Origin of the sequence: Pseudomonas sp. M20, assembly GCF_045037865.1 — a bacterium.
Classification (GTDB): Bacteria; Pseudomonadota; Gammaproteobacteria; order Pseudomonadales; family Pseudomonadaceae; genus Aquipseudomonas.
This window is the reverse complement of record NZ_CP173611.1, coordinates 4,716,755-4,774,425: the sequence shown is the minus strand read 5'-3', so window position 1 is coordinate 4,774,425 and position 57,671 is coordinate 4,716,755. Positions and strand designations below refer to the sequence as shown.

Here is a 57,671-nt window from a genome sequence, read left to right as displayed (position 1 = left end):
TCGTCGTAGCGGTGGTGGTGATGGCGAGCGCAAAAACGCTCCGCATCGCGCATCGGTCAAAGAAAAAGCGCCGGCTCCACGTGTGGCGCCACGCACTACCGACGAAGAAAGCGATGGCTTCCGTCGCGGTGGTCGCGGCAAGGCCAAGCTGAAAAAGCGCAACGCCCACGGTTTCCAGAGCCCAACCGGCCCTGTCGTGCGTGATGTGCAGATCGGCGAGACCATCACTGTTGGCGATCTCGCCAATCAGATGTCGGTCAAGGCTGCTGAAATCATCAAGTTCATGTTCAAACTGGGTACTCCAGCGACCATCAACCAGGTGCTTGATCAGGAAACTGCTCAACTGGTAGCCGAAGAGCTGGGCCACAAAGTGACCCTGGTCAGCGACACCGCCCTGGAAGATTCCCTGGCCGAGTCCCTGAAGTTTGAAGGTGAGTCGTTCTCCCGTGCGCCAGTCGTGACCGTAATGGGCCACGTTGACCACGGTAAAACGTCGCTGCTCGACTACATCCGTCGTGCCAAGGTAGCTGCTGGCGAAGCCGGTGGTATCACCCAGCACATCGGTGCATACCACGTTGAAACCGAACGCGGCATGGTCACCTTCCTCGATACCCCGGGTCACGCCGCGTTTACCGCAATGCGTGCTCGTGGTGCCAAGGCGACCGACATCGTGATCCTGGTGGTTGCAGCCGACGACGGCGTAATGCCGCAGACCATTGAAGCTGTTCAGCACGCAGTAGCGGCTGGCGTTCCACTGGTTGTAGCAGTGAACAAAATCGACAAGCCGGGCGCTGATCTTGATCGCATCCGTAGCGAATTGTCGGTTCACGGCGTGACTTCCGAAGAGTGGGGCGGTGATACGCCGTTCGTTCCGGTTTCGGCGAAAGTCGGTACTGGCGTGGACGAGCTGCTTGAAGCCGTTCTGCTGCAAGCTGAAGTTCTCGAACTGAAAGCAACTCCGTCGGCTCCTGGCCGCGGCGTTGTGGTTGAATCGCGTCTCGACAAAGGTCGTGGCCCGGTGGCAACCGTTCTGGTTCAAGACGGTACCCTGCGCCAAGGCGACATGGTCCTGGTCGGTTCGAACTATGGCCGCGTGCGTGCCATGCTCGACGAGAACGGCAAGCCAATCAAAGAAGCCGGTCCATCCATCCCTGTCGAAATCCTCGGCCTGGACGGTACCCCGGACGCTGGCGACGAGATGAGCGTGGTTGCCGACGAGAAGAAAGCCCGTGAAGTGGCTCTGTTCCGTCAAGGCAAGTTCCGCGAAGTCAAACTGGCTCGTGCTCACGCCGGCAAGCTGGAAAACATCTTCGAAAACATGGGTCAGGCCGAGAAGAAGACGCTCAACATCGTCCTCAAATCCGACGTCCGTGGTTCGCTGGAAGCGTTGAACGGTGCCTTGAATGGCCTGGGCAACGACGAAGTACAAGTGCGCGTAGTTGGCGGCGGCGTTGGTGGTATCACCGAATCCGACGCTAACCTGGCACTGGCTTCGAACGCTGTACTGTTCGGCTTCAACGTGCGTGCCGATGCTGGCGCACGGAAGATCGTCGAGCAGGAAGGTCTGGACATGCGTTACTACAACGTGATCTACGACATCATCGAAGACGTCAAGAAAGCCCTGACCGGCATGCTCGGCAGCGATGTTCGCGAGAACATCCTGGGTGTGGCGGAAGTGCGTGACGTGTTCCGTTCGCCGAAGTTTGGCGCGATCGCTGGTTGCATGGTGATCGAAGGTGTTGTGCACCGTAACCGTCCGATCCGTGTACTGCGTGAAGACATCGTTATCTTCGAAGGCGAGCTGGAATCCCTGCGCCGCTTCAAGGATGACGCTTCCGAAGTACGTGCCGGCATGGAATGCGGTATCGGCGTGAAGAGCTACAACGACGTCAAAGTCGGCGACAAGATCGAAGTCTTCGAGAAGGTTCAGGTTGCTCGCAGCCTCTAACTCGCGCACTTCAGGAGCCGTGATGGTCGGCCGCACTCAACAGTGTGGCGCATCACCCGGACTCTAAACGCAACGCCCGGTCTGGCTTTTGTCAGGCCGGGCGTTTGCCGCTTTCAGACCTTGCGGGTTTCGCCGCGGGGCAGTAACAGGTAACAAAATCATGGCAAAAGAATACAGCCGTACCCAACGTATCGGCGATCAGATGCAGCGCGAGCTGGCTCAACTGATCCGTCGCGAAGTCAAAGACCCGCGCGTCGGCCTGGTCACCATTACCGCAGTAGAAGTCAGCCGTGACGTCGGTCACGCGAAGATCTTCATCACCGTGATGGGCCAGGACAACGCCGAAGATATCGCACAAAGCATCAAGGTGCTGAATGCCGCCGCAGGTTTCCTGCGTATGCAACTGGCCCGTGAAATGAAACTGCGCAGCGTGCCGCAATTGCACTTCCACTACGACGAATCCGTTGTCCGTGGTGCGCACCTGTCGGCCCTGATCGAGCGTGCCGTGGCTGAAGACAATCAGCATCCGGTCGCTGCTGAACCTGAAGACACCAAGGAGTAATTCGGTGGCTCAGGTCAAACGTATCCGTCGTAACGTCAGCGGCATCATCCTGCTCGACAAACCGTTGGGATTCACCTCCAACGCCGCGTTGCAGAAGGTTCGCTGGTTGCTCAACGCCGAAAAAGCCGGGCACACCGGTAGCCTCGATCCGCTGGCCACCGGCGTCTTGCCATTGTGCTTCGGTGAGGCCACCAAGTTCTCGCAATACCTGCTCGATTCCGACAAGGCTTATGAAACCCTGGCGCAACTGGGCAAGACCACCACCACGGCAGATGCTGAAGGTGAGGTTTTGCAGGAGCGCCCGGTGACCGTTGGTCGCGCCGATGTCGAAGCGGCATTGCCGAAATTTCGTGGGCAAATCAGTCAGATACCGCCGATGTACTCGGCGCTCAAGCGTGATGGCCAGCCGCTGTACAAGTTGGCGCGTGCAGGCGAAGTAGTGGAGCGCGAACCGCGTTCTGTTACTATTGCGCGCTTGGAATTACTGGCCTTCGAAGGCGATACTGCGCGTCTTGCGGTGGATTGCAGCAAGGGCACCTATATTCGCACCCTGGTGGAGGATATCGGTGAGCAACTCGGTTGTGGTGCGTACGTCGCTGAATTGCGCCGTACCCAGGCCGGGCCTTTCACCCTGGCGCAGACCGTGACCCTCGAAGAGCTTGAAGCGGTTCATGCCGAAGGCGGCAACGAAGCGGTTGATCGCTTCCTGATGCCATCGGACAGCGGCCTGCAGGATTGGCCGCTGCTGCACTTCTCGGAAGCGAGCGCGTTCTACTGGCTCAACGGCCAGCCGGTGCGTGCCCCGGATGCTCCGAAGTTCGGCATGGTGCGGGTACAGGATCACAATGGTCGCTTCATCGGTATCGGTGAAGTGAGCGAAGACGGGCGCATTGCGCCACGTCGACTGATTCGGTCGGAATGACCGAAACCGGTCTGTGTCAAAGCAGGCTGGCGAGGGTGGCTGTTAACAGGCACGGTCACTACTCATTTATAGATACAGGGATTTGTCCCTGGCCTGTTGAAGTTGTTTCTTTGAAACAGCTTCCTGATAAAAGGATTGCCTCATGGCTCTCGACGTTCAAGAAAAAGCTCAAATCGTTGCTGACTACCAGCAAGCTGTTGGTGACACTGGTTCGCCAGAAGTGCAAGTTGCACTGCTGACCCACAACATCAACAAGCTGCAAGGTCACTTCAAGGCCAACGGTAAAGATCACCACTCCCGTCGTGGTCTGATCCGCATGGTAAACCAGCGTCGCAAGCTGCTGGACTACCTGAAAGGCAAGGATCTGGGTCGTTATCAGACTCTGATCGGTCGCCTGGGTCTGCGTCGCTAATCAGCGATTGCGCTATGAGGTTGGTTGTCTGTCGGACGTCTGCGGTTTACCGCCGACGGCTTGCAGGCTCCCAGCCTCAAGTTTTATCTGGATACACGTTTTACCCTGGACAGGCGTTGGGCCGATTCCCGACATTGCCCAAGAATTCGCAAGAAACCAGTTCCCCCAAGAGCCACAAAGAAGGTAGGACACCGTGAACCCGGTAATCAAAAAATTCCAGTTCGGTCAATCGACCGTTACCCTCGAGACTGGCCGTATCGCCCGTCAGGCCTCCGGCGCAGTATTGGTCACCGTTGACGACGACGTCAGCGTATTGGTGACTGTAGTCGGTGCAAAACAAGCCGATCCAGGCAAGGGCTTCTTCCCTCTGTCGGTTCACTACCAGGAAAAGACTTACGCTGCCGGTAAGATCCCTGGCGGTTTCTTCAAGCGTGAAGGCCGTCCTTCCGAGAAAGAAACCCTGACTTCCCGACTGATCGACCGTCCGATCCGTCCGCTGTTCCCAGAAGGCTTCATGAACGAAGTGCAGGTTGTCTGCACCGTCGTTTCCACCAGCAAAAAGACCGATCCGGACATCGCTGCGATGATCGGTACCTCGGCTGCCCTGGCCATCTCGGGCATTCCGTTCGACGGCCCGATCGGCGCCGCTCGCGTAGCTTTCCACGAAAGCACCGGCTACCTGCTGAACCCGACTTACGAGCAGCAAGCAGCTTCGAGCCTGGACATGGTCGTTGCCGGTACTTCCGACGCCGTACTGATGGTTGAATCGGAAGCCAAAGAGCTGACCGAAGACCAGATGCTGGGCGCGGTACTGTTTGCTCACGACGAGTTCCAGGTTGTGATCAACGCGGTTAAAGAACTGGCTGCCGAAGCTGCCAAGCCAACCTGGACCTGGGCTCCGGCGCCAGAAGCCACCGAACTGCTGGGCGCTATCCGTGCCGAGTTCGGCGAGGCGATCTCCCAGGCTTACACCATCACCGTCAAGGCCGACCGTTATGCGCGTCTGGGTGAGCTGAAGGATCAGGTTGTTGCCAAGCTGTCCGGTGAAGAAGGCCAACCTTCGTCCAGCGAAGTCAAAGCGGCTTTCGGCGAAATCGAATACCGCACCGTTCGCGAAAACATCGTAAACGGCAAGCCACGTATCGACGGTCGCGACACCAAAACCGTACGTCCGCTGAACATCGAAGTCGGCGTTCTGCCGAAAACCCACGGTTCGGCCCTGTTCACCCGTGGTGAAACCCAGGCTCTGGTAGTCGCGACTCTGGGCACAGCCCGTGACGCACAGCTGCTGGACACCCTGGAAGGCGAGAAAAAAGACCCGTTCATGCTGCACTACAACTTCCCTCCGTTCTCGGTAGGCGAATGTGGTCGCATGGGTGGCGCTGGTCGTCGTGAAATCGGTCACGGCCGTCTGGCCCGTCGTTCGGTTTCGGCCATGCTGCCAGCCGCTGACGTGTTCCCGTACACCATCCGTGTGGTTTCGGAAATCACCGAATCCAACGGTTCGAGCTCGATGGCTTCCGTTTGCGGCGCTTCCCTGGCCCTGATGGATGCTGGTGTGCCGATGAAGGCGCCGGTTGCCGGTATCGCCATGGGTCTGGTTAAAGAAGGCGAGAAGTTCGCCGTCCTGACCGACATCCTTGGTGACGAAGACCACCTGGGCGACATGGACTTCAAAGTAGCCGGTACCGCCAAAGGTGTTACCGCGCTGCAGATGGACATCAAGATCAAGGGCATCACCGAAGAGATCATGGAAATCGCTCTGGGCCAAGCCCTGGAAGCGCGCCTGAACATTCTCGGTCAGATGAACCAGATCATCGGCCAGTCGCGTACCGAACTGTCGGCCAACGCTCCGACCATGATCGCGATGAAAATCGACACCGACAAGATCCGTGACGTTATCGGTAAAGGTGGCGCGACCATCCGTGCGATCTGCGAAGAAACCAAGGCTTCGATCGACATCGAAGACGACGGTTCGATCAAGATCTTCGGCGAAACCAAGGAAGCTGCTGAAGCTGCACGTCAGCGCGTTCTGGGCATCACCGCTGAAGCCGAGATCGGCAAGATCTACGTGGGCAAGGTTGAGCGCATCGTCGACTTCGGCGCATTCGTCAACATCCTGCCAGGCAAGGACGGTCTGGTTCACATCTCGATGCTGAGCGACGCTCGCGTAGAGAAAGTGACCGACATTCTGAAAGAAGGCCAGGAAGTGGAAGTGCTGGTACTGGACGTGGACAACCGCGGCCGTATCAAGCTGTCCATCAAAGACGTGGCAGCTGCCAAGGCTTCGGGCGTTTAATCAGCCCAAAGCGTTAGCGCAATGAAAATGCCCCGCCGTGAAAACGGCGGGGCATTTTTTTGTCTGGCATAAAGATCAAAAGATCACAGCCTGCGGCAGCTCCTACAAAGCGGTGTGATAACCCGATCATGCAGGAGCTGCCGCAGGCTGTGATCTTTGCTTTTGTGAAAACCGGTGCTAGGTTTAGCCCACCGCCCGTGTAGCTCAGCCGGTAGAGCAGCGCACTCGTAACGCGAAGGTCGCAGGTTCGATTCCTGTCTCGGGCACCACCGTTTTCCTCACTCCCGCTCATTGCCATGCGGATTTATGTTCCGCAGGTCAGCTTTTTGTGGGAGAGATGTAAAGAGCCGTGTAATTCGTCATGCAAACGTCCTATATTCGTTGCCTGCATGAGCATCGCCCAGCAGTTTTCAGATGATCCCGAATGGTTCCGAAGGCCGGAAAAATCCGCGTCAGAGAGATCCTTGATGATCCAGATCCATCCTCCATTCTTACGATCAGCGAGAACGCCATGACCGAATTAACTCAAGAGCAACGTCATCAACAAGCGCTGGAAAAGTACATTCTGGACGTTCCGGACCTGAAAGAAGAGATCAAGGACCTGAGTCCTGATGATCAAAAGGATCAGATCCAGTGGGCCTTTGAAGACGAAGCCGAAGCCCAGGGCTTGCAGCCGTGGGAGCTGACACTCAAGTACACGAGCACGCCGGAGGAGTTCGAGGCGCAGCGCCTTGTGCTACACAAAGAGGCGGCTGAAGTGCTGGGTGTCGAGTGGGATGACTACTGCGAGATGAACAATCTCGTCGTATAACAGCAGCTACGAGCTTTAAGCGGCAAGCTGCAAGTCAACGCAAAAGCGCTGTGGCTTGCAGCTTGTAGCTTGGAACTTGCCGCTGCTGTTTAAAGGCTGAGGCGCATCGACAGATCCACCGCTTTGACATCCTTGGTCATCGCACCGATCGAGATGTAGTCCACCCCGGTTTCGGCGATCGGCAGCAGCGTGCTTTCGTTGATACCGCCGCTGGCCTCCAGTTTCGCCTTGCCGCCATTCAGGCGCACGGCTTCGCGCATGTCGTCCAGACTCAGTTCGTCGAGCATGATGATGTCGGCGCCGGCGGCCAGTGCTTCCTTCAGTTCATCCAGACTTTCCACTTCGACTTCCACCGGTTTGCCCGGCGCAATCTTGTGCGCGGCGGCAATGGCTTGTGGAATGCCACCGCTGGCGGCGATGTGGTTTTCCTTGATCAGGAAGGCGTCGTACAGACCGATGCGATGGTTGTGGCAGCCACCGCAGGTCACCGCGTATTTCTGCGCCAGACGCAGGCCCGGCAAGGTCTTGCGGGTGTCGAGCAGTTTGACCTGAGTGGTACCCACGAAATCGGCCAGGTACTGCGCGCGGGTGGCTACGCCGGAGAGCAACTGCAGGAAGTTCAGCGCACTGCGTTCACCGGTCAGCAGCGAACGGGCCGGCCCTTCCAGATGAAACAACGGCTGATTGGGCTTGACCCGCTCGCCATCGACCACTTGCCAATGCACCGCGACCCGCGGATCAAGCTGACGAAACACCGCATCGACCCAAGCGGTGCCGCAGATGACAGCCGCGTCGCGAGTGATGATGGTGGCTTTGGCCAGGCGTTCGGCCGGGATCAGTTGCGCGGTGATGTCGCCGCTGCCGATGTCTTCGAGCAACGCACGGCGCACGTTGGCTTCGATTTCGGCGGTCAAATCGGCGAGACGTAGATTCGGCATAACGGGCTCCACAAACAAAGTGGTTTGATTATAGGGGCATGGCGCGAGCCAACCCAAGGCGAGACGCGCGTGCTTGCCTGCATCTTGTCGATTTTCTTTGAGCAAACCGTGCCGGGACATGGTCACTGAAAGGGCATAGGGGAAACCCTGACGACTATGGCGTCGGGCACAAGTTATGAAAGATAATCCGCCTTGCATTTGACGTCATAGCTTTGACGTCCGGATTGAGCTTGTGCGAGCGAGCCTGCTCGGGAATGCATGCTCTCAGTGACATTGCTGCGGCTGATACACCGCCATCGCGAGCAGGCTCGCTCCCACAGGGATCCGGGTTGGCTTGACCGAACGAATCACCGTTTCAGGAGGCTTGGATGCACAACGACGGGAAAGTGGTGCCTTTGCACAAAGGCACTGCCGATCAGGCGAATCATTCGCCGCTCGCCCGCCTGCCTGTGATTCTGCTTCAGGTTCGCGACAAGGCTGCCCAGCAACTGCGCCACGGTTTGCAGGAGCTGTTCGATAACGCCGACGACACGCTGTTCGAAATGGCCGACCGGGCGCGCAACGACGTCGAACAGAACATCTTTTTCGAAGCCATGCGCGACCTGCGCCTCAAGCGCAAAAACATCGAGCGTGGTTTTCTTGAGCAATTCTTTGAAGCTTTCGTTGGCCTGACGCAATACGACCCCACGCACAACACGCTGCCCCATGCCCTGATATATGACGAGTTGGCGCCACGCAGCGACGACATGGAACGCAGCGTGGCGGTCGAGACCATGGTCGGTCGCGTACTCAAGCGTGACGGCTTAGCCCTCGATCAACTGACCGCGCGGCTTAACGCGCTACTCGGCAACACCCTCGACGATCAACACAACCCGCTCGGCCCGGCGCTGCTCTGCGAGTTTTTCCTCCAGGCCGGGCGTAACCTGGGTGTGGAAATCAAGGTCAAGCTGATCCTGCTCAAACTCTTCGAGCGCTATGTCTTGGCCGACACCGAACAGCTCTACGCCGAAGCCAATCAATTGCTGCTTGCCACCGGTGTGTTGCCCGAGTTGAAGGCCGCCCCGGCGCGGCGCGCCATTGATCGTGCGATCGCCAGTGTGAGCAACGATGAAAGCGACGACACGCCGCCCGTCGATGAAGGCGTGCAGGAGGTCTTCGCCGCGCTGCAGCAATTGCTCGCGCACGTGCGTGGCAGTGTTGCCCCGACGCTGGAACCCAGCGTTGCGGCGCAACCGATTTCCACCCGCGACCTGCTCCGTCTGCTCTCGCACTTGCAACAATACGTGCCGGCCCTGGCGGCACAGGATGACTTCGATCTGCGCAATCAGCTCGAACAACTGCTGACTCGCGTCAGCGTCAGAAGTGGCAAATCGCGGATCGTCGGCGATGCGGATGAAGACGTGATCAACCTGATCGCCATGGTCTTCGACTGCATTCTTGAAGACCGCAATGTGCCGGATTCGCTCAAGGCTCTGATCGCGCGGTTGCAGATCCCGATGCTCAAGGTCGCGGTGCTCGACAAGAGTTTCTTCAGTCGCAGCACCCATCCGGCGCGGCGCCTGCTCAACGAAATCGCCGAGGCGGCGATGGGTTGGGGCGACTGCGACAGTGACGCGCGCGACAGCTTGTACCTGCGTATCGAACAAGTGGTGCAGCGCCTGCTGACTGACTTTGTTGATGACCCGGCGATTTTCTCTGAGTTGCTTGCCGATTTCCTTGCGTTCACCAGCGATGAGCGCCGCCGCAGTGAGCTACTTGAACAGCGTCTGCGTGACGCCGAAGAAGGGCGGGCAAAAACCGAACTGGCCCGGCGCCGGGTCGAGCGGGCGCTGAATCAAGCGCTGCTGGGTAAGACGCTGCCGCCGTCCGTGGTCACGTTCGTCCAGGACGCCTGGAGCAAAGTATTGCTGCTGACCTGCCTCAAGCATGGCGATCAGTCAGCCGAATGGCAGGCCGATGTGCAAACCATGGAGCAATTGATCTGGAGTGTGCAGCGTCATGAAGACACCGAATCCAGCCTGCGCTTGCTGGCACTGGTGCCGGGGTTGCTCAAATCGCTGCGTGATGGCCTGAGCAGTTCAGCGTTCGATCCGTTCGCCACCAGCGAGTTTTTCAGTGAGCTGGAAGCCCTGCATGTACGTGTGCTGGAGCGTTCCGTCGAATCGGATCAGGCCACCCCCATGATCGAAGTGTCGCAACAGATCGTGCTGCACACCGCCGATGAAAGCGCAATGGCGATGACATCGGTACGCTTGCCCCACGACGCCGCCGGTCTGCGTCAGGTCGAGCAACTGCGCCTGGGCAGTTGGGTCGCTTTTCGTGAGGACGATGAAAACAGCCTGCGCTGCAAGCTCGCAGCCATCATCGAAGCCACCGGCAAGTATGTATTTGTCGATCGAACCGGGATGAAGGTGCTGGAGCGCAGCCGCATCGCGCTGGCCGTGGAATTCCAGCGTGGCACGGTGCGTGCGCTGGACGATACCTTGCTGTTCGACCGCGCACTCGAATCGGTGCTGGGCAATCTGCGGCGACTCAATCGCGGCAAGTGATCGCGCGCCGGGGGCCGATCACGGCATACTGGGCGCCAACAGAGTCGGCGTTGAAGGAATCGGTATGCAGTTGGATCCCGCTAGCGGGTGGTGTCACGGGGTGCAGGTTTGCCCATCGCCCAACTTCAATGAACGCCCTGCGGGCGAAATTTCCCTGTTGGTCATCCACAACATCAGCCTGCCGCCAGCGCAGTTCGCCACGGGCAAGGTGCAGGAGTTTTTCCAGAATCGTCTGGATGTCACCGAACATCCCTACTTTGCAGGTATCGCCGACCTACGCGTCTCGGCGCATTTTCTGATCGAACGTGACGGCAAGGTCACCCAGTTTGTCTCCTGTCTTGAGCGGGCGTGGCATGCGGGTGTATCGATGTTCGAAGGGCGCGAAACCTGTAATGATTTTTCCGTGGGCATCGAGCTCGAAGGCACCGATGATCTACCGTTCACCGACGCGCAGTATCAGGCGTTGACGGCGTTGACCCGCCAGTTGCAGACAGCATTTCCGGCCATCACCGGCGCCCGCATTTGTGGGCACAGCGACATAGCACCCGGGCGTAAGACCGATCCTGGCCCGGCATTCGACTGGGCGCGTTACCGCGCAGCCCTGGCACAAGAGGAAGGACAATGAGTTTTCTGGTGTTACTGCTGGCGCTGTGGATCGAGAAGTTTTCGGCCCTGCGTCATCGGGTTCAACGCGATGGCGGATGGATCCGCGAACTGAACAAACTCGAAAGCAGCGAGCGGCTGGCCAAACAGCCTTGGCTGGTGCTGAGCATTCTGGTGCTGTTTCCGGTGGCCTTGCTGGCGCTGTTGCTGGTGGTGCTGGAGCCGGTGGCTTACGGCTTGCTGGCGTTGCCGGTGCATTTACTGGTGGTGATTTACAGCCTGGGGCGCGGCGACTTGCTCGGCGGCCTCGGGCCGTTCCGTGATGCCTGGCGCCGTGAGGATTTGCAAGCCGCAGCGCACGTGGCCAAGCGCGATCTGAACATCTGCGCCGACAGCGGCGAGCAGTTGCTCGAACGTGTGCAGGCGCATCTGCTGTGGCAGGCCTACCAGAGCTTTTTTGCGGTGATCTTCTGGTATTTCGTGCTCGGCCCGGTAGCGGCATTGGCGTATCGCCTGTTGGCGCTGGCGCAGGAGCACGGTCAGAACCCGGCGCTGGTCGAGCGCGCCGCGCAACTGCGGCATGCATTTGACTGGCTGCCGGTACGCTTGCTGGCTGCGAGCCTGGCACTGGTCGGCAACTTTGTTGCGGTCAGCCGGGTGATGCTGCATGAACTGCTCAACTGGAACATCAGCGCGGCGCAACTGATCAATCGGGTCGGTTTGGCGGCGGGCGAGATTCCACCTCCGGTGGTCGGGCCGGAAGGCATCAACACCCTCGATTGCCTGTGGGAACTGCTGCTGCGCGCGGCAGTGCTGTGGTATGCCGGGTTTGCTTTGTGGACAGTTCTGATCCACTGATTTCACTGATTTAAAGAAGGATCAAAAGATCGCAGCCTGCGGCAGCTCCTACACAGGGATTGTGTGTTTCCTGTGGGAGCTGCCGCAGGCTGCGATCTTTTTGTCGTTAACCTTAAGTTACAAAACCTCCCTTCGATTTGAGCTATACAGAGATGGCGCCCGATAGTGGCTATCTGCTGTCGCCCCGCGCCCGCCAATAAAAACAAGAAAAACCAAGGGAGACTTCCAGTGAAGAGCTTGCTCTATCCCGCTGTCTCGCTGATGAACCGTCTGAGCTTCGGCATGAAGTTCAGCCTGATCAGCGTGCTGTTCCTGGTGCCGATGCTGGTGACCAATTTCTATCTGGTGCGCGATTCCTATCGCGAATTCCAGGGCACCCGCGTCGAGCTGCAAAGCCTTGATCTGCTGGGCAGCAGCCTGGCTCTGCGCCGGGATCTGGAAACCCTCAACAATCTGGTGCAGATCAACGTCACCCTCGGCCAGTCCGGCAAGGCCGGGAATGTCGAGGCGCAGATCACCACGCTCGAACAAGCGGTTCTGGCACGCCTGCAAGGGCTGACGGCGATGACCGACGATCCCGAGCAGATCCAGGTATTCGACGGCAAACGCGATGAAATGATCGCCGCGTTCAAGGCCCAGCAAGTGGAGAACTCGCTGCAGAGCAAAAGCGCGTTAATCGGCAAACTACTGGCCAGTGCGCAGATTTTCAGCCAGATCATCACCAGTCAGGCCGGGCTGAGCCGTGATAACCAGAGCGATATCCGTCAGCTCAGCGAACTGGTCACCCTGATCACGCCGAGCGTCACGCAAACTCTCGGCGAAGGCCGGGCCATGGGTTCGTATTCATTGGGTCAGGGTTTTCTCAACAGTTCATCGAGTACGCGTTTTGATGAGTTGCTGGTGCAGATCGAAAAACTCCAGGCCGAGTATGGTCTGAAATTGCAGGACGCCCTCGGCTCCAGCAAAGCCGCGGGGGACAACCTCAGCGCGGCGGCCGACAGCAGCAAGGCTTCGCTGAAACAGGCCAGCGAACTGTTCGAAGAGCAGGTGGTGATGGCCGACACCCTCGATGCGCCGTGGCAGGCTTTTTACGATCAGGTCACTGGGCTGATCGGCAAGACCTATGAGCTCAACGAAGCCACGTTGAAATTCCTCGATACCCAATTGCAGCAGCGTCTGGCGCAGAACCGCACACACATGGTCCTGCAGGCGGTGGCGCTGTCGGTGGTGTTCGTGCTGATTTTCTATCTCTACGGTGGCTTCTACGCCTCGACCCGCACCACGCTGAAACGCCTTGGAGCAATGATGGACAAGGTCGCGGCGGGGGACATGACGGTCAACTTCAAGGCCAGCAGTCGCGATGAGTTAGGTGAGTTGGGCGAGGTGTTCAACGGCACGGTGAGGAAGATTCACGACTTGATCGAGCGGGTGGGCCAGACCGTCGCCGAGGTCGAGCGTCAGGCCGGGCAGGTTGAAAACGTCTCAGCGCAGAGCAATCAGGCGGTCGCCGGGCAACGTACGCAGATCGAGCAAGTGGCAACGGCGATGAACCAGATGTCGGCGACCTCACTGGAGGTGGCGCGCAGTGCCGCCGCGGCAGTGAGCAGTGCCCAAAGCGTCAATGACGAGACTATCAGTGGTCGTGGCCTGGTCGAGTCACAGCAGGGCAGCATTGCCGCGCTGGCCAGCGAGATTGACCAGTCAGTGCTGGTGATCAACCAGTTGGCCAGCGACAGTCAGTCGATCAGCCGTGTACTGGAAGTGATCAAGAGCATCGCCGAACAGACCAACTTGCTGGCGCTGAATGCCGCGATCGAAGCGGCGCGTGCCGGCGAGCAGGGACGTGGTTTTGCTGTAGTCGCAGACGAAGTGCGCACCTTGGCCAAACGCACTCAACAATCGACCGAAGAAATCGAACAGATGATCGCCAAACTGCACGGCGGTGTCGGCGCGGCGGTGAAAGCCATGGGCGTCAGCCATCAGATGGCCAACGGCACAGTCGGCCAGTCGGAAAAGGTTCAGCAGGCGCTGGAAAACATCCTCGGCGCGGTCGGCATGATCGTCGATCAGAACCAGCAGATTGCCGCTGCAGTTGAGCAGCAAACGGCGGTGGCCCATGACATCGACCAGAACATCGTCGAGATCAACCGCGCCGGCGAGCGCACAGCGCAAGGTGCGCACCAGACCGAAGATGCCAGCCGCGCGTTGTCTGCCCAAGTTGTTGAGCTTAAACAACTGATCAGCGCCTTCCGCGTCTAAGCAATACACAAATCCCCTGTAGGAGCTGCGGCACGCTGCGATCTTTTGATCTTGATTTCAAAGATCAAAAGATCGCGGCCTCGTTTCACTCGACAACTCCTACAGGGGAGATGTGTTACCAGCCGAACACTTCGCAGCTGTTGGCGGTGCTGGCGCTGGCGAGTTGTTGCGGGGATATATTCATCAACTCCGCCAACGCCTCACAAATCGCCGGCAAGTGCGCCGGGCTGTTGCGCTGACCGGGAAACATCGCAGGCGCCATGTCCGGCGAATCGGTTTCCAGCACGATCGACTCCAGCGGCAGTTCCGCAATCACTCGATGCATGCGCAACGCCTGCGGCCAGGTCGGTGCGCCGCCGAGGCCCAGTTTGAAACCCAGTTTGATGTATTCCCGCGCTTCTTCACGGCTACCGGCAAAGGCGTGGATGATCCCTGCGCGTTTGAGCTTGAAGCGTTTGAGCGTCGCAATAACCGCCGCATGGCTGCGGCGTACATGGATCAGCGCTGGCAAATGAAAGTCAGCGGCCAATTGCAGCTGCGCCTCGAACAGCGCCTGTTGCCGCTCGCGGTCGAGGTTTTCGACGAAGTAATCCAGACCGATTTCGCCCACCGCACACAACTGCCGATGACCACGCAGCCGCGTCAGCCAATCACCCAGAGCCAACAAATCCTCAGGACGATGCTGATCGAGATACACCGGATGCAGACCGAATGCCGCATACAAATCCGCATCGCTCTGCACCAGATCCCACACCCGTTGCCAGTTACCCTCATAAACCCCCAATACCACCATCCGCCGCACCCCGAGGGCACGGCTTTCGGCGAGCAACGCCGAGCGGTCGGCATCGAAGTCGGGGAAGTCGAGGTGGGTGTGGCTGTCGATCAGCTCCACGGCTCAGTCCTGGTGAATACGCTGCTTGAAGGTCCGCGCGATGGCCTGCACGCCAGGCTTGTATTCCGACTGCTCGACAGCGGCCAGCGCCAGTTCCAGCGCCTTGTCGGCGATCAACTGGTGTTGCTGGGCCATGGCGTTGACCGGCAGCGGCAGGAAATCCAGCAATTGCGTATCGCCGAAGGTGCCGAGGCGCAGCGGTCGCGATTTCAGCGGGAAGTCATGCAGCGCGTCGAACACGCCTTGCAGCAGTACGTACGAAGTCGTCACCAACGCGTCGGGCAAATGCCCCAGACGTTGCAGGAGTTCCTCCATCAATTGCTTGCCGCACTCACGGCTGAAAGATTCAGCGTGCTCGACCAGCACTTCACCTTTGAAGTCGACCAAGGCTTGCTTGAAACCGGCGGCACGTTCCTGGCTGATGCTCAGTTCCGGGCGCGCACCGAGCAGAACGATCTGCTTCGGCTGCGGATCGAGCAGGCTCTGGGTCAGGTGCAGGCTGGCCTCGCGGTCGTCACTGATCACCGAACAGAAATGCTCCGGTTCCATGACCCGGTCGATGGCGATGATCGGCAGCCCTTTGGCCTGTAGCTGTCGGTAACTGTCATCACCGGCCGGCAGGCAACTGGCGACGATCAGCGCATCGCAGCGGCGCGCCTTGAATAGTTGCAGCAACTGCCGCTCGCTGTCTGGCGCATCGTCGGAGCTGGCGATCAGCAATTGATAGCCGCGCGCCCGCGCACCTTGCTCGAGCAGCTTGGCGATCCGCGCGTAACTGGGGTTTTCCAGATCCGGCAGAATAAAGCCCAGCGTGCGCGTGTGCCGACTGCGCAGCCCGGCCGCTTGAGGGTTTGGCGTGAAGCCGTGCAGATCGACCACCGCCCGCACCCGCTCGACGGTGGCGGTGCTGATGCGTTGCTGTTCGGCCTTGCCGTTGATGACGTAGCTGGCGGTGGTCACGGACACTCCGGCCAACCGCGCGATATCACTGAGTTTCAACCCGGGATTTCCTTGTTTATTCGAGCTTGCCGCCACATTTTTGCCAATCCTACCCGATTAGGGCAGGCGACTATTGTCGCAGCGCATCCGACAAGTTGGACTTCAAGGATGGGACATTATCGAGTAACGTGCCGATCAATCTAGATTAAACGATTCAGCAAGCGTATTTTCTACGTTTTAGACGTCTTTGGCCGGTGCTGCCGTGAAACCGCCAAAACTGCCGCTGAAAAGCAAAGCGGTAAAGCGCCTAAGCTGCAAACCATCCAAAACAATACCTGGCACTCATATAGCGCCAAAAAGGAGATCGCATGCTCGAGCTCACTATAGAGCAGATATCCATGGGCCAATCGGCTGTGGATAAACCCGCTGCCCTGCAACTGCTGGCCAATCACCTGGTGGCCGATGGTCTGGTCGCCGACGGCTACCTCGCCGGATTGCAGGCCCGGGAAGCCCAGGGCTCGACCTTTCTCGGTCAAGGTATTGCCATTCCCCACGGAACCCCGGAAACCCGCGATCAGGTGTTCGCCACTGGCGTGCGCTTGATGCAGTTCCCGGAAGGCGTGGATTGGGGCGATGGCCAGACCGTTTATCTGGCGATTGGCATCGCCGCCAAATCCGACGAACACCTGCGCCTGCTGCAACTGCTGACCCGCGCCCTCGGCGAGACCGATCTGGGCCAGGCCCTGCGTCGTGCCAGCTCCCCCGAAGCGCTGCTGAAACTGCTGCAAGGCGCGCCGCAGGAACTGGCGCTGGATGCACAGATGATCGGCCTCGGCGTCTCCGCCGATGATTTCGAAGAACTCGTCTGGCGTGGCGCACGTCTGTTGCGTCAGGCCGATTGTGTGAGCAACGGTTTCTCGGCGGTGCTGCAACAGGTCGAAGCGCTGCCGTTGGGCGATGGTTTGTGGTGGTTGCACAGCGAGCAAACCGTGAAGCGTCCGGGCCTGGCGTTCGTCACGCCGGACAAACCGATGCGCTACCTCGGCCAACCGCTCAGTGGTCTGTTCTGCCTGGCCAGTCTTGGCGAAGCGCACCAAGCGCTGCTCGAACGTTTGTGTGCGTTGCTGATCGAAGGTCGCGGCCATGAATTGGGCCGCGCCACCAGCAGCCGCAAAGTTCTCGAAGTGCTTGGTGGTGAGTTGCCCGCCGATTGGCCAAGCGCACGCATTGCCCTGGCTAACGCCCATGGCTTGCACGCGCGCCCGGCGAAGATCCTCGCGCAACTGGCGAAGAGTTTTGATGGCGAAATTCGCGTGCGCATTGTCGATGGTCAGGACAGCGCCGTGTCGGTGAAGAGCTTGAGCAAACTGCTCAGCCTCGGCGCCCGTCGCGGTCAGGTGCTGGAGTTGATCGCTGAACCGACCATCGCCGCTGACGCCTTGCCGGCACTCTTGGCCGCTATCGAAGAAGGCCTTGGCGAAGAAGTGGAGCCGCTGCCAGCCGTAAGCCAGCAGCGCGAAGTCATCGCCGACATCGCCGAAGTGCTGATCGCTCCGGCGTCCGGCGCTCAGTTGCAGGCGATCCCGGCAGCACCGGGCATTGCTATTGGGCCTGCGCATATTCAGGTGCAGCAAACCATCGATTACCCGCTGCGCGGCGAGTCCGCCGCCGTTGAGCGCGAACGTCTCAAGCAAGCGCTCAGCGATGTGCGCAGCGACATTCAGGGCTTGATCGAACGCAGCAAAGCCAAAGCCATCCGCGAAATCTTCATCACTCATCAGGAGATGCTCGACGACCCGGAACTCACCGACGAAGTCGACACCCGCCTCAAGCAGGGCGAAAGCGCTGAAGCGGCGTGGATGGCGGTGATCGAAGCGGCGGCCAAACAACAGGAATCGCTACAGGATGCGTTGCTCGCCGAGCGTGCGGCGGACCTGCGTGACGTCGGCCGGCGCGTGCTGGCGCAACTGTGTGGTGTGCAAACCCCGAGCGAGCCTGAGCAACCGTACATTCTGGTGATGGACGAGGTCGGCCCGTCCGACGTCGCGCGTCTGGACCCGGCGCGTGTCGCGGGGATTCTCACCGCACGCGGCGGCGCCACCGCGCACAGTGCCATCGTTGCGCGAGCCCTCGGGATTCCGGCACTGGTTGGCGCTGGCGCCGCGGTGTTGTTGCTGGCGCCGGGCACGCCGTTGCTGCTCGACGGCCAACGCGGTCGCCTGCACGTCGACGCCGATGCGGCGACCCTGCAACGCGCTGCCGAAGAACGCGACACCCGTGAGCAACGCCTGAAGATTGCCGCCGAACAACGCCACCAACCGGCACACACCACTGACGGTCACGCCGTCGAAGTGTTCGCCAACATCGGCGAAAGCGCGGGCGTGATCAGTGCGGTGGAGCAGGGCGCCGAAGGCATCGGTCTGCTGCGCACCGAACTGATTTTCATGGCCCATCCGCAAGCGCCGGATGAGGCCACGCAAGAAGCCGAATACCGCCGTGTGCTTGACGGTCTCGCCGGTCGCCCGTTGGTGGTGCGCACGCTGGATGTCGGCGGCGACAAACCGCTGCCGTATTGGCCGATCGCCAAAGAGGAAAACCCGTTCCTCGGTGTGCGCGGCATTCGCCTGACCTTGCAGCGCCCACAGATCATGGAAGCGCAATTGCGCGCCTTGCTGCGTTCGGCGGACAACCGTCCGTTGCGGATCATGTTCCCAATGGTCGGCAGCGTCGAAGAATGGCGTCAGGCCCGCGACATGACCGAACGTCTGCGTCTGGAAATCCCGGTCGCCGATCTGCAACTAGGGATCATGATCGAAGTGCCGTCCGCCGCTCTGCTCGCGCCGGTGCTGGCCAAGGAAGTCGACTTCTTCAGCGTCGGCACCAACGACCTCACCCAATACACTCTGGCCATCGACCGTGGTCACCCGACCCTGTCGGCGCAGGCTGACGGTTTGCATCCGGCGGTGCTGCAACTGATCGACATCACCGTGCGCGCGGCCCATGCCCATGGCAAATGGGTCGGCGTGTGCGGCGAACTCGCAGCTGATCCGTTGGCAGTTCCGGTACTGGTTGGCCTCGGTGTCGATGAACTCAGCGTCTCCGGGCGCAGCATTGCTGAAGTGAAAGCGCGCATCCGCGAACTCAGCCTGACCCAGGCGCAAACCCTTGCTCAACAGGCCTTGACCGTGGGCAGCGCCAACGAAGTTCGCGCATTAGTGGAGGCCCTGTAATGGCCAAGATTCTTACCCTGACCCTCAACCCCGCGCTCGACCTCACCGTCGAGCTGCCACGGCTGGAGGCCGGTCAGGTCAATCGCAGCGACGAGATGCACACCCACGCTGCCGGCAAAGGGGTGAACGTCGCGCAAGTGCTGGCCGACCTTGGTCATCAACTGACGGTCAGCGGCTTTCTCGGCGAAGACAATCTGCAAGCGTTCGAAACCCTGTTCGCCAAGCGTGGTTTTGTCGACACATTCATCCGCGTGCCGGGCGAGACGCGCAGCAATATCAAAGTCGCCGAACAGGATGGCCGCATCACCGACATCAACGGCCCGGGGCCAGTGGTCGATGCGGCTGCACAGCAGGCGTTGCTCGATCGTCTGGAGCAGATTGCCCCGGGTCACGATGCCGTAGTGGTCGCCGGCAGTTTGCCGCGTGGCGTCACGGCGCAGTGGTTGCGTGAACTGATCGAACGGCTCAATCAGCTTGGCTTGAAAGTCGCTCTCGACTCCAGCGGCGCAGCATTGCGCGAAGCCTTGAAAGCCAGTCCATGGCTGATCAAACCGAACACCGAAGAACTCGCCGATGCACTCGGTTGTGACGTGGTTTCGCACGCGGCGGAAGCGCAAGCAGCGGCGCGTTTGCACGCGCAAGGCGTCGAGCACGTGGTGATTTCTCACGGTGCTGACGGCGTGAACTGGTTCAGCGTCGGCTCGGCACTGCACGCCACGCCACCGAAGGTCAGCGTCGCCAGCACGGTCGGTGCTGGTGATTCGTTGCTGGCCGGCATGCTTCACGGTTTGCTCAGCGCCGACACGCCTGAGCAAACCCTGCGCACCGCCACCGCGATTGCGGCGATGGCGGTGACCCAGATCGGTTTCGGCATCAACGATGTGGCGCAAGTGGCGCAGCTCGAACAGGGCGTGCGCGTGCGTCCCCTGACAGAACAATAAGAGGGTTTGTCATGAAATTAGCCATTGTTACGGCTTGCCCGAACGGCATGGTCACCAGTGTGCTGTGCGCGCGTTTGCTCGATGCGGCGGCGCAGCGTCAGGGCTGGAGCACCAGCGTTGAAGTGGTCGATGCGGCGCACCCGGAACGCGAGTTGTCGGCGGCGACCATTGCAGCGGCCGAGTGGGTTTTGCTGGTCGCCACAGGCGCGATCGACATGACGCGTTTTGTCGGTAAACGTGTTTTCCAGATTGCCCCGGCGCAGGCGTTGCAGGATGTTGAAGCGGTGCTGCGTCGTGGCGCTGAAGAGGCTGAGGTTTACGTCGCCAGCGCGGCTGAACCGGTTGCTGATGCGCCGCGTGCGCCACGCATCGTCGCGATTACCGCGTGCCCAACCGGTGTCGCCCACACCTTCATGGCCGCCGAAGCCCTGCAGCAGACCGCCAAGCGTCTGGGCTATGACTTGCAAGTCGAAACCCAAGGCTCGGTGGGCGCGAAAACCCCGTTGAGCGCAGCGGCGATTGCTGAAGCTGACGTGGTGTTACTGGCGGCGGATATCGAAGTCGCCACCGAGCGTTTCGCCGGCAAGAAAATCTATCGTTGCGGCACTGGCATTGCGTTGAAACAATCCGAAGCCACACTGAAAAAAGCCTTGGCCGAAGGTGCTGTGGAAAGCGCCGCGAGTGACGGCAAGGCACCGGCCAAGCAAGAAAAAACCGGCATCTATAAACACCTGCTGACCGGTGTGTCTTTCATGCTGCCGATGGTCGTGGCAGGTGGTTTGATGATTGCGCTGTCGTTCGTGTTCGGCATCACCGCGTTCAAGGAGGAAGGCACGCTGGCCGCTGCGCTAATGCAGATCGGCGGCGAGACCGCGTTCAAATTGATGGTGCCGTTGCTGGCCGGCTACATCGCCTATTCGATTGCTGACCGTCCGGGCCTGGCGCCGGGGATGATTGGTGGATTGCTTGCCAGTACCTTGGGCGCCGGGTTTATCGGCGGCATCGTCGCCGGGTTTATCGCCGGTTACGCGGCGAAGGCGATCAGTCGTTATGTCGCCTTGCCGCAAAGTCTTGAGGCGCTGAAACCGATTCTGATCATCCCGTTGTTCGCCAGTCTGTTTACCGGGCTGGTGATGATTTACGTGGTCGGCAAACCGGTTGCTGGCATGCTCGGGGCGCTCACGCATTTTCTCGACAGCATGGGCACCACCAACGCGATTCTGCTCGGCGTGTTGCTCGGCAGCATGATGTGCGTCGACCTCGGCGGGCCGATCAACAAAGCCGCTTACGCGTTCTCGGTGGGGCTGCTGGCGTCGCAGAGTTATGCGCCGATGGCCGCGACCATGGCCGCCGGGATGGTGCCGCCGATTGGCCTGGGCATCGCCACGTTTATTGCGCGGCGCAAGTTTGCTCAGACCGAGCGCGAGGCCGGGAAAGCGGCGCTGGTGCTGGGGCTGTGCTTTATCTCCGAAGGCGCGATTCCGTTTGCCGCGAAAGACCCGTTGCGGGTGATTCCGGCGAGCATTGCCGGTGGTGCGTTGACCGGTGCGTTGTCGATGTATTTCGGCTGCAAACTGATGGCGCCGCACGGTGGCTTGTTTGTGCTGGCGATTCCGAATGCGATCAATCATGCGTTGTTGTATTTGCTGGCGATTGTCGCGGGGAGTTTGTTGACCGCTGTGGTCTATGCGACGGTCAAACGCCCCGAGGCCGTCGAGCTGGCGCTGGAACCGGCGAAGGCCTGACCGACAACACAAATCCCCTGTGGGAGCGAGCCTGCTCGCGAATGCAATCTGCCAGCGACATGTAGGTTGACTGGCACACCGCTTTCGCGAGCAGGCTCGCTCCCACAATGGTTAGTGGTGTCATGGCGAGTTCATATAGGCGTGCTTAAGTTTTCCTTTTTTCAGGGAGAACACCATGAGCGATTTCAACCCCGGTCGCCGGCGTGTCATGCAAGTCGTCGGCGCCGGTCTGCTGATGCCAAGCCTGGCGCCGGCGGTGATTGCCTCGGTCAAGGACCGCCCGCAGTTGACCGATGGCGTGCAATCCGGCGACCTGCAAGGCGACCGCGCGATGATCTGGAGCCGCAGCGATCGCCCGGCGCATATGGTGGTCGAGTGGGACACTCGCAGCCAGTTTCGCCATCCGCGCCGGGTGATCTCGGCGCTGGCCGATGCGCGCACAGATTTCACCGCTCGGGTCGAGCTCACTGGGCTGCCGGCCGGTCAGGCGATTTTTTATCGGGTGTATTTCAAGGACGCGCAATCCGGCGTCGCCAGTGAACCGTGGCTGGGTCATCTGCGCAGCGCTCCGACGGCGCGGCGCAATATTCGCTTCGTCTGGAGCGGTGACACCGTCGGGCAGGGTTTCGGCATCAACCCGGACATCGGCGGCATGCGCATCTACGAAGCCATGCGTCTGCGCCTGCCGGACTTCTTTATCCACAGCGGCGACACCATCTACGCCGACGGCCCGGTGCCTGCTCAACTGACCACCGAAAACGGTCGGGTGTGGCGCAACCTCACCACTGAAGCTAAGAGCAAAGTCGCGCAGACCCTCGACGACTATCGCGGCAACTACCGCTACAACCTGATGGACGAAAACATCCGTCGGTTCAATGCCGAGGTGCCGCAGATCTGGCAGTGGGACGACCATGAAGTGGTCAACAACTGGTCGCCGGGCAAGCAGCTCGACGAGCGTTATCAGGAGAAAGATATCCACACCCTGGTCGGGCGCGCACGCAAGGCGTGGCTGGAATATTCACCGATGCGCTTACAGACTGCCGACGGCGGCGGGCGGATTTATCGCAAGTTGAGCTATGGGCCGATGCTCGATGTGTTCGTGCTCGACATGCGCAGTTATCGCGGCGCCAATGACGACAACCTCGGCGCGGCGAAACCGTTTCTGGGGCGTGAGCAACTGGACTGGCTCAAGCGCGGTTTGAAGAAATCCAAAGCCCAGTGGAAGGTCATCGCCGCCGACATGCCGATTGGTCTTGGCGTGCCGGATGGCGAGGTCAGCCCGGGTGTCGCGCGTTGGGAGGCGGTGGCTAACGGTGACCCGGGACCGGCGCAGGGGCGCGAGGTGGAAATCGCCGAGTTGCTCGGATTCTTGCGTGCGCAGCATGTGCGCAATTTCGTCTTCCTCACGGCGGATGTGCATTACTGCGCGGCGCATCACTATCACCCCGATCGCGCGGCGTTTCAGGATTTTGAACCGTTCTGGGAGTTTGTCGCGGGGCCGCTGAATGCCGGGAGCTTTGGGCCTAATCCGCTGGATAAAACCTTTGGCCCGGAGGTGGTTTTCGAGAAAGCGCCGCCGGCGCAGAACACTTCGCCGTTTGCCGGGTTTCAGTTTTTTGGCGAGGTGAATATTGAAGGGGGGAGTGGGGAGATGAGTGTGGTGTTGCGGGATTTGAATGGGGTGGCGGTTTTTGAGAAAAAGTTGCAGCCGGTATGAAGATCAAAGGCTGACCCTCACCCCAGCCCTCTCCCGGAGGGAGAGGGGGCCGACCGAGGTGTCTGAAGAGGTACATCGACCTGAAAGACCGAGTTGATTATGAGATCAGGTACAAAACCCTCTCTCGATTCTGGATTCGGTGAAGCACGTTCAGGTCGGCGTATTGCGTGAATCTCCCCCAATCAGTCCCCTCTCCCTTTGGGAGAGGGCTAGGGTGAGGGGCTTTTAATAGACATCACGCCGATATCGACCCTGCTCAATCAACCGCTCCACTTCGGCTGCCCCGAGAATGTCGTTAAGCACCTGATCAACCCCCGAAGCCATCCCCTGCAAACTGCCACAAATGTAAATCACCGCCCCGTCCGCCAGCCATTTCTTCAACTCGTCAGCCGACTCACGCAAGCGATCCTGCACATAAACCTTCTCGGCCTGATCCCGCGAAAACGCCAGATCCAGCCGTTCCAGATCACCATTGATCAACCACTCTTCCAGCTCGGCGCGGCAGAGGAAATCGTGTTCACGATTGCGCTCGCCAAACAGCAACCACTGGCGCTGTTGACCATCGGCAATCCGCGCCTTGAGCAAACTGCGCAGCCCGGCCAGACCGGTACCGTTACCCAGCAGAATCATCGGCAGCGGTTCGTTCGGCAGGTGGAAGCCACTGTTGCGCCGCACCCGCAAACTGATGCTGCCGCCCACCGGCGCGTGTTCGGTCAGCCAGCCAGAACCGATGCCCAGCGTGCCATCGGCATGCTGTTCCTGACGCACGATCAACTCCAGCACGCCGTCGGCGGCAATCGAGGCGATCGAGTATTCGCGCATGGCCAGCGGCACCATCGCATCGACCAGCGATTGCGCATGCAAACCGACCAGATGGGCGCGATGCTCAGGCAATTGGCGCGAGGCCAGTGCCACTTCCAGCGGCTCGTCGAGGCCGTTGATTTTCACCGTGGTCTCGCCGCGAATGCCGAGACCGTCAAGGAAATGCTCGATGGCCCACGGGCAGTTGCGCGGCAGTATTTCGACCAGATCACCGGCCAGCCAACTGCTGGTGTTCGGTGCGCTTAAGCCCAACAGATAAACCGGTGCGCCGCTGCTGTCCGGGTTCATCAGTTCGCGGCGGACCAGCGTCCAGTTGTCGTAGCTCGGGGCTTGCCAGGTGTCGACCGGTGCTTGCCCGGTGAGCAGGCCGAGTTGGGTTTGCCAGTGACGCAGGGCATACGGATCACCGCTGTCGACTTCCACTGGGGCGAACAATGTCTTGCCGCCGTGCTCAGCCAACCATTGGTGCAGGCGTTTGGCGAAACCGCAGAAGTGCTGATATTGACGATCACCGAGGCCGAGCACCGAGTAATTCAGACTGTCGAAGGTTGCTGCTTTGCTCAACACCTTGCGCTCAAAACCGCGAGCGCTGTCGGGGGCTTCGCCGTCGCCGAAGGTGCTGACGACAAACAGCGCGTTGTTCGATTCACGCAGATCCTGTTCGCTGACATTCGCCAGCGGCTGCACTTTCACTGGCAATCCGGCGGCCTGCAATTGCCCGGCGGTCTGCCACGCCAGTTGCTCGGCAAACCCGCTCTGGCTGGCGAAGCCGATCAGCCACGCAGAAGCATCTGCGGCCGGTTGATCGAATCCTTTGCGCGCATCCTTGATCTGCTTTTTCTTGCGCCGACGATCGAGGTACAGCAGCCAGCCGGTGATAAAGAACAACGGCATGCACACCGCCGCAATGGTGATGATGATCCGCCCGACCAGGCCGAAATAGCTGCCGACGTGCAGCGCATAAATGCTGGTCAGCAATTGCGCCTTGAAGCTCTTGTCGGCGTAACGATCGACACGTTTGACGATGCCGGTGGCCGGGTCGAGGGTGATCTGGTTCAGTGCGCGATCATGCGGCGAGCTGTCGAGCAGGTAGAACACGGTCGCCGGTTGGCCTGTGACGGCCGGCATGCGGATGTTGTACGCGGCCAGTCCCGGGCCGGCCGCGCTGTAGATACTGCTCCACATTGCTGCGTAATCGGCGGTTGGTGCCGGACCTTCCGGCGCCGGGCCGCGACCACCGCGCACGCGCTCGTTTTGTGGCGCATCAGAAAGCAGCTTGGTCAGGCCTTTGTTGTACCACTCGTACGACCACGATAACCCGGTCAGCGCCAGCAGCAGATAGACCAACAGGCACCAGGTGCCCGCCACCGAATGCAGATCCCAATTGAAGGCGCGGCCCTTTTTCTTCCAGTCCAGCGTCAGCCACACGCGCCAGCTGTTCCACTGACGTGGCCAGCGCAGATACAAACCGGAGAGGCAGAAAAACAACAGGATCAATGTGCAGGCGCCGGTGATATTGCGCCCGGTGTCGCCCATGGCGAGGAAGCGGTGCAGTTGCAGCATCAGGCCGAAGAAATCCTGGCCGACCGCGTCGCCCATGAACTCAGCGGTGTACGGATCGAAGTAGCGCATCTCACCGCGACGTTCACCCTTGGGCGGGGTGAAGAACACTTTCGCGGCGTTGCCGCTGTCGGTTTCGACCCAAAGCATCGAGACCTTTTTGCCGGACGTGGCTTCGATGCGCTCGACCAGTTCGACGGGCGGCAGGACGCCGGCGACTTGTTTTTCCACCTGCAGAACGGAGGGATTCATGGCCCGCAGGATTTCGTCCTGGAACGAATAGGCCGCGCCGGTGATGCCCATCAACGCCAGCACCAAGCCTGCGGTGATGCCAAAAAACCAGTGCAACTGGAACAGGGTTTTCTTCAACACGTCACTCGCCGTCCGTTCGGAAATTGTCTTCACGGCGCGCATTATGCCGTGGGTTATCGAGAAGCGTTCTTTCTTACGCACAAAAGCCCCGTTCAATTGAATGAACGGGGCCCACTGTTTTTTGTAGGAGTTGCCGAAGGCTGCGATCTTTTGATTTTTTTTCAGAATCAAAAGCAAGATCAACAGATCGCAGCGTGCCGCAGCTCCTACAGGATCAGAAGTGGAAGTTGGTGCTCAACAGTGCCGTACGGCCCGCCGCCTGGTTGGCGAAGTGGGTCGAGAAGGCTTTGTCGTAGTAGGTTTCGTTGGTCAGGTTCTGCACGTTGAGTTGCAGGTCGACGTTCTTGGTCAGCTTGTACGCCGCCATCGCGTCGTAGCGAACATACGAATCGACCATGGTGGTGTTGGCCACGCTGCCGTACACATCGTCGACGTAGAACGCACCGCCACCGATGGTCAGCTTCGGCGTGACCTGGTAAGTGGTCCACAGGCTGGCGCTGTTCTTCGGCGTGTTAGGCAATTCGTTGCCATCGTTGGCCTTGCCCAGCGGGCCGCCGTCGACTTGTTCGCTGTCCATGAACGCGTAACCGGCGAACACTTGCCACTTGTCGGTGATCTTGCCGCTGGCCGACAGTTCGACACCTTGCACGCGGGTCTTGCCGGCGTTTTCGTACGACGAAGTATCGACTTGCACGCGAGCGTTTTCTTTCTCGGTGCGGAAGATGTCAGCGGTCAGCGACAGGCGATCGTTGAGCAGATCCCACTTGGTGCCGATTTCATAGTTCTTGGTGGTTTCCGGCTCCATGTCGCTGCTCAGCAGGTTGCCGCTGCGATCCGGGGTGCCGCCCAGCGGGTTGCCTTCCTGACCTTCGCCCAGGGTGTTGCCCGGTGGTGTGGCCGAGGTGGCATAGGACGCGTAGATGCTGCCGTTTTCCGCAGGCTTGTAGACGACGCCAAACTGACCGGTGACGAATTCGCTGGTGTCATCGCCCTTGGACGTGGTGCGGCCAGCGGCGTTGTAGGTTTTGTAGTCGGTATCGAAGTGGTCGTAACGCAGACCCATGTTCACCAGCCACTGCTCGGACAGCTCCAGGGTGTCGAACACATACAGCGCGTAGGTGTTGGCCTGGGTGTCGGTGCCGGCGTAGTTGCGCGAAATGGCGCCGTTCCACGGATCGTTCGGGTTCGGGTTCGACAGCGAGGTGCAGTTGTAGCCGCTGGCTGCGCCGATCAGACCCGGGTTGCAGTTAGTGGTCGCTGCGCTGGTGCGCGGCGTGGTGTCGGTATTGACGTTGTACGAAGACTTCTGGCTTTCCTCACTGGTGTATTCAACGCCAGTGGAGAAGCTGTTTTTGAAGCCCGCGACGTAGAAATTGCCGAACAGGTCAGTCTGGTTGGTGGTGGTTTCGGTGTTGCTCACCCGAGTATTCGCCCGACGCCAGACGCTGCCATTGTTGACGTTGCCCTTGCTGTCGTCCGGCTGGGTCAGGATGTAATCCTGCATGCTGGTGCCGTGACGCAGGGTGTTCTTGATCGTCAGCGAGTCGCTCAGGTCATGCTCGATGGCGAAGGTCGCGGTGTCGGTGCGGCCCTTGCGGAAATCGCGATCCAGACCGTAGAAATTGCTGTGGTCACCGCCGGCGTAGGGCTTGTCCGGATTGGACTTGGTGCGTGCAGCGGAGCCACCGGCCGGAATGGTGTACGGCACGCCCGAATCCGGGGTGTCGTTGCTTTCGAGATGGTAGTAATCGAGGTTGACGCGGGTGTCGGTGCCCAGGCCAAACGCCAAGGACGGTGCGATACCCCAGCGGTCGTAATCGACTTTGTCGCGACCGGCGACGTTGCTCTCGTGGCTCATCAGGTTCAGACGGCCGGCGGCGGTGTCGCTGAACTGGTAGTTGCCATCGAGGGTGTAGCGCTGAGTCTGGTCGGAGCCGTAGGTGAAGCCGCCGTCGAACGAGTTGCCCAGGTGCGCTTTCTTGCTCACCAGGTTGATGCTGCCGCCTGCCGCGCCGCGACCGCCAATGGCGGAGTTCGGGCCCTTGCTGACTTCAATGTTTTCCACGGCGAAGATCTCGCGGCTCTGCGAACCAGTGTCGCGCACGCCGTCGAGGTAGGTGTCGCCCTGGGCGTCGAAGCCACGGATGAACGGACGGTCGCCCTGTGGGTTACCGCCTTCACCGGCGCCGAAGGTGATGCCCGGCACGGTGCGCAGCGCGTCCTGCATGTTCAGCGCGCCGGTATCTTTCAGAACTTGTTGCGGAATAACGGTGACCGAGCGCGGCGTGTCGACCAGCGGCGCGGTGTACTTGGGCGAGGAGGCTTTTTCGACCTGGTAGGACGTCGAGTCCTGCGCTTCGCCGGTGATGGCGGTGGCGTCCAGGGCGATGGCATTGCCGGCGGCTTTGCTGTCGGTTTTTTCCGCAGCGAAGACCATCTGGCCAGCGGAGCCGGCGGTGATTGCCACACCGATTGCAGAGGCGAGCAGACGTGGTGAACTGACCGGTAATTGTGCGTATTGACGTGCCATTTTTATTCCCCTCCCCAAGGATTTGAGGCGGCGGAATATAGGGTAAACAGGTATTCGTATCAATTGCGAAACATTGTTATTCGCACTGAATTTACATTCTTTACAATTTAACCTTACGGTTTTTGCCAGTTCATTCGTCTATCGGGTTTTACACGGCCAATAAGAATCAATACCATTGCCGCCTCTTTGCCATCAGGTGACATCGCCATGCTGCTGCATATCCCCGCACTGTTCGCGAAAGACGAAGTGCAGCGCATTCGCCAGGCGTTGGAGCAGGCCGATTGGGCCGATGGCAAGATCACAGCGGGGTTTCAATCAGCCAAGGCCAAGCACAATCTGCAACTGCCCGAAGGCCATCCGCTGGCGAAGGAAATCGGTGCAGCGATGCTTGAACGGCTGTGGAAAAATCCGCTGTTCATGTCCGCCGCGCTGCCGCACAAAGTCTTCCCGCCGTTAGTGAACTGTTACACCGCCGGTGGCAGTTTCGATTTCCACATCGACAACGCCGTGCGCCAACCCAAGGGCAGCATCGAACGGGTGCGCACCGATCTTTCGGCGACGCTGTTCTTCAGCGAACCTGAGGATTACGACGGCGGCGAGCTGGAGATCCAGGACACCTTCGGCACGCAACAGGTGAAACTGCCGGCCGGTGATATGGTTTTGTACCCCGGCACCAGCCTGCACAAGGTTAACGCGGTCACTCGCGGTGCGCGTTATGCGTCGTTCTTCTGGACGCAAAGTCTGGTACGCGAAGACAGCCAGCGCGCGTTGCTGTTCGAGATGGATGGTGCGATTCAGCAGCTCACCAGCGACATGCCTGATCATCCTTCGCTGATTCGCCTCACCGGTACGTATCACAACCTGCTGCGGCGCTGGGTTGAGGTATGAGTTTCCGATTGCGTCGCGAGGAAGTCCTCAGCGGCGAACAACTCAGCGCTATGCTTGTAGAAAGCCCGGCACGCGCGGCGCAGGCAATTTTGCTTGCGGCGGGTGAGGGCGAGGCTGAAGCGCAGGCCTTGCTTGGGCAAATTCTTCTGGACGGCCAGGGCATCGCACAGGATCAACCGTTGGCGCTGCGCTGGTTCGGTATCGCCGCCGGGCGCGGGCATTTGATGGCGCGCAACATGCTCGGGCGCTGCCACGAGCACGGCTGGGGTTGTTCGGCAGATGCGGCGATTGCCGCGCAGCACTACCGGATTGCAGCGGAGGCCGGGTTGGATTGGGCGATGTACAACCTCGCCAATCTGCTGGCGACCGGGCGGGGTGTTGCAGTGGATCATCTGCAGGCGCTGGCGTTGTATCGGCGTGCGGCTGAATTGGGCCATGCGAAATCGATGAATCTGCTGGGGCGGTATCTGGAGGAAGGGCAGGTGTGCCCGGCGGATCTATCAGCAGCGCGCGACTGGTATCGGCGTTCGGCTGAGGGCGGGGATTTTCGCGGGCAGTTCAGTTTCGCTGCAGTTTTAGCGGATGAGGGGCGGATTGATCAGGCGGTGGATTGGCTTGAGAAAGCTTTGGCCGGCGGCAATCTGAATTTTCTGCGGGTGGCGAGTCAGACGCTGTCAGGTGCGACAGATCCCAGGATTCAGGGGATGGCTGCTCGGTTCGCGCTTCGGTGCCAATAGCCCTCACCCTAACCCTCTCCCAGAGGGAGAGGGGACTGACCGAGTTGGATGTTCCAGGTACACCGACCTGAGATATCCAGTCGACCTCAGGTTTTGAAAAGCCCCCGATCTGCTCCCTTTCCCCCTCGCCCCCTTGGGGGAGAGGGCTGGGGTGAGGGGGATAGATCGAAAGCACACCACAAATCTCAAAGCACAGACACAAAAAAAGCCCATGACACGTCATGGGCTTTTCACTTGCAGCTAGCAGCTTGAAACTCGCAGCTGCTCTTACACGTAAAACGACTTCAACGGCGGGAAGCCATTGAACTCAACCGCGCTGTAACTGGTGGTGTACGCACCGGTCGACAACCAGTAAAGACGATCACCAATCGCCAGGTTCAGCGGCAGACCGTACTTGTAGTTCTCGTACATGATGTCGGCGCTGTCGCAGGTAGGGCCGGCGATCACGACTTCCTCCATCTCGCCTTTCTTCTCGGTCCAGATCGGGAACTTGATCGCTTCGTCCATGGTTTCGATCAGGCCGGAAAACTTGCCCACATCGGTGTAAACCCAACGTTCAACGGCAGTGCGCGACTTGCGTGCAACCAATACCACTTCGCTGACCAGAATGCCGGCGTTGGCGATCAACGAACGGCCCGGCTCGAGAATGATTTCCGGCAAGTCATCTCCGAAGTCTTCTTTCAGGAAGCGGATGATTTCTTCGGCGTAGGTTTCCAGGCTGTTGGTGCGGGTGATGTAGTTGGCCGGGAAGCCACCGCCCATGTTGATCAGCTTCAGGTGGATGCCGTCTTCTTCTTTCAGACGCTCGAAGATTACTTTGACCTTGGCGATCGCTGCGTCCCAGACGCTGATGTCGCGTTGCTGCGAGCCAACGTGGAACGAGATGCCGTAAGGCACCAGACCGAGGTCGCGGGCGAGGATCAGCAGGTCCATGGCCATGTCGGTCTGGCAGCCGAATTTGCGCGACAGCGGCCAGTCAGCCGTGGTCGAGCCTTCGGTGAGGATGCGCACATAGACTTTCGAACCCGGTGCAGCCTTGGCGATGTTGCGCAGGTCGGCTTCGGAGTCGGTGGAGAACAGACGCACGCCCTTCTCGTAGAAGTAGCGGATGTCCTTGGATTTCTTGATGGTGTTGCCGTAGCTGATACGGTCGGCGCTGACGCCGCGATCCATCACTTTGTCCAGCTCATAGATGGAGGCGATGTCGAAGCTCGAACCTTTCTCTTTGAGCAGGTCGATGATCTCGACGGCCGGGTTGGCCTTGACCGCGTAGTAGACCTTGGCGAATTCGAAACCGGCGCGCAGGTCATCGTAGGCCTGGCTGATCATCGCGGTGTCGATCACCACGAACGGGGTTTCCTGTTTGTCGGCAAACGCCTTCATTTTGTCGAATGTAGCGCGCGCGAAATAGTCTTCGACCTGGATCGACATCTGGGAGCTCCTATGGGCAAACTCGAAAAATCAATGGGTGCAAATGAACGCCCTCCGTATCCCCACTTTGGTTCGCCTACTTCCCAAGGCATGTCGCCGAAAGCAAAAAGGCCATGGGATGTGCAGCTTTCCCTTGGCCTTGCTGTCTCGTCGTCAGTACTTGAGCCGGATGGATCGTTTCCAGCATGGACGTTCGGCGCGAACTTTAGGGCGTGAGGGGCCTGAGATCAACTAAAAATGTCGCGTTTTTGCACGCTTCTGACGTACGTCGCATTCATCTCTCCTTGTAGCCGACCGAGATGACGGGCAGATGTTCCCGTCGATTTTTTCAGTGTTAAAAATGCCTGCACGTTCGCTGCCGTTCTCCGCTAAATGCCAGTTATCTTCAATAGGCTCGACATCCCCGACGTTCCCCGCAAAGACAGTCTCAATGGCGTAATTTGAGTTGTCTTAAGGGGGGCATCAGCCAGCCGGTGCCCAGCGCTGGTGTTCATTTTTCTTTCCAGACGTGAAGCGATGAAAATTTACGGTGCAAGCTTGCGAACGTTAAGTCCCGCATGGGGTATCGCAGACCATCGCTGCAAACTTGCCGCACCTATCACGACAAACCGGTGACCAGCCCATTTGATTCAGGATTTCTCGATCGACTTGCACAGCACCACTCGATCCTTAAGGTGTAACTCCTCAGGTAATGAAACTTTGTTCATCGCCAGAATGAAATCCATCCACTGGTTTTGCTGTTTCAAGAGACGCTCGAGTTGTTTCTCACTGGAATCGTTTGGGGGGTTGTCAAAAACATAGGGATGGCAACCGGAAAAGCCGTTGGGTACCGTAGAGAGAAGCGAATAATCACGCTCGTAATCCATGTTGCTCTTGACCATCGAGTAGGTCCGCCAACTGGTGTACGACAGCGCGCCGAGGACAAGAATGCCTAGCACGGGGAATGCGATCCGCCAGCGCAGTGGAGTGGGATACGCCTTGGCCAAGGCTCTGCGAGTCATGAAATCGGTGATTTTCCTTCCATTCACCAGAACCTGCACAACCTCGAAATCCCGTGGGTTGTAAATCGAGATATCGACTTCTTCATTGGGCGGAACCTGTTTGAGCACCAGTTCTTTGTCCGCCGCATTGTGTTCCCATTTCACGGCTGCTTCGTGTCGAGAGTACGTGATAAGCGGGACGAATTCGAAGTTTCCCCGGTACAGCAATTTGACGTCAGCCAGGGTTGAATCCGACTCGTTATAAAGTGCGATTTGCGTGCAGGTGTAACGAGTTTCCCCACTCACCATCTCTGCTGGAGCGTGATACAGATAAGGCCCCATCGTTGTCCAGCCAATGGCATCTGGCAGATCTTTACGTAGCGAGTTCAGGGCTGCAATTTGATCGATCATGCAAGGGTCCTTGATCGGTTCGCGCGGACGTCATTATCCGCAAACCACGATGCTATCGGCTTGTATGTGTTCCGATCAATTCAACTCATTGCAGATGATCAGGGGCTGCTGTGGCAGCCCCATTTCAAGTGGTTACGCCACTGCCTCCGCCGGCGAGACGATGCTGGTCTTCATCCCGCGCGAACGACCCGAACTCAGATACGCCGCAATCGACTCCTGCGTGACCTCACCGAGGAACACCCGCTCGGCGTCCATCACCGGCAGCCACGAACGGTTGAACTCGTACATGCGCGACAGCAGGATGCGCAAATGCTCGTCGTACGCCGCTGTGGCATTGAACTCGCGCAGGAATTGCGCGCAGGTGCCGGTCTGGCGATGCAGATCACGACGACGCACATAACCCAGCGCCTTGTTCTCGGCACAGGTGACCACCACGTAGCGACGGTCATGCTCGTCCATCAATTCCAGCGCATCAGCCACCGGCGTCTCCGGGCTCACCGATGGTGCGTTGTCCGCCGCATCTTCTGCCTTCACCAACAACAGACGCTTGAGCGTGCTGTCCTGGCCGACGAAGTTGCTGACAAAGTCGTCTGCCGGGTGCGCGAGCAGCGTGTCCGGATGATCGATTTGCAGCAGTTTGCCGGCACGGAAGATAGCGATCTTGTCGCCGAGTTTGATCGCTTCGTCGATGTCGTGGCTGACCATGATCACGGTCTTGTTCAGCGCGCGCTGCATTTCGAAGAATTCGTTCTGGATCATCTCGCGGTTGATCGGGTCGACCGCGCCGAATGGTTCGTCCATCAGCAGCAGCGGCGCATCGGCCGCCAGTGCGCGGATCACGCCAATGCGCTGTTGCTGACCACCGGACAGTTCACGCGGATAACGATGCAGATACTGCTTGGGTTCGAGCTTGATCATGCTCATCAACTCGCGGGCGCGGTCGTGGCATTTCTGTTTGTCCCAGCCGAGCAGTTTCGGCACGACGACGATGTTCTCTTCGATGGTCATGTTCGGGAACAGGCCGATCTGCTGGATCACGTAGCCGATGTTGCGGCGCAGGGTCACTTCGTCGAGGTCGGTGGTGTCTTCGCCGTTGATGAGGATCTTGCCCGAGGTCGGTTTGATCAGGCGGTTGATCATCTTCAGCGTGGTGCTTTTGCCGCAACCCGATGGCCCGAGGAACACACAGATTTCGCCTTCATTGACGGTCAGGCTTACCGAGTCCACGGCTTTGACGTCTTTGCCGTTGCTTTGGAAAGTTTTGCTGAGGTTTTGAAGTTCGATCATTTGAGCAGTCCTTTTGGAGTCAACGAGCGTTGCAGCCATTGGAGAAACAGGTCAGCGAAAATGGCCAGAAGACTGACCAGCAGCGCGCCGACGATCAGCATCGACATGTCACTGCGGCTGATGGAGGCGAGGATCAACACACCGAGGCCGCCGGCGCCGATGGTCGCGGCGATGGTCATCACGCCGATGTTCATCACCACGGCGGTGCGCACGCCGGCGAGGATCACCGGCACGGCGATCGGCAACTCGACCATGCGCAGGCGCTGGCCAAAGGTCATGCCGATACCGCGTGCGGCTTCACGGATGCCTGGTTCCACGCCAGTGAGGGCGAGGTAGGTGTTGCGCATGATCGGCAGCAGTGAATAAAGGAACACCGCGGTGATCGCCGGCATCGGGCCGAGGCCCTGACCGAACTTGGAGTAGAACGGCAGCAGCAGACCGAACAGGGCAATCGACGGCACGGTCAGCAGCACGGTGGCGCTGGCTTGCAAGGGACCGGCGAGGGTCGGAAACCGCGTCATCAGAATGCCCAACGGCACGCCAACGACAATCGCCAGTGTCACGGCGATGCCGACCAGGGTGATGTGCTGCCAGGTCAGGTGCATCACCTGCTGCCAGTCGAGGTGGGAAAAGGCGTTCAGAAATTCCATGACTTTTCCTCCTTAGTTGAGTGGGTGCTGGCGCAGGAAATCGGCAGCGACTTTCGAAGGGCTTTCGTGATCGACATCGACCCGCGCATTGAGCTGGCGCATGGTTTCGTCATCGAACAGTTCGGCCAGCGGCTTGAGTTGCTCGGCCAGTTGCGGGTGCGCGTCGAGGTAGGCCTGACGCACCACCGGTGCGGCGGTGTAGTCGGGGAAGTAGTGCTTGTCGTCTTCCAGCAGTTTCAGGCCGAAGGCATTGAGGCGACCGTCGGTGGTGTAAACCAGGCCGGCAAACACCTGACCGTTGCGCAGCGCGGTGTAGACCAGGCCCGCGTCCATCTGCCGGATGTTCTTGCGGCTCAGGTTCATGCCGTAGAGATCGACCATGCCGATCAGGCCGTCGGAGCGATTGGCGAACTCGGTATCCAGCGCCACCAGATGATTGGTCTTGGCTTCAGCGCGCAGCACCTCGTTCAACTGACTGATGTTGGTGATCTGCGGATATTCCTCAGCCACTTTTTTCGGCAGCGCGAGGGCGTAGGTGTTGCTGAATTTCGACGGCGTCAGCCAGACCAGGCCTTTTTTCGCGTCGAGTTCTTTTACCTTGGCGTAGGACTGGGCGCTGTCGAGTTTTTCGGTGACATGGTTGTAGGCCACCAGCGACACGCCGGTGTATTCCCAGAGCATGTCCAGCTGCCCGCTTTCGTGGGCGCTGCGGGCGAGGTTGCTGCCCAGGCCACCGGTGATCTGCGCGTCGTAGCCTTTGCTGCGCAGGTATTGCGCGGTGATTTCCGCGAGCAGGGTCTGCTCGGTAAACACTCGGGCGCCGAGGCGGATCACCGGTTTTTCAACGGCTTGGGCGACGCCTGCGAACAGCAGGATGCAGCCCAGAATCAAACTAAATCGTTTCATAGGTATTCCTTCGCAAAAGCCTTAAGACGGGCGCAAACCGCGTTCCAGCCAGATACGGCTGGCGAGGGTGACGACGCCATCAAGCAGCAAGGCCAGCAGTGCGGTGCACGCGGCGCCGAGCAGCAGTTGCGGCTGATTGTTCAGGGCGATGCCAGGGAAGATCAGGCTGCCGAGGCTGTTGGCACCGATCAGGAACGCCAGCGGCGCGGTGCCGACGTTGATCGCCAAAGCCACGCGCACGCCACCGACGATGATCGGCACGGCGTTGGGCAATTCGACTTTCCACAGTACCTGGCGCGGGGTCATGCCGATGCCGACGGCCGCTTCTTTCAGCGAGCCCTGGACGTTTTTCAGGCCTTCGTAGGTGTTGCGCACAATCGGCAACAGGGAGGCGAGGAACAAAGCGAAGATCGCTGGGCCACTGCCAATGCCGAGGACGCCCAAGGCAATCGCGAGCACGGCCAGCGGAGGCACGGTGTTACCGATATTGAAGATCTGCATGAAGCGTTCAGCGCGGCCGACCATGGTCGGGCGACTGAGAAAGATACCGGCGGGGATGCCCACGACCAGGGCGGCCAGCATTGAAGCGAGGACGAGAATCAGATGAGCTTGCAGGTAAAACAACAAATCGTCGCGGTAGTGTTCGATCGTGTTGATGCCGATCCAGTGGACCAGCAGGGCCAGGAGCGCGATCACCACCGCACCTCCAATCAGCCCTTTGCCATAGCGGATAGCCACAGGCGGACTCCTTTTTTTGTAGTCGGCGAGCGCAGTCCCGTGTGGCAAGCCGTACATGGCTGCCGGGAGAGTCGTTCGCGAAAAGTAGCCGTTTTTCAGCGCCGCAAAAGGGGGCTGAAAGCGAGCCATGAGCGCAGCCTCGTCAGGCTAACTTGCTGATTTTTCAGCCCCTGACGAAAATTCGTAACAGGGGATGGACGTCTCCGTGCTTTAAAAGGTTCCCATCTGCGGCAGCATTTGGCCACCCTTAATGTGCTCAACGGTTCGGTTATTGCATCGAGTTGGGCTATAATCGCGGCCCTTTTTTGAATCACCGCCAGGCGATTTCCCATGACCAACCAGGCCGCCGAAGTCGCGAAACGCCGCACTTTCGCCATTATTTCCCACCCCGATGCCGGTAAAACCACGATCACCGAAAAGCTCCTGTTGATGGGCAAGGCGATTGCAGTGGCCGGTACGGTGAAATCCCGTAAATCCGATCGCCATGCGACATCCGACTGGATGGAGATGGAGAAGCAGCGGGGTATTTCCATTACCACGTCGGTCATGCAGTTCCCGTATCGCGAACACATGATCAACCTGCTCGATACCCCGGGCCACGAAGACTTCTCCGAAGATACCTACCGTACCCTGACGGCGGTGGACTCGGCATTGATGGTCCTCGACGGCGGTAAAGGTGTCGAGCCACGGACCATTGCGCTGATGGACGTCTGCCGTCTGCGTGACACGCCGATCGTCAGCTTCATCAACAAACTCGACCGTGATATCCGCGACCCGATCGAACTGCTCGATGAAATCGAAGCCGTTCTTAAGATCAAGGCCGCACCGATCACCTGGCCGATCGGTTGCTACCGCGACTTCAAGGGCGTGTACCACCTGGCCGACGACTACATCATTGTCTACACCGCCGGTCACGGTCACGAACGCACCGAAACCAAGATCATCGAGAAGCTCGACTCCGACGAAGCCCGCGCGCATTTGGGCGACGAGTACGAGCGTTTCATCGAACAGTTGGAACTGGTTCAGGGCGCCTGCCACGAATTCAACCAGCAGGAATTTCTCGACGGTCAGCTGACTCCGGTGTTCTTCGGTACTGCACTGGGCAACTTCGGTGTTGACCACGTTCTCGATGCTGTTGTTGATTGGGCGCCGCGTCCGCTGGCCCGTGTGGCCAACGAGCGTACCGTTGAGCCAGTGGAAGAGAAGTTCTCGGGCTTCATCTTCAAGATCCAGGCGAACATGGACCCGAAACACCGCGACCGCATTGCCTTCATGCGCATTTGCTCCGGCAAGTACGAAAAAGGCATGAAGATGCGCCACGTGCGCACCGGCAAGGACGTGCGCATCGGCGACGCCTTGACGTTCTTCTCCTCCGAGCGCGAGCAGCTTGAAGAAGCCTTTGCCGGCGACATCATTGGTCTGCACAACCACGGTACGATCCAGATCGGCGACACCTTCAGTGAAGGTGAAACCCTCGGGTTTACCGGTATCCCGCACTTTGCGCCGGAGCTGTTCCGTCGTGTGCGTCTGCGTGATCCGCTGAAGTCCAAGCAGTTGCGTCAGGGTCTGCAGCAGTTGGCTGAAGAGGGCGCGACGCAGGTGTTTTTCCCGGAGCGCAGCAACGACATCATTCTGGGCGCCGTCGGTGTGCTGCAGTTCGATGTGGTCGCGAGTCGTTTGAAGGAGGAGTACAAGGTTGAGTGCTCGTATGAGCCGATCACTGTGTATTCCGCGCGCTGGATTGAGTGCAGCGACAAGAAGAAGCTTGAGGAGTTTTCCAACAAGGCTGTGGAGAACCTTGCCGTTGATGGCGGTGGTCACCTGACTTACCTGGCGCCTACGCGGGTTAATCTGGCGTTGATGGAAGAGCGTTGGCCGGATGTGAAATTCCGGGCGACGCGTGAGCATCATTAAGTTCTGAATTGGTTTGTCCGAAGCCCTCTAGGTGTATGCCTAGGGGGCTTTTTTTTGCTTTGGTTTTGGGGGTATATCCGTTTTTGGGTGATGGCGGCTTAGGGTTCCGCCCTTACGGCGGGTCACTTTTTACAAACGCCTAAAAAGTAACCAAAAACGCTTGCTCCTACGTACGGCCCGCTCGCTGGGGCTCGGGGTTCCTTCGCTGCGGGATCGATCCGGGCGCAGCGTCTACGGTTTGCTTCGCTGCACCTCCTTTCGCTGTGTTTGGCTTCGCCAAACGGTCGCTGCGCTCCCATGCCCGGATCAATCCCTCCACTCAGCCTTCCGACTTCGCCCTACAGATCAAGAGCTGCAGCCGAGCTAACGCTCATCCTGTCGAGTGGTGAAGAGCACGGCGTGGTCGGCTTTGGATTTGTGGTGGATTTTCCCCTCACCCCAGCCCTCTCCCAAGGGAGAGGGAGCCGATTTGTGGGCTTTTCAAGATCTGAGTTCGACTCGGTATTTCACGTCGGCGTAGCTCTTGTAATCACTGCGGTCAGTCCCCTCTCCCTCTGGGAGAGGGCTAGGGTGAGGGGCTTTTGATCTTCGGCACGGTTTTAACGCGCGCAATGGCTGTAGGACGACTCGGTTTTTCGTGATCTCGATGCACTTGAACGCGACAACCTGCCAACTGACCGTTAGTGTTCCAGCTCCACGCAAGTCGCTTTGAGAGGTCAATGGAATGACGAGTCGCCTGACTCACTTGCTACGGCTGAACGGCTATTTCGGCGCAATGGCCTGGGTGCTCGCGGCGCTGTTGTTCATCAATCGCTTGAGCAGCATGGTCAAGCTGTTCATGGCGCTCTACCTGCGTCACGAGCTGGGGCTGGCGATTGAGACGGTTGGCTGGCTGTTGTCGGCGTACGGCGCGGGGTTGCTGGTCGGTTCGATGCTCGGTGGCTGGCTCAGTGATCATGTGCGCACGGCGCGGCTGACGGCGGCGCTGTTCTTTATTTCGGTGTGGGTGCTGATGCTGTTGGGGCTGGTCACGCAAGTGCCGTTGCTGGCGGCTTTGCTGTTGCTCAGCGGTACCATCGATGGGGCTATTCGCACGCTGCATCAGCGGCTGATCATGGAATATTGCGAGGTGGCGCAGCGCTCGCGCGCGCAGGCTTTGAGCCGGGTTGCGCGCAACCTTGGGATGGCCGCCGCCGGTGTCGCGGGCGGGGTGTTGGCGCAGACCGATTTTCGCTGGGTGTTTTTCGGCAGCGCGGCGATGACGTTGTTGGCGCTGCTCTGGTTTGTTCGCACCACGTGGCAACGACCGGTGCTGATCAATGACGAAAAGTCCACGGATGACTCAGGTTCCGGGGTGCCGTATCGCGACAAACCGTTCCTCTGGTTGCTGGCGGCGACGGCCGTGCTTGGCATCGCGTTTGATACGGTCTACAGCACACTGGGTAACTATCTGCGTGATTACTATCAGTTGAGCACCGAGGCGATCGGTTGGCAGTTCGGCCTCAATGCGTTGTTGGTGATTGCCCTGCAGATTCCGCTGTCGCATTGGGGCGAGCGCTGGGGTATGCGCCGGCAAATGCTGCTCGGCAGTGTGTTACTGGCTTGCGGGTTGGGCATGCTGCCGTTCGGTGCCGGGCTGTTTTACGTCTGCCTGTCGACGCTGATCTGGACCTTGGGTGAGGCGTTGTTCATGCCGCCGCTGAATGTGCTGGCGATGCAGTTTGCGCAGAGTGGCAAAAGCGGTCAGTACTTTGGCCTGTTCTTTATGAGCTGGAGTGCCAGTGCATTGTTGTCGCCGGTGCTCAGCGGTCAGTTGTATGGTCAGTTTGGCGGCCATAGTGTCTGGCTGGCCAGCACGGTGTTGGTGCTGATGTCGATTCCCTTGACGTGGCAAGCCACTCGCCCGCTTAGCTGATCCGGCGATAGACGTTATTCGAAACCCGTCTGTCGGCGAAGGGCATTTCTGCCTGCCCGTTGGCGTCCTATCTGGTGAACCCGATGGATCGGAACTAGATTTCACACAGCGCCAGTCAGGCACGAATGTCTCACCTGAAAATGGATGGAGTCGGCTATGAAAAGCAGGTTGCTACGGGTTTTATTGCTGTTGAAAGTGATGGTCATGCTGTCCCTCGGCACCGCGACGGCCTGGGCCGAGTGCGAGGATCACGATTCTCAGGCATTCAACGGCCAGGTCGGGCACAGCGGCTTGATGCTGGCCAAATCCGAATCCGAGCCGGGTGATCAGGGGCAGGGTGGCAGCGCCGATGATGACGACTCGACCACTGACGAGCCGGACTCTGATGATCCGGACGACGAAGGCGACAGCCAGACGTAAATCGCAGGCAAAAGAAAACCCCTTCAGCCTCGACTGATGCGCAATCGAGGCGGAAGGGGTTTGCTCAACTCAGGGATAACTCACATCCCCTGTGGGAGCGAGCCTGCTCGCGAAGGCGTCATCTCAGTCAACATTAATGGTGACTGATTCACCGCTTTCGCGAGCAGGCTCGCTCCCACATTGTTTCAGGGCGGTTTTTAGGCCGCGCCGTCGAGGAACTGCTCGGCGTAGTGGCAAGCCACCTGCCGGCTGTCGAGCTGGCGCAACGCCGGCTCTTCCGTGCTGCAACGCTCGGTCGCATACGGGCAGCGCTTGTGGAAAGCGCAGCCCGGTGGCGGGTTCAGCGGGTTAGGCAGTTCGCCGACGATCTTGATTTTCGGCTTGTTCGGGTCCGGGTGAATGGTCGGGGTCGCCGACAGCAGCGCCTGGGTGTACGGGTGCAATGGACGCTCGTAGATGTCGTTCTTCGGGCCCATTTCCACCGGGCGCCCGAGGTACATCACCATCACGTCATCGGCCACGTGCTGCACCACTGCGAGGTTGTGCGAGATGAACACGTAGGCGGTGTTGAACTCCTGCTGCAGATCCATGAACAGGTTGAGCACCTGTGCCTGAATCGACACGTCCAATGCCGAGGTCGGTTCATCCGCCACCAGCACTTTCGGTTGCAACATCATCGCCCGGGCGAGTGCGATACGCTGGCGCTGACCGCCGGAGAACATGTGCGGATAGCGTTGGTAATGCTCAGGACGCAAGCCGACCTGCTTCATCATCGCCTGGACTTTCTCGCGACGCTCGGCGGCGGAGAGGTTGGTGTTGATCAGCAGCGGTTCGCCGAGCTGGTCGCCGACTTTCTGCCGTGGGTTCAACGACGCGTACGGGCTCTGAAACACCATCTGCACGTCTTTGCGCAGTTGCTTGCGCTGGGCCTTGTCGGCGCCGGCGACTTCCTGGCCGGCGATTTTCAAGGAGCCGGACGACGGATCTTCAATCAGCGTCAACGCGCGGGCGAGGGTGGATTTGCCGCAGCCCGACTCGCCTACGACCGCGAGGGTCTTGCCGGCTTCCAGTTCGAACGACACGCCATTGAGTGCGCGCACGGTCGCGTGGCCCTTGAACAGGCCACGGGAGACTTCATAGTGACGGGTCAGGTCGCGGGCGGTAAGTACGACGGCCATTACGCCACCTCCTGGTTCAGCGGGTAGAAGCAGCGGGCGAGGCTGTGGGCTTTCGGATCAAGGCCTGGACGCTGCGCGCGGCAGCTGTCCTGCACGTACGGGCAGCGCGGCGACAGCAGGCAACCCTGCGGACGGTCGTAACGACCCGGGACGATGCCCGGCAGGGTGGCCAGACGTGTAGCGCCGAGGCTGTGCTCGGGGATCGCCTTGAGCAGTGCTTCGCTGTACGGGTGCGCCGGGATGTCGAACAGTTGCGGCACCTGACCGACTTCAACGGCTTGCCCTGCGTACATCACACAGACGCGCTGGGCAGTTTCAGCCACGACCGCGAGGTCGTGAGTGATGAGCACCAGGCCCATGTTCTGTTCTTTCTGCAACGCCAGCAGCAAATCCATGATCTGTGCCTGAATCGTCACGTCGAGGGCAGTGGTCGGTTCGTCGGCGATCAGCAGTTTCGGCTCGCCGGCAATCGCCATGGCGATCGCAACACGCTGGCTCATACCGCCGGACAGTTGGTGCGGGTAGGCGTCCATACGGCTGGCGGCGCCCGGGATTTCAACTTTTTCCAGCAGCTCGATCGCACGTTTGCGCGCTTGCTTGCCGGACATTTTCAGGTGCAGACGCAGTACTTCTTCGATCTGGAAACCGACGGTGTAGCTCGGGTTCAGTGCGGTCATCGGGTCCTGAAAGACCATCGACAGGTCTTTGCCGACGATCTGCCGACGTTGACGGTTGCTCAGCTTGAGCATGTCTTTGCCGTCGAAGCTGAGCGAGTCAGCGGTGACGATGCCGGGATGCTCGATCAGGCCCATCAGCGCCATCATGGTCACGGATTTACCCGAACCCGACTCGCCAACGATGGCCAGCACTTCGCCCTTGTCGACTTTGAGGTCGAGGCCGTCGACCACCGGCGTCGCGGTCTTGTCGCCGAAGCGAACGTTGAGATTCTTGATTTCTAGCAGTGACATGGGAATCTCCTCAGGCGGCGTTCTTGAGTTTCGGGTCGAGCGCATCGCGCAGGCCGTCGCCCATCAAGTTGATTGCCAGCACGCTGAGCAAAATGGTCAAACCAGGCAGACTGACTACCCACCAGGCGCGTTCGATGTAGTCGCGGGCCGAGGCCAGCATGGTGCCCCACTCAGGGGTTGGCGGTTGTACGCCTAGGCCGAGGAAGCCCAGTGCGGCGGCGTCGAGAATTGCCGACGAGAAGCTCAGAGTCGCCTGCACGATCAGCGGCGCCATGCAGTTCGGCAGCACGGTAATGAACATCAAGCGTGGCAGACCGGCACCGGCCAGGCGCGCGGCGGTCACGTAGTCGCGGTTCAGTTCGCCCATCACGGCGGCTCGGGTCAGACGCACGTAGGACGGCAAAGACACCACAGCAATGGCGATCACGGTGTTGATCAGGCCAGGGCCGAGGATGGCGACAATCGCCACAGCCAGCAGCAGCGATGGCAGGGCCAGCATGATGTCCATCAGACGCATGATGGTCGGGCCGATCATCTTCGGGAAGAACCCGGCGAACAGACCGAGGAGGATCCCCGGAATCAGCGACATGACGACCGACGACAAGCCAATCAGCAGCGACAGGCGCGAGCCCTGGATCAGACGCGACAGCAGGTCACGACCCAGTTCATCGGTGCCGAGCAGGAATTGCATCTGCCCGCCTTCCAGCCACGCCGGCGGCGTCAGCAGGAAGTCGCGGTATTGCTCGCTCGGGTTGTGCGGGGCGACCCACGGCGCGAAGAGTGCGCAGAAAATCACCAGCGACATGAACAGCAAGCCGGCAACCGCGCCTTTGTTCTTGGAGAAGGCTTGCCAGAATTCTTTGTACGGCGACGGGTACAGCAGGCTTTGATCCGCGTTTGCGGCGGATGTGGCTACTGAGGATGTTGGAGTGCTCATGGTATGGACCTCAGCGCTGATGACGGATGCGTGGGTTGGCAAAGCCGTAGAGGATGTCCACTACGAAGTTGACCAGAATCACCAGGCAGGCGATTAACAGGATGCCGTTTTGCACAACCGGGTAGTCCCGGGCGCCGATGGCTTCGATCAGCCATTTACCGATGCCGGGCCAGGAGAAGATGGTTTCAGTCAGTACGGCACCGGCCAGCAGGGTGCCGACTTGCAGGCCGACCACGGTCAGTACCGGAATCAGTGCGTTACGCAGACCGTGGACGAACACCACGCGCGATGGCGACAGGCCTTTGGCCTTGGCGGTGCGGATGTAGTCTTCGCGCAGTACTTCGAGCATCGACGAACGGGTCATCCGCGCGATCACCGCCAGCGGAATGGTGCCGAGGACGATGGCCGGCAGGATCAGGTGATGCAGGGCATCGAAGAACGCCCCTACGTCATCGGCCAGCAGCGTATCGATCAGCATGAAACCGGTGCGCGGCTCGATGTCGTAGAGCAGGTCGATCCGCCCGGAAACCGGCGTCCAGCCGAGGCTCACCGAGAAGAACATGATCAGGATCAGACCCCACCAGAAGATCGGCATCGAATAACCCGCGAGGGAGATGCCCATCACCCCGTGGTCGAACAATGATCCTCGCTTGAGTGCCGCGATCACCCCGGCCAAGAGGCCCAGAATGCCGGCGAACAGCAGGGCGGCCATGGACAGTTCCAGGGTCGCCGGGAAGAGGGAGGTGAACTCGGTCCATACGCTCTCACGGGTACGCAGGGATTCGCCGAGATCGCCTTGAGCCAGTTTGCCGATGTAGTCCAGATACTGGGCATACAGCGGCTTGTTCAGACCTAGGCGTTCCATTGCCTGAGCGTGCATTTCGGGGTCGACCCGACGTTCGCCCATCATCACTTCCACGGGGTCGCCCGGAATCATGCGAATCAACGCGAAAGTCAGCAAGGTGATGCCGAAAAACGTGGGGATCAACAACCCCAGTCGGCGGGCAATAAAACTAAACATCGTGTGTGGTACCTCATCAGCCGGTTAGGCGTGCCCGGCGTCCCTGGGGTCAGGGACGCCGGGAGTTTCTTATCTACTTCACCTGGGTGGTGGCGAAGTTATTAGTGGTGAGAGGGCTGATGTGATAGCCCTCTACGTTGTTACGCATTGCGGTAAACATCCGGGTGTGGGCCATGCTGATCCACGGTTGATCCTGATTAAACAGGACCTGAGCCTGCTCATAGAGTTTCGCGCGTTCGGCCGGATCTACTTTAGCCCGTGCTTCGTCGAGCAGTGCCTGGAATTTCTCGTTGCACCAGCGTGCGTAGTTTTCGCCGTTCTTGGCAGCTTCGCAACTGAGCATAGGCGTCAGGAAGTTATCCGGGTCGCCGTTGTCGCCCGCCCATCCGGCCGAGACCATGTCGTGCTCGCCGGCCTTGGCGCGTTTGAGCATTTCGCCCCATTCCATCACGCGGATGTCGATCTTGATCCCGACTTTCGCCAGGTCAGCCTGCATCATTTGCGCGCCGAGCATCGGGTTGGGGTTGGTCGGGCCGCCGCCGTTGCGGGTAAACAGGGTAAACACGGTGCCGTCCGGAACCCCGGCTTCCTTGAGCAGGGCGCGAGCCTTGTCGAGGTCACGTGGAGGGTTCTTCAGGTCGTGGTTGTAGCCCAGCAGCGTGTCCGGGTACGGGTTGACCGCAACGGTCGCATTGCCCGGGCCAAACAGCGCGTTGACGTAAGCCGCTTTGTCGAAGGCGATATCGATCGCCTTACGCACGCGCACGTCGCTCATGTATTTGTGCTGAGTGTTCATGGCGATGTACGAGACGGTCATCGCGTTCAGCTCTTCGACCTTGAGCTTGTCGTCTTTCTTGATGCTCGGGATGTCGTCCGGTTTCGGATACAGCGCGATCTGGCACTCGTTGGCCTTGAGCTTCTGCAGGCGCACGTTGTTGTCGGTGGCGATCGCCAGGATCAGCGCATCGGCCGGCGGCTTGCCACGGAAATATTCCGGGTTGGCCTTGAAGCGTACCTGGGCGTCTTTGGCATAGCGCTGGAAGATGAACGGGCCGGTGCCGACCGGTTTGTTGTTCAGGTCGCCGGTCTTGTTGGCCTTGAGCAACTGATCAGCGTATTCGGCGGAGTAGATGGCGGTGAACGGCATCGCGACGTCGGCCAGGAATGGCGCTTCGCGGCGGGTCAGGGTGAACTTGACCGTGTGGTCGTCGATTTTTTCGACGCTTTTGAGCAGTTCTTTGAAGCCCATGCTTTCAAAGTACGGGAAGCCCACGCTCGACAGCTTGTGCCACGGGTGATTCGGGTCCAGCTGACGCTGGAAGCTCCAGACCACGTCGTCGGCGTTCATGTCGCGGGTCGGCTTGAAGTATTCGGTGGTGTGAAACTTGACACCTTGGCGCAGGTGGAACGTGTAGGTCAGGCCGTCTTCACTGATTTCCCAGGTGTCTGCCAGGGCCGGAACGATTTCCGTGGTGCCGGGCTTGAAGTCCACCAGGCGGTTGAAGATGGTTTCGGCCACAGCGTCCGCCGTGACTGCAGTTGTGTACTGGACCATATCGAAGCCTTCCGGACTGGCTTCGGTGCAGACCACCAAGGGTTTGGCCGAGACGCCGATGGCGGCGCTCAACAACGCAGCCGCGATGGCCGCACGTAGGGGAAGCATTTTCATCGATAACCCTCTGCAATCGGTTGAAGACAAAAACCGAACGGCCGACTCATCATGAGTCAGCCGTCGGCTGGCGTTTTTTACAGGATGTTGAATGGAATCGTGGTCACGAGACGGAACTCGTTGATGCTGCCGTCAGCCTGGTTTTCGCTGGCGCGGTGAGCGGTGTAGGTGCCGCGAATCGTGGTGGCTTTGAGTGGCCCGCTCTGTACGGCATAGGTCGCGCCGACGCCGTATTCATAGTGGTGCTCGCCGTCCATCGCCTGCACGCCATCGTAGCCGCCACCCTTGTAGTGAGTGCCGTCGATGCCCCAGCCGCGTGCCTGGTAGATGTTGAACTTCAGGCCCGGTACGCCGTATTCGGCCATGTTGATGCCGTAGGAAATCTGGAAGGATTTCTCGTTCGGGCCGTTGAAGTCCGAGAGCAGGGAGTTGGCCAGGTAGATACCGTTGGTTTCGTGCAGGTAGTCGAAGTACTCGTTACCGTTCACTTCCTGATACGAGAAGGTCAGGGTGTGCGCCAGGTGAGTCAGGCCGAACGACAGAGAGTAGGTGTCGTTGTCGATGTCGCCCAGCAGCTTTTTGCCTTCGTCGACAGTCTTGTAGTAGTTCAGGCCGGTGGTCAGGCTCAGTACGGAGCTGTCACCCAGTACGTGGGTAGCGCCGAAGTAGTACTGGTTCCACAGGTCTTCAGCCTGAGTGCCCCACAGGCTGGTGGTCAGACTGGCGAACGGCTGGTACGAGATACCGGCGGTGTTCACGTGGTCGGCTTCAGCGTCGATGCTGCCGTATTCGGAGCGGAACTTGCTGAGGCTTTCTTCGGTACGTGGCGAAACGCGGTCGAAGGTGGCCAGGTCGAAGGACAGGTTGTTCAGTTCTTCGCTGTGGATCGCGATACCTTCGAAGCTCGATGGCAGCGGACGGTTGCCGATCACATCGACCTGCGGGCTGCTGAAGTTCATGCGGCCGGCGGTCAGAGTGGTGTTGGATATGCGCGCCTTGACGTTGGCCAGGCCCAGTTTGCTCCATTGACCGACGGCGTCACCGCCTTCACGGGTCAGGGTACGGTTGTTGCCCGCGCCTGGACGGGTGCCCGGTGCGCCGCCGTTGTTGGAAGCGAGGTTCTCGCGATCACGCTCCAGCGCAATGGCGTTGTACGCAGCCACTTCGGTGCTGAAACCGACAGTACCTTCGGTGAAGCCCGAGTTGTACTTGATGATCGTGCCTTGCACCCAGTTGATACGGCGGTCGGTTTCGGTCGATTGGCCGTTCTTGCGATAGGCGAACTTGCCGCCGCGCTTGAGTTGCTCGTTGGCGTACCAGTTACGGGTCGAACCGCTGATCGATTGACCTTCGAGGAAGCCAGTGGCTTCGGCCTGGGCACTTTTCTCGTTGACGGACACCGGAGTGAACGCCTGGCTTTGGGTTTCCGCATAAGCCGTGGCGGTGATGCTGCTGATGGCCAAGGCCAGTATCGCGGTGCTGCTCAGTTTCATGGGTGAAGCTCCTTTACTTTCTTTTTATGCCGGCTTTTTTTGGTATGCCGGTTATTGGTTTAGAACTCATTCACACATCGCAAACGTTTGCAAAAGGCCGGATTGGCGAATTTCGGCAAAGCGCTTGCGTGAGGGGCTAGACAGCGCCCCCCAGCGTTGCGGCTATTCGTCTGGTTTAATCGATACCGACACCCGAGAACACGTTGCGACCGAACGGGCTGACTTTGAACCCTTCGATCCTGGCGCTTAACGGTTGGTTGACCGTCGAGTGGGCGACAGGCGTGATCGGCACTTGTTGTTTAAGCAATTGCTGAGCCTGTTTGTAGAGCACGGTGCGCTGGTCGCGGTCAGTGACGACCTTGGCCTGTTTGATCAGCTTGTCGTAAGCCGGATCGCACCACATGGAGTAGTTGTTGCCGCCGATGGCATCGCAGCTGTACAGCGTGCCGAGCCAGTTGTCCGGATCGCCGTTGTCACCGGTCCAGCCGATCAGACTGATGTCGTGCTCGCCGTTCTTGGTGCGCTTGATGTACTCGCCCCATTCGTAGCTGACGATTTTTACTTTCAGACCGATCTTGGCCCAGTCAGCCTGGAGCATTTCGGCCATCAGTTTGGCGTTGGGGTTGTACGGACGCTGCACCGGCATCGCCCACAGGGTGATTTCGGTGCCTTCTTTGACACCGGCAGCCTTGAGCAGCTCTTTGGCTTTTTCCGGGTTGTAGGCGGCGTCTTTGATGCTGTCGTCGTAGGACCATTGGGTCGGTGGCATGGCGTTGACGGCCAGTTGACCGGCGCCTTGATAAACAGCGTTGAGAATCCCTTGTTTATTTACCGCCATGTCCAGCGCCTGACGCACTTCGAGCTGGTCGAAGGGTTTGTGGCGCACGTTATAGGCGATGTAGCCGAGGTTGAAACCCGGCTTGGAGATCAGTTGCAGTTTCGGGTCGGCCTTCAGCGCTTCAACATCGGCAGGGCGCGGATGCAGGGTGATCTGGCATTCGCCGGCCTTGAGCTTCTGCACGCGCACCGAGGCGTCGGTGTTGATCGCGAAGATCAGGTTGTCGAGTTTGACCCGGCTCGGATCCCAGTAATGTTTATTACCGGTGTAACGAATGTTCGAGTCTTTCTGATAACTCTTGAACACGAACGGCCCGGTGCCGATCGGTTTCTGGTTGATGTCGCTCGGCTTGCCTTCGGCCAGCAGTTTGTCGGCGTATTCGGCGGACAGGATGGCGGCGAAGCTCATGGCGATGTTCTGAATGAACGCGGCGTCGACGCTGTTGAGCGTGAACTCCACGGTCAGCGGCCCGGTCTTTTCGACCTTGGCGATGTTCTTGTTCAGGCTCATCCCGTTGAAGTACGGGAACTCGGTTGGATAAGCCTTACGGAAGGGCTGCTGTGCATCCAGCATGCGATTAAACGTGAACAACACGTCATCGGCGTTAAAGTCGCGGGTCGGTTTGAAGTACGGCGTTGTATGAAACTTCACACCTTCACGTAAGTGAAAGGTGTATTTCAGGCCATCCTCGGAAATATCCCACGTGGTTGCCAGGCCCGGGACGACATTGGTCGCGCCTTTTTCGAACTCGACCAGACGGTTGTAGATCGGTTCGGCGGCGTCGTTATCGGTCGCTGTCGTGTACTGCGCGGTATCGAAACCCGCCGGGCTGCCTTCAGAGCAGAACACCAGACTTTTGCTGGCGGCGAAACTGGTGGACGCGGCGGCCATCAGGCCGGCGCCCAGCAATGCGGAAAAAATCAAGGTATGGCGCATGACGCTCCCTCTTTTTTAGTGTTGTTCAATGCGCCGCCGTCCCATCCTGAGACGTTTGGCTGCATCGAGCTCAAACCAGTACGTACGGCAAACCGGTGGCCCACGCAGAAACTGGTCAGTACCCGACGGTAGGGGCCGCGGTCCTGGCAGTAAATGCGTAAATGCCTTAAAGCTCGTAGGAAAAGGCGACGCGTCCTATACCACTGTGGTAATCCGCAGCGGAATTGGCTGTAGGCAATTTCCTAACTTCCCGGCAGGTAAAACAACGGCGACGTCAAAAACGTCGCCGTTGCAGTGCCTTATTTGCTGACGCTGACGCCGTAGAAGGAGTTCAAGCCGAATGGGCTGATCTTGAAGTCCTGCACGTTGGCGCGCATGGGTTGGTACACCGTCGAGTGAGCGATAGGTGTCATTGGAACTGCATCTTTGAGGACGTGTTGCGCCTGTTTGTACAGTTCGGTGCGCTTGCCCTGATCGGTCGTGCGCTTGGCTTCTTTGACGAGGCCGTCGAACTTCTTGTCGCACCACTTGGAGAAGTTGTTGCCGCTGAGCGAGTCGCAACCGAACAGCACGTTCAGCCAGTTGTCCGGATCACCATTGTCACCGCTCCAGCCAATGATCATGGCCTGGTTCTCGCCACCTTTGGAGCGCTTGATGTACTCGCCCCACTCGTAGCTGGTGATCTTCACTTTCAAGCCGATCTTGGCCCAGTCGGACTGGAGCATTTCGGCCATCAGTTTGGCGTTGGGGTTGTACGGACGCTGCACCGGCATCGCCCACAGCACGATCTCGGTCCCTTCCTTGACGCCGGCTTCCTTGAGCAGCTGTTTGGCTTTCTCAGGATCGTACTTGGCATCTTTGATGGTGGTGTCGTAAGACCATTGGGTCGGCGGCATGGCGTTGACCGCCAGTTGGCCTGCGCCCTGGTAAACCGAATCGATGATCTGCGGCTTGTTCACTGCCATGTCCAGCGCCTGACGTACGCGCAGGTCTGCCAGCGGGTTGGCCTCGTTGCTGCCCTTGACCTTGTCCATCACGTTGTAGGCGATGTAACCCAGGTTGAAACCAGCCTGGTCAGGCATCTTCAGGGTCTTGTCTTCTTTCAGCGCTTTCAGGTCGGCCGGACGCGGGAACAGGGTGACCTGGCACTCGTTCTTTTTCAGCTTCTGAATACGCACCGACGGGTCGGTGGTGATCGCGAAGATCAGGTTGTCGATCTTCACGTCTTCAGGCTTCCAGTAGTCCTTGTTGCCGGTGTAACGGATGTTGGAATCTTTCTGGTAGCTCTTGAACACGAACGGACCAGTGCCGATCGGCTTCTGGTTGATGTCGGCAGCCTTGCCTTCCTTGAGCAGCTGGGCAGCGTACTCGGCGGACTGTACCGAGGCGAAGCTCATCGCCATGTTCTGGATGAACGCGGCATCAACTTCTTTCAGAGTGAACTTGACGGTGTGGTCGTCGACTTTATCGATCTTGGTGATGTTGGTGTCCATCCCCATGTCGGTGAAGTACGGGAATTCGGTCGGGTACGCCTTACGGAACGGGTCATCCTTGTTAATCATGCGATTGAAGGTGAACAGCACGTCGTCGGCGTTGAACTCACGAGTCGGCTTGAAATACGGGGTGGTGTGGAATTTGACGCCTTCGCGCAGGTGGAAGGTGTACGTCAGGCCGTCATCGGAAATGTCCCACTTGGTCGCCAGACCAGGAATCACAGCGGTGCCGCCGCGCTCGAACTGGGTCAGACGGTTGAACATGGTTTCGGCTGAGGCGTCGAAGTCGGTTCCGGTGGTGTACTGGCCTGGGTCGAAACCGGCCGGGCTGCCTTCGGAGCAGAACACCAGGTTAGTCGCAGCGGATGCGAAAGGTGCGGAGGCTAACAAGCCTGCGCCGACTAAAAACGGAATGACCGCGTGTTTAAGCATGTTGGCCTCATGATTTGTTGTCATTTTTTAGTTGTGAGGTACGACCTCGTGAGTCGTGCCTGCGGATACTTATGCAGGGGCCATACCCATTGCAAGATCCAGAGTGACTGCCGGCCTCAAAGCGTGGCACGAACGTACCTTAATGTCGCATCTGTATAACTTCTGACGCATTTGACCGTTTGCGGGCGGTTTTTACGGTGCAAATGAAGCCCCAAAACGGTGCGTTGGTCACGTTGTGCGCGCCGCCTTGGGGCTTGGTGTTACTTATTTATACCCACGCCATAGAAGGGGGTTAGACCGAACGGGCTGATCCGGAAGTCAGTGACTTCCTTGCGCAGCGGTTGGAACACCGTGGAGTTGGCAATCGGCGTGATCGGCACTTGCTGTTTAAGGATCAGTTGCGCCTGTTGATAGAGTTTTACCCGTTGATCTTTGTCGGTGGCCAACTTGGCCTGTTGCACCAGGTTGTCGTAGGCCGGATCGCACCATTTGGCGTAGTTGCTGCCTTTTACCGCCGCGCAGCTGTAGAGCACGCCCAGCCAGTTGTCCGGGTCACCGTTGTCACCTGTCCAACCATAAATCATGGCGTCGTGTTCGCCATTTTTCGCGCGTTTGATGTACTCGCCCCATTCATAGCTGACGATGTTGGCCTTGATGCCGATTTTCTCCCAATCCTGCTGGATCATCTGTGCCGACATCCGCGCATTCGGGTTTGAGGCGCGTTGCACTGTCATTGCCCAGAGGTTGATGGTTGTACCCGGCGCAACCCCTGCTTCTTTCAGTAGCACCCGCGCTTTTATCGGGTCGTAGGGGGCGTCCTTGATGTTCGTGTCATACGACCATTGCGCTGGCGGCAAAGCGTTTTGGGCCAACTGGCCGGCGCTTTGGTAAACGGCTTTGATGATTGCCGGTTTGTCGATGGCCATGTCCAGCGCCTGTCGAACCTTGAGCTGGTCGAGAGGGGCGTGGGTGGTGTTGTAGGCGAGGAAACCGAGGTTGAAACCGGCCTGCTTGAGCACACGCAGGTTCGGGTCTTTTTCCATCACTTCGATGTCGGCCGGGCGCGGGTAGCCGCTGACCTGGCATTCGCCGGCCTTGAGCTTCTGCAGGCGCACGGCGGCGTCGGGAGTGATCGAGAAAATCAGGTTATCGATCTGCACGTCTTCGGGTTTCCAGTAGGCCGTGTTGGCGGCGTAGCGGATTTGCGAATCCTTTTGGTAGCGCTTGAACACGAACGGGCCGGTGCCGATCGGCTTCTGGTTGAGGTCGGCGGCTTTGCCTTCCTTCAACAGTTGCGCGGCGTATTCAGCTGATTGCACCGAGGCGAAGCTCATGGCGAGGTTTTGCACGAACGCGGCGTCGACGTTGTTGAGGTTGAAGCGCACGGTCTGGTCGTCGAGTTTTTCTACCGATTTGATTGTGGTGTTCAGGCCCATGTCGGTGAAGTGGGGGGACTCGGCGGGGTAGGCCTTGCGGAAGGCGTTGTCCGGGTCGAGGAGGCGCTGGAAGGTGAACAGCACGTCGTCGGCGTTGAAGTCGCGGGTCGGTTTGAAGTAGTCGGTGGTGTGGAATTTTACGTTTTGGCGCAGGTGGAAGGTGTATTGCAGGCCATCGTTGGATATGTCCCATTTTGTTGCCAGGCCGGGTTCGATGTCGGTGCCGCCGCGTTTGAATTGGGTCAGGCGGTTGAAGACGGTTTCGGCGGAGGCGTCGAAGTCGGTGCCGCTGGTGTATTGGCTGGGGTCGAAGCCTGCCGGGCTGGCTTCGGAGCAGTAGACCAGGGTTGTGGCGGCGTTTGCCAGTGGGGCGGTTGTGGCCAGGGCCAGGGAGATCAAGAGCGGTTTTAGGGTGAATCTTGGCATGGAGTCCCCGGGGAGATTGGAGGTGGTTGTTGGTTGAGGTTAGCGGGGAATAGCGGGGTATCGGAAATATCGTTTTTCTCGGGGGAGTGTCTATCTCGGTATATCTGGGCGTTTTTTTATTGGGTACATATCCGTTGCTGCGGTTAGGGCTGCTTAGGGTTCCGCCCTTACGGCGGGTCACTTTTTCCAGACGCCGAAAAAGTAACCAAAAAGGCTTGCTCCTGCGTGCGGCCCGCTCGCTGGGGCTCGGGGTTCCTTCGCTGCGGGATCGATCCGGGCGCAGCGTCTCCGGTTTGCTTCGCTGCACCTACTCCCGCTGTGTTTGGCTGCGCCAAACGGTCGCTGCGCTCCCACGCCCGGATCAATCCCTCCACTCAGCCTTCCGACGTCGCCCGTGGATCAAGATCAAGAGCAGGCGAGCTGACACTCGGCCTATTGAGTGGTGAAGAGCGGGTGGTCGGCTTTGGTTTTTTGGTGGATTCGCCCCTCACCCCAGCCCTCTCCCTAAGGAGAGGGAGCCGATTTGTGGGCTTTTCAAAATCTGAGTTCAACGCGGTATTGCACGTCGGCGTAACTCTTCCAAACACCACGGTCAGTCCCCTCTCCCTCTGGGAGAGGGCTAGGGTGAGGGGCTTTTGATCTGTTTCAGAATCTGGATTCGACTCGGTATTTCAAGTCGGCGTATCTGTCCCAAACACCACGGTCAGTCCCCTCTCCCTCTGGGAGAGGGCTAGGGTGAGGGTTGGCTTTTGGCTGTTTAAATCTGTGTCAGATAACCAGAACCTTCCCACAAGGTTTTCAGGTTTTCAGGTTGTCCGTCGGACGTCGGCTCTCTAGGCTCTGGGTGTCGCTGAATGTTCAGTGATCGGGTGTGAGAACCCGCCGAGCTTGAAACTAGCACCAGTAAGACCATAATTGCGGCCGGCTTATTTGCTGTCGCAATGCCTTATGGCGGCTGTGTGCGGGCAGACTTCGGTCTGGCCGGTTTTCTGCTCACCGGTTTCTCACTCCGCACATAGCTGCCACCCTTTGCCACGTGAGAAATGGCTGAGGGTGGCTCGAATGACGAGCAGATTTTCATGAAAGATAAAATTGTCCCCGATCCACCACTCGAATCCACATCCCCACTCGAAGACGCCATCCGCGCCGACGACCAGATCAAAACCCGCGAAGCCATCAAACGCGCCCTGGATTTCTACCTCAGCCCCGAACCTATCAAGCCTCGCCAACCCAGCACGATGTTCCTGATCCAGCCAAACATCGACACCGAAAGCCTGCTGGCGCATGCCTGTGAATCACTGGCGTCGGCGAACACCCTTATCGGTAACTTTGCCGATCAGTTGGGCCGGCCCGAGCGTAATACGGCGTTGGCGATTCAGCAGATCATTATGCTGGCCGAGTTGGCGGTGAATCGGGCGCTGGATCGGGTTGATCCGCAGACCTGAGACCGCGTTATCGTTCATCGCGAGCAGGCTCACTCCTACAGGGGAATGCATTCCAAATTGTAGGAGTGAGCCTGCTCGCGATGGCGACGGAACATTCAACACAAAATTTGTGGGCACAAAAAAACCGCCAATCATTCACCGATCGGCGGCTTTTTATTCAGCCCACATCAAATCACTGCATCAACACTTCAATCGAACCATCAGCGGTCATGCTGACTTGGCTCGTACCCGCTTCAACTTCCGGCGTAACCGGCGCGGAATCCATGGCCGCCGCTTTCATCATCATCGGTGCGCGCAGGTACGGCTGCGGATAACCGTTGCTGTTGAGGTTCAGGTTGACGATTTTGTAGCCCTTGCCGCCCAGTGCGTCGGTGGCCAGTTGGGCGCGGGCCTTGAAGGCGGTCACTGCTTCTTTGAGCAACTGGTCTTCACTGGATTTGCGGGTCGGGTCGGCGATGGCGAAGTCCATGCCGCCCATTTTCAGGTCGCCCAGCAGTTCGCCGGTGAGTTTGGACAGGGCGGCGAAGTCGGCGCTTTCCAGGCGCAGTTCGGCGCGTTCACGCCAGCCGGTGATCTTCTGGCCTTTGGTGTCGTAGATCGGGTAGCTGTTGCGGCTGCCTTGGCGCAGAGTGATGTCTTTGACTTGCTTGGCCTGGGCCAAGGCCTTGTTCATGGTGGTGCTGACGTCTGCGGCGAGTTTCGCCGGGTCGGTGTTTTGCTCTTCGGTGTAGAGGGTGACGATCATCAGGTCGCGGGCGACTTCCGTGCTGACTTCGGCGCGCAGGGAAATCTGGTTGTAGTGCAGCTCATCGGCGGCCAGGGCCGGAAGGCTGGCGACGCTGCCGACGGTCAGGGCGAGAAGGGCGGCGCTGCGGCGAAATGTGTGCATGAAAGCTCCTTGATGAGGGCGCAGGTGATGGTTCGGGGGCCTGCGTGAAACCATCAGACTCTAGCTTTTATGATCCGGTTCGCCCAGTTACAACTTCTATACAGATGGCCGGGGCTGCTGCGCAGCCAATCGCGAGCAGGCTCCCTCCCACAGGGGAATGCATTTCAAAGGTGGGAGCGAGCCTGCTCGCGAAGAGGCCCTTATAGCCGCCGAAGATGTTTTCGCCATGTGGTCGTTTGCCGCACTTTCGCCTCTCAAGGCCGCGCGTTGGTTATACTCCGTGCGATCCGCCTGGAGCGCTCATCAGGAGAGCTCATGCTCGCCCCCGTACAACTGACTTCCGCCACTCGCCAGAACCTCTGGCGGCTGACTTTCATCCGCACCCTGGTGCTCGCCGCGCAGGCTGGCTCCGTAGGCCTGGCCTACTGGCTGCAATTGTTGCCGTTGCCGTGGGTGCAACTGGCGATGACCCTCGGCTGCTCGACGCTGCTTTGCGTGTTCACCGCCGTGCGTCTGCGTACTTCGTGGCCGGTCACCGAGCTTGAATATGCGCTGCAACTGGCCTGTGATCTGGTGATCCACAGTGCGCTGCTGTACTTCTCCGGTGGTTCGACCAACCCCTTTGTTTCCTATTATCTGGTGCCGCTGACCATCGCTGCGGTGACGCTGCCATGGCGCTATTCGGTGATTCTCTCCGGCATCGCGCTGGCGCTGTACACCGTGATGCTGACGCGTTTCTATCCGCTGGAAACCCTGCCAGTAGCCCGCGAGAACTTGCAGATCTACGGCATGTGGCTGAGCTTCGCGCTCGCAGCGGCGGTGATTACGTTTTTCGCGGCACGCATGGCTGAAGAGCTGCGCCGTCAGGAAGAATTGCGTGCGATCCGCCGTGAAGAAGGCCTGCGCGATCAGCAATTGCTCGCCGTCGCCACCCAGGCCGCTGGCGCCGCCCATGAACTTGGCACACCGCTGGCGACCATGAGCGTGTTGCTCAAGGAGATGCAGCAGGATCATCCCGACCCCATGCTGCAGGATGATCTGAAGGTGCTGCAGGATCAGGTCAAACTCTGCAAGGAAACCTTGCAACAACTGGTGCGTGCCGCCGAAGCCAATCGTCGCTTGGCCGTCGAGATGCAGGACGTCACCGACTGGCTCGACGAAGCGCTGAACCGCTGGCACCTGATGCGTCCGGAGGCCAGTTATCGCTTCCACCGCCTCGGCCAGGGCACCGTGCCGCGCATGGCGCCGCCGCCGGATCTGACTCAGGCGCTGTTGAATCTGCTCAACAACGCCGCCGATGCCTGCCCGGAAAATCTCAAAGTGA

Annotated in this window: 42 protein-coding genes, 1 tRNA gene and 1 pseudogene (2 of these 44 running past the window's edge); 23 read left to right on the top strand and 21 right to left on the bottom strand. The window is 59.3% G+C overall.

The window, feature by feature from the left end; genetic code table 11:
- From infB to ACI514_RS21255, 7 genes are all read left to right on the top strand, one after another.
- A protein-coding gene (infB, locus tag ACI514_RS21285; protein ID WP_160055787.1) for a translation initiation factor IF-2 crosses the window boundary here: on the top strand, positions 1-1,948 show its 3' portion. It extends 584 nt beyond the left edge of the window; 1,948 of the gene's 2,532 nt are visible here — the last part of the coding sequence; its start codon lies beyond the left edge, outside the window; it ends in the stop codon at positions 1,946-1,948.
- Positions 1,949-2,108: 160 nt separating this feature from the next.
- Positions 2,109-2,510 (top strand): 30S ribosome-binding factor RbfA, encoded by a 402-nt coding sequence (gene rbfA / locus ACI514_RS21280; protein ID WP_007915259.1) that lies wholly within the window; start codon positions 2,109-2,111, stop codon positions 2,508-2,510.
- Between the two features lie 4 nt (positions 2,511-2,514).
- Positions 2,515-3,432: a tRNA pseudouridine(55) synthase TruB gene (truB, locus tag ACI514_RS21275; RefSeq protein WP_008088346.1), complete on the top strand. Its 918-nt coding sequence runs from the start codon at positions 2,515-2,517 to the stop codon at positions 3,430-3,432.
- Positions 3,433-3,574: 142 nt separating this feature from the next.
- Positions 3,575-3,844 (top strand): 30S ribosomal protein S15, encoded by a 270-nt coding sequence (gene rpsO / locus ACI514_RS21270; protein ID WP_003177875.1) that lies wholly within the window; start codon positions 3,575-3,577, stop codon positions 3,842-3,844.
- Between the two features lie 193 nt (positions 3,845-4,037).
- Complete coding sequence (gene pnp / locus ACI514_RS21265; protein ID WP_007915263.1) at positions 4,038-6,143, top strand: polyribonucleotide nucleotidyltransferase; 2,106 nt, start codon at positions 4,038-4,040, stop codon at positions 6,141-6,143.
- A 193-nt stretch (positions 6,144-6,336) separates the two neighbouring features.
- Positions 6,337-6,412: transfer RNA gene (locus ACI514_RS21260), tRNA-Thr, on the top strand.
- A 242-nt stretch (positions 6,413-6,654) separates the two neighbouring features.
- Positions 6,655-6,954 carry a DUF6388 family protein gene (locus ACI514_RS21255; RefSeq protein ID WP_160060050.1) on the top strand — a complete coding sequence of 100 codons (300 nt, stop codon included), beginning with the start codon at positions 6,655-6,657 and terminating at the stop codon, positions 6,952-6,954.
- 89 nt (positions 6,955-7,043) lie between these two features.
- On the opposite strand, the gene nadC is transcribed toward ACI514_RS21255, so the two are convergent.
- Positions 7,044-7,892, bottom strand: coding sequence for a carboxylating nicotinate-nucleotide diphosphorylase (gene nadC / locus ACI514_RS21250; protein ID WP_016986492.1), 849 nt, complete (start codon positions 7,890-7,892; stop codon positions 7,044-7,046).
- Positions 7,893-8,260: 368 nt separating this feature from the next.
- Between nadC and ACI514_RS21245 the strand changes: the two genes are divergently transcribed.
- The 5 genes and pseudogenes from ACI514_RS21245 to ACI514_RS21225 all read left to right on the top strand — a co-directional run bounded on the left by ACI514_RS21245 (position 8,261) and on the right by ACI514_RS21225 (position 14,161).
- On the top strand, positions 8,261-10,441 hold the full coding sequence (locus tag ACI514_RS21245) for a DUF1631 domain-containing protein (protein ID WP_405122317.1): 2,181 nt from the start codon (positions 8,261-8,263) through the stop codon (positions 10,439-10,441).
- Between the two features lie 64 nt (positions 10,442-10,505).
- On the top strand, positions 10,506-11,066 hold the full coding sequence (gene ampD, locus ACI514_RS21240; protein WP_077571048.1) for a 1,6-anhydro-N-acetylmuramyl-L-alanine amidase AmpD: 561 nt from the start codon (positions 10,506-10,508) through the stop codon (positions 11,064-11,066).
- Positions 11,063-11,902, top strand: coding sequence for a regulatory signaling modulator protein AmpE (gene ampE / locus ACI514_RS21235; RefSeq protein WP_160055795.1), 840 nt, complete (start codon positions 11,063-11,065; stop codon positions 11,900-11,902). The genes ampD and ampE overlap by 4 nt, the downstream gene beginning before the upstream one ends.
- Before the next feature lie 261 nt (positions 11,903-12,163).
- A pseudogene (locus tag ACI514_RS21230) lies at positions 12,164-13,255 on the top strand (methyl-accepting chemotaxis protein); the annotation flags it as partial.
- Positions 13,232-14,161, top strand: a complete 930-nt coding sequence (locus ACI514_RS21225) for a methyl-accepting chemotaxis protein (RefSeq protein ID WP_405124236.1) — start codon at positions 13,232-13,234, stop codon at positions 14,159-14,161. The pseudogene ACI514_RS21230 and the gene ACI514_RS21225, both read left to right, overlap by 24 nt.
- 115 nt (positions 14,162-14,276) lie before the next feature.
- Here the strand turns inward: ACI514_RS21225 and ACI514_RS21220 are convergent, their stop codons facing one another.
- Positions 14,277-15,053, bottom strand: a complete 777-nt coding sequence (locus ACI514_RS21220) for a TatD family hydrolase (protein WP_405122316.1) — start codon at positions 15,051-15,053, stop codon at positions 14,277-14,279.
- Positions 15,054-15,056: 3 nt separating this feature from the next.
- Positions 15,057-16,052: a catabolite repressor/activator gene (gene cra / locus ACI514_RS21215; RefSeq protein ID WP_160055801.1), complete on the bottom strand. Its 996-nt coding sequence runs from the start codon at positions 16,050-16,052 to the stop codon at positions 15,057-15,059.
- Positions 16,053-16,360: 308 nt separating this feature from the next.
- Between cra and ptsP the strand changes: the two genes are divergently transcribed.
- The 4 genes from ptsP to ACI514_RS21195 all read left to right on the top strand — a co-directional run bounded on the left by ptsP (position 16,361) and on the right by ACI514_RS21195 (position 23,625).
- Complete coding sequence (gene ptsP / locus ACI514_RS21210; RefSeq protein WP_405122315.1) at positions 16,361-19,222, top strand: phosphoenolpyruvate--protein phosphotransferase; 2,862 nt, start codon at positions 16,361-16,363, stop codon at positions 19,220-19,222.
- Positions 19,222-20,163: a 1-phosphofructokinase gene (pfkB, locus tag ACI514_RS21205; RefSeq protein WP_160055805.1), complete on the top strand. Its 942-nt coding sequence runs from the start codon at positions 19,222-19,224 to the stop codon at positions 20,161-20,163. Before ptsP ends, pfkB begins: the two co-directional genes overlap by 1 nt.
- Before the next feature lie 11 nt (positions 20,164-20,174).
- On the top strand, positions 20,175-21,908 hold the full coding sequence (locus ACI514_RS21200) for a PTS fructose-like transporter subunit IIB (protein ID WP_405122314.1): 1,734 nt from the start codon (positions 20,175-20,177) through the stop codon (positions 21,906-21,908).
- A gap of 175 nt (positions 21,909-22,083) precedes the next feature.
- A complete protein-coding gene (locus ACI514_RS21195) occupies positions 22,084-23,625 on the top strand; it encodes an alkaline phosphatase D family protein (protein WP_405122313.1) in 1,542 nt (513 codons plus the stop codon).
- A 225-nt stretch (positions 23,626-23,850) separates the two neighbouring features.
- Here the strand turns inward: ACI514_RS21195 and ACI514_RS21190 are convergent, their stop codons facing one another.
- Together ACI514_RS21190 and ACI514_RS21185 are read right to left on the bottom strand one after the other, a co-directional pair.
- Positions 23,851-26,379 (bottom strand): PepSY domain-containing protein, encoded by a 2,529-nt coding sequence (locus ACI514_RS21190; protein WP_405124235.1) that lies wholly within the window; start codon positions 26,377-26,379, stop codon positions 23,851-23,853.
- A gap of 214 nt (positions 26,380-26,593) precedes the next feature.
- Positions 26,594-28,909 carry a TonB-dependent receptor gene (locus ACI514_RS21185; protein ID WP_405122312.1) on the bottom strand — a complete coding sequence of 772 codons (2,316 nt, stop codon included), beginning with the start codon at positions 28,907-28,909 and terminating at the stop codon, positions 26,594-26,596.
- Positions 28,910-29,116: 207 nt separating this feature from the next.
- On the opposite strand from ACI514_RS21185, the gene ACI514_RS21180 reads away from it, so the two are divergent.
- Both ACI514_RS21180 and ACI514_RS21175 read left to right on the top strand, forming a co-directional pair.
- Positions 29,117-29,797, top strand: coding sequence for a Fe2+-dependent dioxygenase (locus tag ACI514_RS21180; RefSeq protein WP_160055813.1), 681 nt, complete (start codon positions 29,117-29,119; stop codon positions 29,795-29,797).
- The gene (locus tag ACI514_RS21175; RefSeq protein WP_160055815.1) at positions 29,794-30,534 is read left to right on the top strand and encodes a tetratricopeptide repeat protein; all 741 of its coding nucleotides are present in this window, start codon (positions 29,794-29,796) and stop codon (positions 30,532-30,534) included. Before ACI514_RS21180 ends, ACI514_RS21175 begins: the two co-directional genes overlap by 4 nt.
- 267 nt (positions 30,535-30,801) lie before the next feature.
- Here the strand turns inward: ACI514_RS21175 and ACI514_RS21170 are convergent, their stop codons facing one another.
- The 6 genes from ACI514_RS21170 to ACI514_RS21145 all read right to left on the bottom strand — a co-directional run bounded on the left by ACI514_RS21170 (position 30,802) and on the right by ACI514_RS21145 (position 36,937).
- Entirely contained in the window at positions 30,802-31,965 is a 1,164-nt protein-coding gene (locus ACI514_RS21170) for a type III PLP-dependent enzyme (RefSeq protein ID WP_016986476.1), read from the bottom strand.
- A gap of 629 nt (positions 31,966-32,594) precedes the next feature.
- Positions 32,595-33,356: a hypothetical protein gene (locus tag ACI514_RS21165; protein ID WP_405122311.1), complete on the bottom strand. Its 762-nt coding sequence runs from the start codon at positions 33,354-33,356 to the stop codon at positions 32,595-32,597.
- Positions 33,357-33,488: 132 nt separating this feature from the next.
- A complete protein-coding gene (locus tag ACI514_RS21160) occupies positions 33,489-34,643 on the bottom strand; it encodes a betaine/proline/choline family ABC transporter ATP-binding protein (protein ID WP_038357499.1) in 1,155 nt (384 codons plus the stop codon).
- A complete protein-coding gene (locus tag ACI514_RS21155; protein WP_007915307.1) occupies positions 34,640-35,293 on the bottom strand; it encodes an ABC transporter permease in 654 nt (217 codons plus the stop codon). Before ACI514_RS21155 ends, ACI514_RS21160 begins: the two co-directional genes overlap by 4 nt.
- Positions 35,294-35,305: 12 nt before the next feature.
- A complete protein-coding gene (locus ACI514_RS21150) occupies positions 35,306-36,199 on the bottom strand; it encodes a glycine betaine ABC transporter substrate-binding protein (RefSeq protein WP_160055821.1) in 894 nt (297 codons plus the stop codon).
- Positions 36,200-36,220: 21 nt separating this feature from the next.
- A complete protein-coding gene (locus ACI514_RS21145) occupies positions 36,221-36,937 on the bottom strand; it encodes an ABC transporter permease (RefSeq protein ID WP_160055823.1) in 717 nt (238 codons plus the stop codon).
- A 330-nt stretch (positions 36,938-37,267) separates the two neighbouring features.
- Here ACI514_RS21145 and ACI514_RS21140 point away from each other — a divergent pair, with 330 nt between their 5' ends.
- The 3 genes from ACI514_RS21140 to ACI514_RS21130 all read left to right on the top strand — a co-directional run bounded on the left by ACI514_RS21140 (position 37,268) and on the right by ACI514_RS21130 (position 41,186).
- The gene (locus tag ACI514_RS21140) at positions 37,268-38,851 is read left to right on the top strand and encodes a peptide chain release factor 3 (RefSeq protein WP_007915312.1); all 1,584 of its coding nucleotides are present in this window, start codon (positions 37,268-37,270) and stop codon (positions 38,849-38,851) included.
- A 724-nt stretch (positions 38,852-39,575) separates the two neighbouring features.
- Positions 39,576-40,766, top strand: coding sequence for an MFS transporter (locus ACI514_RS21135; RefSeq protein WP_405122310.1), 1,191 nt, complete (start codon positions 39,576-39,578; stop codon positions 40,764-40,766).
- Positions 40,767-40,922: 156 nt separating this feature from the next.
- Positions 40,923-41,186, top strand: coding sequence for a hypothetical protein (locus ACI514_RS21130; protein ID WP_007917627.1), 264 nt, complete (start codon positions 40,923-40,925; stop codon positions 41,184-41,186).
- Positions 41,187-41,383: 197 nt separating this feature from the next.
- Here the strand turns inward: ACI514_RS21130 and ACI514_RS21125 are convergent, their stop codons facing one another.
- The 9 genes from ACI514_RS21125 to ACI514_RS21085 form a co-directional block, all read right to left on the bottom strand.
- Complete coding sequence (locus ACI514_RS21125; protein ID WP_160055827.1) at positions 41,384-42,364, bottom strand: peptide ABC transporter ATP-binding protein; 981 nt, start codon at positions 42,362-42,364, stop codon at positions 41,384-41,386.
- Complete coding sequence (locus tag ACI514_RS21120) at positions 42,364-43,332, bottom strand: ABC transporter ATP-binding protein (protein ID WP_160055829.1); 969 nt, start codon at positions 43,330-43,332, stop codon at positions 42,364-42,366. The genes ACI514_RS21125 and ACI514_RS21120 overlap by 1 nt, the downstream gene beginning before the upstream one ends.
- Before the next feature lie 10 nt (positions 43,333-43,342).
- Positions 43,343-44,269 carry an ABC transporter permease subunit gene (locus ACI514_RS21115; protein WP_160055831.1) on the bottom strand — a complete coding sequence of 309 codons (927 nt, stop codon included), beginning with the start codon at positions 44,267-44,269 and terminating at the stop codon, positions 43,343-43,345.
- Positions 44,270-44,279: 10 nt separating this feature from the next.
- Positions 44,280-45,290 carry an ABC transporter permease subunit gene (locus tag ACI514_RS21110; protein WP_007917620.1) on the bottom strand — a complete coding sequence of 337 codons (1,011 nt, stop codon included), beginning with the start codon at positions 45,288-45,290 and terminating at the stop codon, positions 44,280-44,282.
- Positions 45,291-45,363: 73 nt separating this feature from the next.
- Complete coding sequence (locus ACI514_RS21105; RefSeq protein WP_160055833.1) at positions 45,364-46,959, bottom strand: ABC transporter substrate-binding protein; 1,596 nt, start codon at positions 46,957-46,959, stop codon at positions 45,364-45,366.
- Positions 46,960-47,036: 77 nt separating this feature from the next.
- A complete protein-coding gene (locus tag ACI514_RS21100; protein ID WP_160055835.1) occupies positions 47,037-48,452 on the bottom strand; it encodes an OprD family porin in 1,416 nt (471 codons plus the stop codon).
- Positions 48,453-48,627: 175 nt separating this feature from the next.
- On the bottom strand, positions 48,628-50,226 hold the full coding sequence (locus tag ACI514_RS21095; RefSeq protein WP_405122309.1) for an ABC transporter substrate-binding protein: 1,599 nt from the start codon (positions 50,224-50,226) through the stop codon (positions 48,628-48,630).
- Positions 50,227-50,525: 299 nt separating this feature from the next.
- Entirely contained in the window at positions 50,526-52,151 is a 1,626-nt protein-coding gene (locus ACI514_RS21090) for an ABC transporter substrate-binding protein (protein ID WP_007917611.1), read from the bottom strand.
- A gap of 260 nt (positions 52,152-52,411) precedes the next feature.
- Complete coding sequence (locus ACI514_RS21085) at positions 52,412-54,013, bottom strand: ABC transporter substrate-binding protein (RefSeq protein ID WP_405122308.1); 1,602 nt, start codon at positions 54,011-54,013, stop codon at positions 52,412-52,414.
- Between the two features lie 1,079 nt (positions 54,014-55,092).
- Between ACI514_RS21085 and ACI514_RS21080 the strand changes: the two genes are divergently transcribed.
- Positions 55,093-55,458 (top strand): DUF6124 family protein, encoded by a 366-nt coding sequence (locus tag ACI514_RS21080; protein WP_238785221.1) that lies wholly within the window; start codon positions 55,093-55,095, stop codon positions 55,456-55,458.
- Positions 55,459-55,630: 172 nt separating this feature from the next.
- On the opposite strand, the gene ACI514_RS21075 is transcribed toward ACI514_RS21080, so the two are convergent.
- Entirely contained in the window at positions 55,631-56,347 is a 717-nt protein-coding gene (locus tag ACI514_RS21075; RefSeq protein WP_095119498.1) for an SIMPL domain-containing protein, read from the bottom strand.
- Positions 56,348-56,662: 315 nt separating this feature from the next.
- Here ACI514_RS21075 and ACI514_RS21070 point away from each other — a divergent pair, with 315 nt between their 5' ends.
- Positions 56,663-57,671 carry the 5' portion of an ATP-binding protein gene (locus ACI514_RS21070; RefSeq protein WP_007915316.1) on the top strand. The gene runs 254 nt beyond the window's last position, so the window shows 1,009 of its 1,263 coding nt (coding positions 1-1,009); it begins with the start codon at positions 56,663-56,665; the stop codon falls past the right edge of the window.

Coding starts and splice junctions, on each gene's coding strand:
- rbfA (WP_007915259.1), top strand. CDS start 2,109: ATGGCAAAAGAATACAGCCGTACCCAACGTATCGGCGATCAGATGCAG.
- rpsO (WP_003177875.1), top strand. CDS start 3,575: ATGGCTCTCGACGTTCAAGAAAAAGCTCAAATCGTTGCTGACTACCAG.
- ACI514_RS21255 (WP_160060050.1), top strand. CDS start 6,655: ATGACCGAATTAACTCAAGAGCAACGTCATCAACAAGCGCTGGAAAAG.
- nadC (WP_016986492.1), bottom strand. CDS start 7,892: ATGCCGAATCTACGTCTCGCCGATTTGACCGCCGAAATCGAAGCCAAC.
- ACI514_RS21245 (WP_405122317.1), top strand. CDS start 8,261: ATGCACAACGACGGGAAAGTGGTGCCTTTGCACAAAGGCACTGCCGAT.
- ampD (WP_077571048.1), top strand. CDS start 10,506: ATGCAGTTGGATCCCGCTAGCGGGTGGTGTCACGGGGTGCAGGTTTGC.
- ampE (WP_160055795.1), top strand. CDS start 11,063: ATGAGTTTTCTGGTGTTACTGCTGGCGCTGTGGATCGAGAAGTTTTCG.
- ACI514_RS21225 (WP_405124236.1), top strand. CDS start 13,232: ATGACGGTCAACTTCAAGGCCAGCAGTCGCGATGAGTTAGGTGAGTTG.
- ptsP (WP_405122315.1), top strand. CDS start 16,361: ATGCTCGAGCTCACTATAGAGCAGATATCCATGGGCCAATCGGCTGTG.
- pfkB (WP_160055805.1), top strand. CDS start 19,222: ATGGCCAAGATTCTTACCCTGACCCTCAACCCCGCGCTCGACCTCACC.
- ACI514_RS21200 (WP_405122314.1), top strand. CDS start 20,175: ATGAAATTAGCCATTGTTACGGCTTGCCCGAACGGCATGGTCACCAGT.
- ACI514_RS21195 (WP_405122313.1), top strand. CDS start 22,084: ATGAGCGATTTCAACCCCGGTCGCCGGCGTGTCATGCAAGTCGTCGGC.
- ACI514_RS21185 (WP_405122312.1), bottom strand. CDS start 28,909: ATGGCACGTCAATACGCACAATTACCGGTCAGTTCACCACGTCTGCTC.
- ACI514_RS21180 (WP_160055813.1), top strand. CDS start 29,117: ATGCTGCTGCATATCCCCGCACTGTTCGCGAAAGACGAAGTGCAGCGC.
- ACI514_RS21175 (WP_160055815.1), top strand. CDS start 29,794: ATGAGTTTCCGATTGCGTCGCGAGGAAGTCCTCAGCGGCGAACAACTC.
- ACI514_RS21170 (WP_016986476.1), bottom strand. CDS start 31,965: ATGTCGATCCAGGTCGAAGACTATTTCGCGCGCGCTACATTCGACAAA.
- ACI514_RS21165 (WP_405122311.1), bottom strand. CDS start 33,356: ATGATCGATCAAATTGCAGCCCTGAACTCGCTACGTAAAGATCTGCCA.
- ACI514_RS21160 (WP_038357499.1), bottom strand. CDS start 34,643: ATGATCGAACTTCAAAACCTCAGCAAAACTTTCCAAAGCAACGGCAAA.
- ACI514_RS21155 (WP_007915307.1), bottom strand. CDS start 35,293: ATGGAATTTCTGAACGCCTTTTCCCACCTCGACTGGCAGCAGGTGATG.
- ACI514_RS21150 (WP_160055821.1), bottom strand. CDS start 36,199: ATGAAACGATTTAGTTTGATTCTGGGCTGCATCCTGCTGTTCGCAGGC.
- ACI514_RS21140 (WP_007915312.1), top strand. CDS start 37,268: ATGACCAACCAGGCCGCCGAAGTCGCGAAACGCCGCACTTTCGCCATT.
- ACI514_RS21135 (WP_405122310.1), top strand. CDS start 39,576: ATGACGAGTCGCCTGACTCACTTGCTACGGCTGAACGGCTATTTCGGC.
- ACI514_RS21130 (WP_007917627.1), top strand. CDS start 40,923: ATGAAAAGCAGGTTGCTACGGGTTTTATTGCTGTTGAAAGTGATGGTC.
- ACI514_RS21125 (WP_160055827.1), bottom strand. CDS start 42,364: ATGGCCGTCGTACTTACCGCCCGCGACCTGACCCGTCACTATGAAGTC.
- ACI514_RS21120 (WP_160055829.1), bottom strand. CDS start 43,332: ATGTCACTGCTAGAAATCAAGAATCTCAACGTTCGCTTCGGCGACAAG.
- ACI514_RS21115 (WP_160055831.1), bottom strand. CDS start 44,269: ATGAGCACTCCAACATCCTCAGTAGCCACATCCGCCGCAAACGCGGAT.
- ACI514_RS21110 (WP_007917620.1), bottom strand. CDS start 45,290: ATGTTTAGTTTTATTGCCCGCCGACTGGGGTTGTTGATCCCCACGTTT.
- ACI514_RS21105 (WP_160055833.1), bottom strand. CDS start 46,959: ATGAAAATGCTTCCCCTACGTGCGGCCATCGCGGCTGCGTTGTTGAGC.
- ACI514_RS21100 (WP_160055835.1), bottom strand. CDS start 48,452: ATGAAACTGAGCAGCACCGCGATACTGGCCTTGGCCATCAGCAGCATC.
- ACI514_RS21095 (WP_405122309.1), bottom strand. CDS start 50,226: ATGCGCCATACCTTGATTTTTTCCGCATTGCTGGGCGCCGGCCTGATG.
- ACI514_RS21090 (WP_007917611.1), bottom strand. CDS start 52,151: ATGCTTAAACACGCGGTCATTCCGTTTTTAGTCGGCGCAGGCTTGTTA.
- ACI514_RS21085 (WP_405122308.1), bottom strand. CDS start 54,013: ATGCCAAGATTCACCCTAAAACCGCTCTTGATCTCCCTGGCCCTGGCC.
- ACI514_RS21080 (WP_238785221.1), top strand. CDS start 55,093: ATGAAAGATAAAATTGTCCCCGATCCACCACTCGAATCCACATCCCCA.
- ACI514_RS21075 (WP_095119498.1), bottom strand. CDS start 56,347: ATGCACACATTTCGCCGCAGCGCCGCCCTTCTCGCCCTGACCGTCGGC.